The following is a 49,056-nucleotide window of genomic DNA, read 5'->3' on the forward strand; positions in this document are numbered from 1 at the left end:
CCAGCCCGCACCGGAACCCGGGGCCCCCAAGGCGGTGTACTACTACCACACCGACCACCTGGGCACCCCGCAGGCGCTGACCGACGAGCATGGCGCGCTGGCGCTGGAAATGGACTACCAGGCTTGGGGCCAGGCGCGCGAAGTCATCGCCGACGCCGCCTCAAAAGCCGGCATCCGCAACCCGTTCCGCTTCCAGGGGCAGTATCATGACGACGAGTCCGGGCTGCACTACAACCGCCATCGCTACTATGATCCGGAGATCGGGCGATTTATTTCGCGGGATCCGATTGGGCTAAAAGGCGGAATCAATATCTATGGTTATGCACTAAATCCCATAGTCTGGATGGACCCGTTAGGTTTGACGGGGAAACAGTTTACAGGGACGGTTTACCGGGCACTTACACCGAAGCAAAAGCAATGTGCATTAAAAAATCAAGATATATCCCCAAAGGACCCTAGCGCTAGTTATAGCCCTCAGGAACATGTGGAAAATGGAAAACTGCAAACACAGCTTATTTCAACAACTAAAAGTGAAAAAACAAGCGACTTTTATAATAAATGCAATTGTAAAATAAAAGTAGATCTGTCAAAGATACCTGATTGCGACATCATTGATGTTAGCAAGGGCCAAGGATTGACAGGAAAAGCTAAGCGGTTTGCCACTAAAGACCAAGAAGTATTAATAAGAAATGGCATTCCTAAGGGTTCGTACGAGGTTATAGAGTAAGGAGTATTTTTATGAGTGAACGGCTTGAGGCGATAAAAAAGAATTTAGATGATTTTTATGATAAATCTTTTGATTCGGATGATGTAGAGAGAGCTGAAAATAAAAGTATCAAAGAAGAGATAGTGGACCTGATAATTCATGCACATAAAAATAGGGATTATCAGCTTGTGAAGGAAAGTATTGATGTTTTGATTGAAAACACAGGATGCCAAGAGGATTTTGAAATTCTTGAAGAAATAGTTTCTCCTCTTCAATCTGCTGGGATTTTGTCGGACCCTGAACTGAATGACTTGGTTATAGGCTCGCCATTATCTAGATGGGCTTAGCTAGTATTATTTTTGATCAACATGTAAAGCCTACCAAGTCAGTATGGATTGGTAGGCTTTTATTTGGTCTGAGACGGAGTTTAATTTTACCGCCAGGCTGCCGTGGCCGCACACTCTCTCCAACCGCAGGTTCAAGCTGACCTGACAGACCAAGCAGACCCTGGCATACGACAAGGCCGGCCGCCTGTCCAGCCAGCGGCTGATGGGCGCCACGCAGTGGAGCCGCCAGTACCAGTACGACGCCGCCGACAATCGTAGCGGCCAGCTGAGTTACCGCTATGATCCGGTCGGCCGCCTGCTGGAAGCCGCCACCCCCAAGGGCGTGGAAAGCTTCCGCTTCGACCCCGCCGGCAACCTGCTGGACAACGCCCCGGCCGCCGACGGCCATCAGGACGACAGCCTGCTCGGCAACCTGCTCAGCCAGTACGCCGGCCGCCACTACCGCTACGACAGCCGCGGCAATCTGGTGGAGAAGCGCGTCAACGGCAGCCTCACCCGGCTGGAATGGGACAGCCACAACCGCCTGTCCCGCCTCATCGCACCGGACGGCCAACGCACCGACTACCATTACGACCCGCTGGGCCGCCGCATCGCCAAGATCAGCCAGGGCCAGGCTACGCTGTACGGCTGGGACGGCGACGTGCTGGCCTTCGAAACCCGCGACCAAGAAGCGGTGCACTACCTGTTCGAGCCGGACAGCTTCGTGCCGCTGGCCCAGGTACACACCGACGCCATTCGCGGCGTCAAGGTGCCGGCCTGGAGCCAGCACCACCCCTACGACCCGGACAAGGACCCGCTGCGCCAGGCCGCACCGGAACCGCAAACGCCGAAGGCGGTGTACTACTACCACACCGACCACCTGGGCACCCCGCAAGCGCTGACCGACGAGCAAGGCCAGCTTGCGCTGGAAATGGACTACCAGGCCTGGGGCCAGGCGCGCGAAGTGATCGCCGATGCCGCCTCAAAAGCCGGCATCCGCAACCCCTTCCGCTTCCGCTTCCAGGGGCAGTATCATGATGACGAGTCCGGGCTGCACTACAACCGCCATCGCTACTATGATCCTGAGATAGGACGGTTTATTTCGCGGGATCCGATTGGGTTGATGGGAGGGATAAATACACATAACTATGCACCTAACTCAATACAATGGGTTGATCCCCTAGGTCTGTGGGCAGCAGGTGCCAAGTACAAGTATAAATACGGCCCCAACGGTGAAATTAGAAGTGCCACTGCTAAAATTAGACCCGAGGATTTGAATACAGGCACAAAGACTAGCACCTCCTCTAGAGCATTCGCCCGTAGTTTAGGTTGCCCGCACGATGATGCTGGCCATGCCATTGCGAATAGACTAGGAGGTTCTGGTGGTGATGATGGAGTATTCCCCCAAGCTCTGGGCATTAACCGTGGCCAATATAGAACTCACGAAGCTCAAATTGCAGAAAAAGTTAAAGCTGGTGACAATGTAATTGTCAGAGTCGTTCCACAGTATGACAAGGGCTCCACTAGGCCTCATTCTGTTTTATACCAAACAAGAATAAATGGCAAAACCACTACGAGAGTCTTTGACAATCCTTTAAAATGTTGTTGCGGAGAAAAAAAATGACCCCCCAAGAAACCATAGGACAATATTTAAAAGAGATGCTCGACTGGGAAATAAGCTTCTACAAAGAACAGAGAAGTGAAGCTTATAAAACTGATCCCACTGAGCGTGAAAAATCAAAAAAGATGGCAAGAGAAAGACTGCGCATCATATTTGAGAAGTATGTCAAAGATGGCGAGCAAAATAAAATTGCCGACGCCGCTTTAACTACTATGGCGGTGGGTCGCCCCCCGGCTTACGAACAAACCATTATTGAAGAAATATCGTCTACACACAATTACGTCATAACAAAACAAAACAGTGGATTTGAAAATTTTTTCAGATATACTCTTCAAGAAAACAACTCAAAATGGTTGATTGAAAAATTACATTTCTCTACTGATGGAAAGAAATGGAAGCTTGCGGAATCACTTTAAGAGCGGTTATTTTCACTATCACCTCCTATCCTTCAAGCGCCTCTTATATTTAGAAAATGTTTCTGCTTAGGCTTCAGGGCAATTAAAACTTTGGTTAGCCAGACCACACTCTACGGCTGGAACGGCGACGTGCTGGCCTTCGAAACCCGCGATGAAGAAGCGGTGCATTACCTGTTCGAGCCGGACAGCTTTGTGCCCGCTGGCCCAGGTGGACACCGACGCCATCCGCGGCGTCAAGGTGCCGGCCTGGAGCCAGCCCCCCCCCCTACGACCCGGACAAGGACCCGCTGCGTCAGGCCGGTCCGGAGCCACAAGCGCCGAAGGCGGTCTACTACTACCACAACGACCACCTGGGCACCCCGCAAGCGCTGACCGACGAGCAAGGCCTGCTCGCGCTGGAAATGGACTACAAAGCCTGGGGCGAAGCGCGCGAAGTCATCGCCGACGCCGCCTCAAAAGCCGGCATCCGCAACCCCTTCCGCTTCCAGGGACAGTATCATGACGATGAGTCCGGGCTGCACTATAACCGTCATCGCTACTATGATCCGGAAATCGGGCGGTTTATTTCGCGGGATCCGATTGGACTATTTGGGGGCATTAATCTTTTTAGTTACGCACCTAATCCAATAGAGTGGCTAGACCCATGGGGGCTAAAAAAGAAGGGAGGCAGTTGTGCTCTCGACAAGAGCTTGGCGGGTATTAAAGGGGATAAAAAGCAAGCACAACACATCATCCCGCAAGAGGCTTGGAATAAAAATGAAGAGTTCTTCGACAACATTGGTATGTCTGGGATTCGCGATCATAGATCAAATGGAGTATTGATGCCTGATAGCGCGTCAGGGGCTAATGCCATGAATAGAAAATACTACCACAATGGATCACATAAAAATTACTCCGACTCAGTTTCAGCCGAAGTTGAGCAGGTTAGATTCAATTTTGATTCAGGTAATATTTCGGCAGCAGATGCAAGAATGAGAACTGGAAGAATACAAGAAAGACGAAGAAAAAAATGCGAACTCCTTTGACATCTGGACAATGCCCTGAACGTTTAAATTGAGGAAGGTATGAAAAAGTTCTACATCATGGCTATGAAAGAAGAGCCAGGTTGCCCATCTGGCTTCTTTTACGCATACCTCTTAAGCGAATTCAATAGTAACTCTTATAAAAGCGGATATGGGAAATTGCCTTGGTATGCTGGTCCAAAGAAATTTGGGGGAGGGCTTCCGCCATTTCCCGATAATTTATCATTGATTGTCGAAAATTCGACCTATGAATACGACATCAGGCGTGGATCCCCATACTTCTATGTTTTAAGCGAGCGAGTCGTTAATATTTTAGCTTCATTCAAAACCAGCTTTTCAGAAATAGCTCCAGTATCTTACCTAGATAATTCAGGAAAATTAATTCCAGGCAAGAGATATTTTGTTGGAAAAACAAAAAGAATAAGCAAAAAAAATATTATAGACATGAATCGTAGCAAGGTTGCAGGAGAGTTTGGTGAAATGTTTGAATCTATAAGATTCAAATCAGACTTGGATCTTGACTTGTTTGATGTTTTTGATGTTTCACCAAATCAATTCAGTCTAATTGTCTCTGAAGAACTAAAAAATGAAATGGAGAAGCAAGAAATAAAGGGGATCAATTTTCTTGATGTGGAGAATGTCATTCTTAACAGTCAAGAAGATATTGAAACTGATGACCGAAAATACGCTCCAATATAATGACCATTCACTTAAGAAATAAATCTCATCGAGAGAAATTCTTCCTGCGATCGAATTTCTCTCGATGAGTTACCCCATTTCTCCAGACAGTATGAGTACGACAAGCTAGGTAACCGCATCGCCACCGTCCGCCCGGACGGCCACCGCGTGGACGTGCTCAACTACGGCAGCGGCCACGTCCACGGCCTGCTATTCGGCCAACGCGACATCTTCAACCAGGAGCGCGACAAGCTGCACCGCGAAACCCAGCGCGTGCTGGGCAATGCGCTGCAACAGACCCTGGCCTACGACAAGGCCGGCCGTCTGTCCAGCCAGCGGCTGATGGGCGTCACGCAGTGGAGCCGACAGTACCAGTACGACGCCGCCGGCCAACTCGTCGGCATCGCCGACAGCCGCAGCGGCCAGCTGAGTTACCGCTATGATCCGGTCGGCCGCCTGCTGGAAGCCGCCACCCCCAAGGGCGTGGAAAGCTTCCGCTTCGACCCCGCCGGCAACCTGCTGGACAACGCCGCGGCCGCCGACGGCCATCAGGACAACAGCCTGCTCGGCAACCTGCTCAGCCAGTACGCCGGCCGCCACTACCGCTACGACAGCCGCGGCAATCTGGTGGAGAAACGCGTAAACGGCAGCCTGACCAAGCTGGAATGGGACAGCCACAACCGCCTGTCCCGCCTCACTGCGCCGGATGGACAGCGCACCGACTACCACTACGACCCGCTGGGCCGCCGCATCGCCAAGATCAGCCAGGGCCAGGCCACGCTGTACGGCTGGGACGGCGACGTGCTGGCCTTCGAAACCCGCGACGAAGCAGCAGTGCACTACCTGTTCGAGCCGGACAGCTTCGTGCCGCTGGCCCAGGTGCACACCGACGCCATCCGCGGCGTCAAGGTGCCGGCCTGGAGCCAGCACCACCCCTATGACCCGGACAAGGACCCGCTACGCCAGCCCGCGCCGGAACCCGAGGCCCCCAAGGCGGTGTACTACTACCACACCGACCACCTGGGCACCCCGCAAGCGCTGACCGACGAGCAAGGCCTGCTCGCGCTGGAAATGGACTACAAAGCCTGGGGCGAAGCGCGCGAAATCATCGCTGACGCCGCCTCAAAAGCCGGCATCCGCAACCCGTTCCGCTTCCAGGGGCAGTATCATGACGACGAGTCCGGGCTGCACTACAACCGCCATCGCTACTATGATCCAGAGATCGGACGGTTTATTTCACGCGATCCGATAAAGCACAATGGCGGAATAAACATATATGAATATGGCACAAATCCAATTGAATGGATCGACCCTCACGGACTCAGTTCGGCGAGCATCCTTAAGAAGATAGCGCAAATTAAAACGGGGCAAAGTGTAACAGCGTGCTCATATCAAGAAGCCAATGCCATTTTGTTTGGAGCCTTCCCTGACGCTCAAAAATCGGCAGGTGCTGCAGATAAAAGCGAGGAGAAGACAGCAAAAGACAAGGCTGCTTTTAAAGCCAACAGACAAAATGGAACAGGCAGAGCTTCGTATCACATGGACTATAAGACAAACCCAGCAACTGGCATTTTATATGGTCATGAAGGACTACCTGACGGACATCCTCACAAAACTATTCCACATATAAATATCGTCACCCCAGAAGGCAAGAAAACTGACATATTTATTGAAAAACCGAGCAGCTGCCCTTCAAGGTCAAAAAAGAAATGAATACTGAAGATTTAATGAAGCTAAAAAGCTTAGTTCACCAAAAATCTGGGATTTGGATTTCAGAAAAATACAAACATCCAAACGGCGAAGCTGTTAGCGAATTCTTCTTTAAAAGATTGAATCAAAAATATTACATTGGCCTTGATGATTATCTATTAAAATATGAAGATGCCACAGATTTATATTTTAAATATATCAGAGAAGAATTTGACGACTTCACAACTGCCACAGACTACGTCATAAATACGATAAAAATTCCAGAGAACAAATTAATAAAAAAATAGAGGACTAGCCGCGTTTTAAATCATTGCACATCCCGAGGCACGATACTCTGAAATAAAAATCTCCTACCTAGAGCTTTAATTCAAAGGAAAGTGCGCAGCAAGCCCCAAAGAAATATAAGTGCAAGTGGATTAAAAATTGGCAACCGATGTTATGCGCTCCCCAAATCAGATGCTCATCCCAGAGAGTTAAAGAGAATTATTCTAGAGATTGGTACTATCAATTCCTTTGAGGGCATTGAGCCTCCTGGCAAGTTGGTACTTAATGCTCAAACTGATGCCGGCCTCGTCACTATCGAAATGGATGATAATAGCCTCGAGATTCGAGTTCAGAAGGATTTAAAATGATTAGCTCTGCAGAGGAATTTATTTCGCTACGTGACAGCGAAAAAAAAGAAGAATATGACAGATCCGCACAGGAGGAAGCTCCTATTCACGTATGGATAGATATTATTAATCGATTCCCTGAGTATCAAAAATGGGTCGCACACAATAAAACAGTGCCCCTTGAAATTCTTGAAGAGCTCTGCAAATATGGGCCAGAAATAAGGCAATTTGTCGCCACTAAAAGAAAGTTATCTAAAGATTTGTTTTACGCGCTTGCAAAAGATCCAGATCCAACAGTGCGTCAATCCATTGCAGCCAATAAAAAAACGCCAATTGAATTATTAAATATTTTAACCAATGACAACGATGATGATGTAGCTCGGGTTGCACAATATAACATAAAAAATAAATAGCCCAATACAAAAGAAAAATAGCGGCATAATAACGGTGATAAGTATAAGAGAATTCTGGATTTTCAAATAATGACAAAAATACCACCAATCTATCCATATTTCAGCCCGTAGCCTCGGCCAGCGCGACATCTTCAACCTGGAGCGCGACAAGCTGCACCGCGAAACCCAGCGCGTGCTGGGCAACGCGCTGCAACAGCACCAGAGCTACGACAAGGCCGGCCGCCTGTCCAGCCAGCGGCTGATGGGCGCGACGCAGTGGAACCGACAGTACCAGTACGATGCCGCCGGCCAACTGACCGGCATCGCCGATAGCCGCAGCGGCGCCCTCAACTACCGTTACGATCCAGTAGGTCGCTTGCTGGAAGCCGCCACCCCCAAAGGCGTGGAAAGCTTCCGTTTCGACCCGGCCGGCAATCTGCTGGACAACGCCCCTGCCGCCGATGGCCATCAGGACAACAGCCTGATGGGCAACTTGCTGAGCCAGTACGCCGGCCGCCACTACCGCTACGACAGCCGCGGCAACCTGGTGGAGAAACGCGTCAACGGCAGCCTGACCAAGCTGGAATGGGACAGCCACAACCGCCTCTCCCGCCTCATCGCCCCGGGCGGCCAGCGCACCGACTACCATTACGACCCGCTGGGCCGCCGCATCGCCAAGATCAGCCAGGGACAGGCCACGCTGTACGGCTGGGACGGCGACGTGCTGGCCTTCGAAACCCGCGACGAAGCAGCAGTGCACTACCTGTTCGAGCCGGACAGCTTCGTGCCGCTGGCACAGGTGCACACCGACGCCATCCGCGGCGTCAAGGTGCCGGCCTGGAGCCAGCACAATCCCTACGACCCGGACAAGGACCCGCTGCGTCAGGCCGGACCTGAGCCACAAGCGCCGAAGGCGGTGTACTACTACCACACCGACCACCTGGGCACCCCGCAGGCGCTGACCGATGAGCATGGCGCGCTCGCGCTGGAAATGGACTACCAAGCTTGGGGCCAGGCGCGCGATGGTCTGTCCCATTCCCCGTGGACACTAACTTAAGGTGGATAATCCCCACCAAGGAGCAGTGTTCATGATCAAGACCAGACGTACTTTCCCGGAGGCCCTCAAGCGCGAAGCGGTTGAGCAGGTACTTGCCGGCACCCCGTTACGGCATGTTGCCCAAGCCTTCGACATTACCGAGTCGCTGCTGGGCAAGTGGAAGCGTCAGCTCCAAGACGCAGGACCCGATGCCTTCCCTGGCCGAGGCAAACAGACCGGTGAAGCCGCCGAGCTCAAGCGACTGCGGGATGAACTGGCCCGCGTTACCATGGAGCGCGATGTCCTAAAAAAGGCGCTCGCCATCTTCTCGCAACCCATGAAGTGAAATTCCGTGCGATTCAGGCGCTGTCGGACCGCTACCCGGTAGCCCCGATGTGCCAACTGTTTCGTGTGTCCCGCAGTGGCTACTATGCGTGGCTACACCGCCCACCTTCGGCGCGAGAGATGGCGAACCGACAACTACTACGTGAAATCCGGCTGGTGCATGCCGAGGTCAATGGTATTTATGGCCATCGGCGTATTCATGCCGAACTTCTTGCACAGGGCTTCGCCTGCGGGCGGCATCGCATCGCGGGCCTGATGCGGCGAAACGGTATCAGGGTTAGAACTCGTAAACATTGTCGACCCGTCAGTGGTGGTCAACACCTTCTACCCATGGCGCCTAATCTGCTGCAGCGACAATTTGCTGCTGGTGGCGACATCAATCAGCGTTGGGTGTCGGATATGACCTATATCCGGACCGGTGAAGGGTGGCTGTACCTGGCGGTGGTGCTCGACTTGTACTCCCGGGCGATAGTGGGCTGGGCCATGCATCATCGAATGCAGCAAGAACTGGTGCATGCTGCCCTGACGATGGCAGTGGCGCGCCGCCAGCCTTCAGGAGAGGTGATTCTGCATTCGGACCGCGGGAGTCAGTACTGTGCCTTTGACTACCAGGCATTGCTGAAACGGCACGGAATGGTACCGAGCCACTCCCGCACCGGGAACTGCTGGGATAATGCAGCGATGGAGAGCTTCTTCCGTTCATTGAAGTCGGAACGTGTTTATCTGACCCACTACCGGAGCTACGATGAGGCGCGTACGGATGTGTTTGATTACATCCGCTTTTACAATCACCAACGACGTCATTCAACCCTGGGGTATCTGACCCCGGTTGAATTCGAACGCCGCCGTTCAGAGCTTAGTGCTTAACCCTCTGTCCATGGGGAGTGGGACAGACCATGAGTTCGATCTGCTGTGCTACGCACTCGGTATCGAACACCGGTTGACCAAGCCGCGCAGTCCGCAGACAAACGGGATGGTTGAGCGCTTCAATGGCCGGATCAGCGATGTGCTGGCGACGCACCGCTGCGAATCCGGCAAAGATCTGGGCGAGACACTGCAGCGTTATGTCCTGCTCTACAATCAGCATTTGCCGCAATTGGCACTACAGCATCGGACACCGATCCAGGCTTGGCAAAAGCAGCGGCCTGATTTATTCAAAAAGCGCGTGAGCAATCGTCCGGGACTGGACATCTAGGATGGAGCGTGGAGTGGTCATCCCAACCATCACGCGCATGATGCAGCTGTCGGAAATTTTCGGCTGCTCAACAGCCGATTTGGTACAAGAAGCTAGCTATCGTCCAACAGATCAGGCCATGTATATAACCGATCTGCTGGCCAAACTGGCGGACGAAGATCGCACCATGCTGGTTGGAATGATCGAACAGCTTGCAGCTCGCCTGCAAAAAAAGCTAGCCCCCGTTCCGCAACGGCCACCAGACCGCCGAATCCGGCTTCGACGGCAGCGCCACCCGCTATGTCTACGACAAGGCCGGCCGGCTGAGCAGCCAGCGACTGATGGGCGCGACGCAGTGGAGCCGACAGTACCAGTACGACGCCGCCGGCCAACTGACCGGCATCGCCGACAGCCGCAACGGCCAACTGAATTACCGCTATGATCCGGTCGGCCGCCTGCTGCAAGCCGCCACCCCCAAGGGCGTGGAGAACTTCAATTTCGACCCGGCAGGCAATTTGCTGGACAACGCCCCTGCCGCCGACGGCCATCAGGACAACAGCCTGCTAGGCAACCTGCTGAGCCAGTACGCCGGCCGCCACTACCGCTACGACATGGAGAAGCGCGTCAACAGCAGCCTCACCAAGCTGGAATGGGACAGCCACAACCACCTCTCCCGCCTCATCGCCCCGGACGGCCAGCGCACCGACTACCACTACGCCCCGCAGGGACGCCGCATCGCCAAGATCAGCCAGGGCCAGGCCACGCTGTACGGCTGGGACGGCGACGTGCTGGTCATCGAACCCTGCGTCAAAGAAACGGTACGCTATCTATTCGAGCCAACAGCTGCGCACAAAGGGTTCCGCCTCGCAAGAAGAAATTGACAATGCCCTCCTCCAATTCCACCGCCCAAAAGCAAACAGGCCATGCCACTTTGAGGCATGACCCGCTTGTCGAGCATAAAGAACGAAATCAGCGTTCGACATCTGTTGCAACACTCGCCTCACCTGCGCTCGGCATGGCATGCATATGTGTTTTGGGCGCCGACTTTGCTCGTTCTCTTTGGCGCATCAGAAATTCAGTTGCCAATCCGGGCGGCGGGTTTTGATCAGGCCAACCGGCAAATGCTTGCCTTCCGAAGCCAAATTGCAAGATATGCTGAATTGCTTGCTGCCCTCCTTGCTAGCCATAATTTGCAGATAGGGTTCGCCTGCCTTCAGCTGTTCCGGCTTCACCGCTTGCCAGCCGCCTTTCGCCATGCGCTGGTAAGCGAGACAGTTATTGCCATCACAGCTATACGATAGATTGCCGGTCAGGCGCAGGAAATCGCGCAGCAACATATCCTTTTTGCCATCCAGATGAAAAACCCAGTTATAGGTTTCCTTCACGCCGGCATCTGAGTTTTTGGCAAAACGCGCATGCTCTTCAAAGTAGCTGCTCAATGCCCATTGCCCAGAAATCGGAATGGCTTTATCGATATCGGCGTAACGACTGATATCCTTCACTCCGGTCGAACTGCCCGGAATGTTTTCTTCCAGTTCCTTGGCGGCATCGGTTACCAGTTTCATCTTGAGAGCGGCTGCGCCGTTCTTCACGGAAAAATGCTTGTCGGCAGCCGATTGCGGCTGGCTGGCCATATAACGGGAAAAACTGTCGGAACAGTCGGCGATATGGCGCAACACTTCATTATCATCAGCGCGGGAGTTCGCGGATAGGCTGGCCAACGCCAGCAGCGGAAGAATTTTTTTCATTATTGCCAATTACAAAAAATGGAAAAGCAAGCATATTATATCATTAGTCATACGTCTTGCCCTCTGCTGGCGCAGGACATATGGCCGGCTCTCAGCTTTCAATGAACCAGGATGCGCACGGCAGAGTCCCGTTGGCTGCCAGCAGGCCGATCATTCCCTTGCTGAATGCGCGGATCAGAGAGCCATCCACCAAGATCAGAATGCCTGCCGCCTTAGCTGGGAATTCGACGATGCCGCAGCCGCGCGGCATATCAGGCAGGCATAATCACTGTATGACGGCGCCACTCAGTCTCCAGGAAACGCATCATATTGCGGCAGCGCATCGCTGATGGCATGCCAGGGCGCTTTGGATCCTCTGCCTAGCTTCGCACGCCACCCGCCTCAGCGAGTTTGACGCGGCCCGCATGGCGTTTTTGATATGACCGCGCGAGAAAGAACTCAATTGCGGACATCACTACAGAAAATTCCGATTTTCTCGATAAAAGTCCATCCATTCAATCTGGGACTCCCCCTGCAGCAGCACCTCCCGCTTGCCTACCGAGCATTGATCGCGGTTCGAGCCATCGAATTCGACGCAGCCCGCGGCTTGAGCGGTGCCAGAGCACAGGATGACGAAAACAGCGGCCTGCTTGCTCGTTGCGGAATTCCCTGGAAACGCTTAATGGTGGTTTTTGACATCACAGCTTCCGCTGATTCGAACCCGGTTGTTCTCATACCATTTGGCGATTTTTGCAATGCATTTCATGACCTGGTTTTCGGTTAATTCAAGATGGCGCCCCCCATGCCATCCGGATGAAAAAGGCGCTACGGCAAAGCATGCCACCATCTCGCCGCGCAAGGCGCGCCCTCTCTTTAGGGCGGCCTGCCGCGGCAAAGCGCGCCGGCTCCGGAAAAAGCAACTCGGCCAAAGGACGGCATCCGCCATCCGCAGGCTCGCTATGCTGCAGGCTTATGGGCCGTGGCAACGGCCCCTAACCAGCCCATGAGGATACAAGCCATGAACAATGCCATCGCCTGCGCCATCGCCGCGGCCGCCAGCTTGCTAGCTCTTGCCACCACCAGCCAGGCTGCGGAATGGCGGCTGGGCGACATCAAGTCTCAGGAGTGCCTGAAAAACTCCACGCTGATATCCAGTAGTATCAAGTATTGTCACAATTGCGTCGGCAAGCAGGGCAATCTCACTTCATGGACGTTCACGACAACCTGCGACGGCAAGCTGCAAACCCGACTTGCGCAATCCAAGATCAATTGCAACACTCCCGCTGGCCAAGCCAGCGAAACGGCGCAGAAAACCACTCACACCCAACAAGCCGCCGCCACCCTCCCCGGACCGGCGACCCCTTGCAAATAATCAGGACGCACTGGCTGCGGCCGCGCGACCAGACCCAACAAATGCGTGCGCCGCCCGGTCTACCCTCCCAGCATCCGAAACACCCATCCGCAGATCTAGGCCCCCCTCTCCATAAAATATCAAACCGCTAAAAAGGGACTTCGCCAGGATTATCAGCGACCGCAGATCGGACCTAGGTGACCGACAGCCACGATCAACTTCAAGCCCAGCGCGCCGCGCCGCCAGGCCAGCAAAGCGCCACCAAAAACGCGGCTCCCCTCAGCCTAGTCGGCACCATCCTGTTTCCGCTGGCAGGACTGCTGCATGCTGGCCGGAGCGGCCCGCCCCCGGCGGGTTCGCCCACGCCATTGGGACATATTCGCCGCAACGTGCCACCATCGCCGGGATAGGCCAACCCTGGCAACACGACCATAACGCCGCGCTGAAAATCACTCGCCGCCCGGCTCACACCAGGCGGCTGCCGTTCGGCCGCGGCAATGGAAGCTCCGCAGGAGCGGCATGGCGGGCTGCGTCGCAAGCACCGGTGACCTGCGCCTCGAAACATACGCCAGACAACCATTTGGGCGGGAAATTGCAAACACGCAACACCCGCTTGCCTATCCGCCGCGAACGCATGCTCCCAGCCGTGCCTTCAATCACCAACTCCCCGCAGCCCAAAGCTGGCCACGTGGGCCCATATGATTTGTTTAGAAAAAACCAAGCAGTAGATTATCCGAAAAGGGGAAAACCTAGTAAAAAGGCCAGGTATAGACCGTTCAAAACCGCTGAGAAATGACAAGAACCTAATAAAAACAACGTGGCTGCCTATATCATTTCGGCTCGGCCATCTTGCCGAGCACGCCCTATTCTTCAAGGCTGCGTTGGCAGCTCAGCTTATCTGGAGTCCTTTCTGCACCTGATTGATTGTAACGACGACTGCGTTTTGGCCTCAAAGCAGGAAATCATTGGCACAATCAAGATGCAATCATATCTCGCCTGCCAAATAAATTTGACAAGCTTTTAAAAAAGGCGAAATATAAAACCACCTCACAAGAATACCACCCAGAAAATACTCAAACGGCAAATCCTGGCGTTTCGCCCTTGACGTTCGGATGTCTAGATATGGACAAGGTCTTGGCCTATTTATCACAATCGACCTGCCATTCAAATTGATCATCGATCAATCACACACCACAGCAAAAAGCGCATACTGCTTTTCCCCACCCATAAAAATTGCGAAAAATAGCAATAATCACAGAGATTTCAATCAAATAAAAATTCTTACAAACACCCCAGCAGCGCGTAGCCTTATACGAGAATAGACTCACCGAAAAGCAAGCCTCTATTTAACCAACCAATTCAATCTACAACATCAATCATATAAGCCACACGCACCATAAAAACAGATTGCCACAAACCCATAAACTTGCAGATTGAAATAAAAAATGAACAATTAACATGGGGGCTGAATGATTGAAAGGATCCCCCATGCGCCGGTTAGATGAAGAAGCAAAAATATCCTCCACGGAGAAAATCGACGACCCTTGCAAAACATGGCCAATACAAGCCAGACTAAAACTTGCCGATTCTCTTTTCCGCAGCCACAGCGAAGGCGTATGCATCACTGACAACCAGCAGAAGATACTACAGGCAAGCCAGACCTTATGCCGAATAACGGGATACAGTCTTACCCAGATAGCAGGCAAAAGACCTAATCTATTTTCTTCCGGCATCCATGACAAAGCCTTTTTCGACTCGGTGTGGGAATCCATCAACAAAAATGGCCAATGGCAAGGCGAAATGTGGAATAGAAATAAAGAAGGTTCTTTATACGCCATCAGACTCAATATTTCTGCTGTTCATGACGCTCAGCATGAAGTATCCCACTACATAGGAATCATGAGTGACATCACGCAACAAAAAATTGACTTGGCCGCAATAACCAAAAGCGCTCACATCGATACATTAACGGGGCTACCCAATCGCCTACTGTTCACCGACAGACTGATTCAGGCAATCTCTCAAGCAGACCGGAATAAAACTTTCCTCGCAGTCTGCTTTATGGACTTGGATAACTTTAAAGCGATAAACGACATGCACGGCCATCAATGTGGCGATGCCGTTTTAAAAGAGCTCGCCATTCGACTAGACTCTACCATCAGGGCTGGCGACACCGCTGCCAGACTTGGCGGAGATGAATTCATCTTATTGCTTATGGGCCTGAAAAAAAGCTCAGAATACGCGATGATTCTAAAAAGAATAGTACGCTCGATATGCCAACCCATTACACTGCCCAGCAGCGTCATTTTTCCGACTGCCAGTATTGGCATCGCCATTTACCCTGCAGATGCAAATACTCCAAACAATCTTGTGGCGCTGGCAGACTCCGCTATGTATCGAGCGAAGGCGCAGGGCGGAAATCGCGTGATCTATCATCACAAAAAAATCGCTTAGCACGCTAGCGCGACAAGCGGCATGGCAACCATGCCACCAGAAGAAAGCGCTCAAAACGAGGCACAATCTACCTATCAAGAGATATTTTGGAAGGAGTACCCAATGCGAATTTATCATATTGCGTGCGAGCGTGGTTCAACTGGATTATTCCTGGGCTGGTCCGTTCATACTGCTGAGAATATATTAGCCTCATCCATTTATCCACGATATGACATGGCCGAAAGTGAAAGCCAACGGCTGGAAGAAGCATATGGCACGCCTGCGATAGGCTTCACGCTCCTCAATGGCAATCAAATCCTGAAGAAATACTGCCACTGAATACCAGACGAAGAGAGCCCCACTCAATCCAAACCGGTTTTGGCCGCCCAACTGCCAGGCTTATACATGGCCACTTTGCCAAGAGGAGCAACCCAATGGGCGCGAGCGATTCATGCCATCGCGACGGCGCCTGTGCAGATGCGCACGCCTGCGAAAGCGGATGGCTGGCTTCGGACAGACCGGGCCGCCCCAGGCCTGCAGGAAAATAGTCTTGACAAATCAGAAAATTACCAGCATAATTTTCTGCTATTGTTTCATGTTGTAGCGCTCGCACGAGCCGTCACGCTCCTCTTCTCAAGCCCAGCCTCAGTTTTCCAGTAAATCAGCCGTTGGCACGCGAAGGTTGTTGTCACAAGCCTAGCCAGCAAACCGTTTCACGCCGCACAGCGCCAGCGCTCTGAATTTTGACGGCGATGAAATCCATTGCCTCGCAGCCCCCCACGACATCCGGGCACAACTCATGAAAATATCGCAAAGCGTCCTTGCCGTTAGGACTCGTTTTACCCATTCCACGCCATGCTATTGGCATGGAAAGCAGAAAGTAAACCATGAAAATTCAGGAACTGAAACAGGGTGACCTGATCACCCAGCACATCGACAATCTGGTTGTATCGTTCGAAGTTTTGTCTATCCAGCAGATCGGCCGCCGCTTCCAGATAACATTCAGCTCGGCCTCCGGCATCGCCACCGCCAGCTATCAGGCCGATGCGTTGATCACCACCATCTGACCAAGCCTACGCTGGCACCGACAACCGCTCTCCGCCAGCGCAAGCTGCCACAACTACGCCCATGGCGCGCTATATCCGGCATCGACAGATGAATCACGCCGCCCATCGCCTGCCGGCCAACGCAGGCAATCACCTCACGGCCACCCGCCCCTCCCATAAGCATCAAGTTGCCTGGCGAAGATTTACCTCCTAGCCAGGGCTATCAAAATTGCCTCTCCGCTTTTCATTAAAATTCATTTGTCATAAAGTCGGCTTTGCCTTAACTTGCCAGAGCCTTCAGGCAAACCAATCCTTCTGGAGATCGTGATGAATTTGAAAACCTTCAAAGCATTGCTTGCAGCCATCTCTCTAACTATCGCATCCACCGCCAGCGATGCCGCTCCCATCGTCACCCTTTCTGGCCCGCTGGCCCTGCAAACCAGCAATGGCCACTACCTGACCGCAGTGAACGGCGGCGGCTTGGGCGGCCCCAACAACGGCCCGAGCGCAGTCGCACTGCATTCCGACGCCAAAACCAAGGGCGGATGGGAAACGCTCTATCTGGTGCAACTGCCCAATGGCCGCGTCGCATTCCGCACCACCGCCGGCTACTATCTGACTGCGGTGAACGGCGGCGGCGTGGGCGGCCCCAACACCAGTGCCAGCCCTTTTCATACCGACGCCACCTGGGCAAGCACTTGGGAACGCTTCCAACTGGAGTTTGATCCGGCTAGCAACACTTACGCGCTGAAAACCGCCAATGGCAACTACGTCACCTTCGTCAATAATGGTGGCATCGGCGGCGCCAATAATGTCCCTGTCCATAGCGATGCCCGCACAGCCAATGATTGGGAATCGTTCACGCTGGTGCCATTGAGCAATTAAACCGGCAAACTCCACTCCGCATGCCGGGTAGGATGCGTCGCCCGCCACGGGACGCATCCCAGCCTCCTTCCCCGCCTGCCTGTCCGCCCGCCGTTAAGTGACAAAGTAAAAATAAATACCACAGAGGTTGACATGTGAATTTCCTAATCGAATATTGAATGTCCGCTCCGCTTTGGCCGTTGCCTTCACCAGCGCCGCGCCAACAGCCACAAAGGATGCCGCGACGATAAACAGCATCTCCCCATCATTGCCCGCCGCAGCCGCGCGGACAGACAATTCAAGCCTCGATAGCCAGCTGGAGCAACAGATACAACAACTGGAACAGCAACTGCAGAATGGCGGCTAGGGCGGGTCCCAAAGCTCGCAGGAAAGTCAGCAAAAACAAGCGAACCGGATAGAACAGGAAATTGCCCAACTTGAGGCCCAGCTTGCCCAACTCCAAACAGCAAGAGGCACGCTCAAGCACAAGCGACGGCCGCAGCCCGGCAAGCCGGCAACGCAATCCGCGAGGCGCGATAGACGACTACGCCTGAGTCGCCGCCACTCCCCGCGCTCCCCCCCAATGCGCCCAGCCTGCCGGCATCCGCCGCCGGCCCGTCATTGCACGCCGCCGCATCGCCATGGTATAAATCCGCGTCGGAAAAGGCAGACTTGGTCTGGTAGGCCCAAGTCCTTTCGGTAACGAAAGCTCTGGTCTTTGGCCTCGCGCACAAGATCCCCGCGACGAACAGCAGACGCTACAAGCGTCCCGTCGTTCGTCCGTGCGGGTCTCAAAGTGGGGAACGCTCCGGTCGAACATCGACAATGGAGCTCCTCATGCGCAATCATCATCCCACCCCTTACGACGTCATCATCGCCGGCGCCGGCCCAGTTGGACTCTTTCTTGCTTGCGAACTTCGCCTCTTCGGCCTTTCGGTTCTGGTGCTAGAGCAGGCTGCGGATTCACACTCCCCTCTAAAGCGCCTTCAGTTTGGCATGCGCGGTCTGTCGGTGCCCACCCTTGAAGCCCTGCATCGCCGCAGCCTGCTGGACGAAATCATCGCCGCGACTCAGGCCAACGATGCAGCCAAGCAAACAAAGGCAAGCGCCCATTGGATGCAGCAACCGCGCCGCGCTGCCGGACATTTCGCCGGCATACCGTTCCATCTCGATGACATCGACACCTCGAATTGGCCTTTCCATTTGCCTGGCCCCGCCGACACTCCGATGGCAATCACATTGGAGGTCTTCGAAACGGTCTTGGCACGCCGTGCTTCCGCCATGGGGGCGACGATTCTGCGCGGCGTCGGTGTCGATGGCTATCTTGTTTCAGACGACGAGGTCACGGTTCACGCCGACGGCACGGTTTTTAACGGAAGCTGGCTCATCGGCTGCGATGGCGGCCGCAGCCAGGTTCGCAAGGCTGGCGGCTTCGAATTCCTTGGCACCGCTCCCGAGTTCACCGGCTACTCCGTGGACGCGGCATTAGCAGAGCCGCACACGCTTCAACCCGGCCGGCACTATACGCCAACCGGCATGTACACCTATGCCAAGCCCGGCGTGATCGCCATGGTTGAATTCGACGGCGGCGCTTGCCATCGAACGCAAGCTCTCACTCAGGAACACATGCAAGCCGTACTGCGCCGCGTGTCCGGTGCCGATGCGACCCTGGCCGATATTCGGCTTGCCACTACCTGGACCGATCGCGCTTATCAGGCAAGCGCATATCGCCGGGGGCGCGTGCTGCTTGCCGGCGACGCCGCGCACATCCACTCCCCCCTGGGCGGCCAGGGGCTGAATTTAGGGATAGGCGACGCGATCAACCTGGGCTGGAAGCTGGCCGCGACGATGCGCGGGGACGCGCCGGCCGGACTGCTGGACAGTTATCAGCAAGAGCGGCACCCAATCGGCGCCCGCGTGCTCGATTGGTCCCGCGCGCAGGTGGCGCTGATGCGCCCCACGCCAAGCACGCGCGCGCTCGCAGCCATCATCGGCGATTTGATCGAAACCCGAGATGGCGCGACCTATTTTGCAGAGCGGGTATGGGGACTGTCCCTGCGCTACGACATGGCAAGCCAGCATCCGCTGGCAGGCCGCAGCGTGCCGGACTTCGAGTTTGACGACGGGACGAAGGCCGGCCGCCTGTTGCGCAATGGCCGGGGCTTGCTGCTGCATTTCGACGCAGCTGCGCCCCTTCTAAACTGGATGAAGCGCTGGCAAGGACGCGTCGACTATGTCACGGCCACGGTCAAAAACAATCTTGGCCTGCGCGCCGTTCTGGTTCGGCCCGACGGATTTGTAGCCTGGGCCAGCGAGACCTCGCCCGATGCAGAGGAGATTACGCCCATCTTGGCGCAATGGTTTGGCGAACCGAAAGAATCAAGCGATCACCCGTAGGGTGCGCCACCCCGCAGGGGCGACGCACCGCCTGTCCGGCCGAATCAACACTTGCGAGAATGGGAAATAAAAGGCGCGTCGCCCCGCTGGGGGGGACGCGCCCTACCTGGCCGGCCATGGCCAAATGGCAGCAGCCCCAAATAGAAAAGCCGCCAGCGCAGATGCCGGCGGCTTTTGCTTTCAACTCATCGAGGCTCGCTCAGGGGCTGATCGCAAAGAACACGAAAGAGGCGAAGATCACCAGATGCACGATGCCCTGCAAAATGGTGGTGCGCCCTACCGATAGCGACAAGGAGCATGCCACCAGCGTCAGCAACAGGAAGATGGTTTCCTTGATTTCCAAACCCAGGATCAGCGGCTCGCCCCGGAACACGAAAATCATCGCCACCGTCGGAATGGTCAGGCCGATGGAAGCCAGCGCCGAACCCAAAGCCAGGTTCAGGCTGGTCTGCACCCGATCCGCCCGCGCCGCGTTGGCGGCGGCCAGCCCCTCCGGCAACAGCACCAGGGCGGCAATGATGATGCCCACCACCGCCGCCGGCGCGCCGGCGTTCACCACAAAGCTTTCAATCGACGGCGACAGCAGCTTGGCCAGGGTCACCACCGCCACCAGGCAAATCAGCAGCATCGCCACGGCCAGCATGGCCACCTTGTTGGACGGCGGCGGCGCGTGCTCGTCCTCGTCATGACTGCCTTCCACCAGGAAATAATCGCGGTGGCGAATGGTTTGCACAAACACGAAAGCGCCATACAGCACCAGCGACACCACGCCGGTGAACGCCAGCTGCGACGACGACAGCAACGGCCCCGGCTGGCTGGTGCCGTAGTTGGGCAGCACCAGCGCCAGCACCGAAATCGCCGCCAGCACCGTCAACGCCGCCTTGGCGCCGCTAAGCTGGAAGTTCTGCTCGCGATGGCGCAAGCCGCCCAGCAGCAGGCAAATGCCCAGAATGCCGTTGCAGGTGATCATGATGGCGGAAAAAATGGTGTCCCGCGCCAGCGCCAGCTTCTCCTCGCCTCCGCCCAGCATGAAGGAAATGATCAGCGCCACCTCAATCACCGTCACCGCCAGCGCCAGGATCAGCGTGCCGAAAGGCTCGCCCACCTTATGCGCCACCACCTCGGCATGGTGCACGGCGGCGAATACCGTTCCCGCCAGCAACACCGCCAGCAGCGTCAGATAGGAAGCATGCCCACCGGCCGCCGAAGACGCGGCGATGGCGGCCCAGGCCAATACAGGGGTGACAATGGTCCAGCGCGGAATCGTGTTGTGAATCAATGGATTTTCCTTATTGTTGACGAACGGCCGCAGGCCCCGCCCAGCAAAGGCCTGGCCGGGACAAGGCGGACAACCGTTCAGGGAAAGCAATCGAGAAACCAGCATGGAGGCTGCACTAGCCACAGCATAGCAGCATTAAGTAAATAGACCACGACACGGCCAATGGGTTCAGGCTTTGTAAACAAACGGTGCGTTGCTCCGGCATCTACCATGCCTCACCCATTCGCAAGCTCATCCACTCGGCCAATGGTAGGGTGCGTCACCCGCAAGGGCGACGCACCGCCGATATATCTTGCCGAATCAATATTTGAGAGATATGGAAACAAACGGTGCGTCGTACCGCCTGGGGAGGTGGTGACGCACCCTATGTTACTCATCCGCCACGCGCAGGCTCATCCGCTCGGCCAGCCGCAGATGGCAAGCGGCGGCCAGTTTCACCAGCTCGGTATCGGTCGCCGGCATGCCGTCCGGCACGGCGATCAACTCGGCTAAGCCGTCCAATGTAGAAACAGCGCTGTTCAGGCCCATCATGCGGCCGAGCGGGTGTTTCTGGCGATTATGGCGCTCATAGTCCAGCGTCACCAGCCAGCGGCTATGCTGCCAGCACGCCTCGCCATTCTCCAACACTGCATCCAGCACCGCCCGACTCACCTGCCGCGCCGCCTCCGCCGCCAGCGCCAAGGCCTGCTCCAACTGATCTGCCGTCAACGCCTCCTCGCCCTCCCGCCACAAAGTTGGCAGCAACTCCTCCTCCAACCAACGCCGAAACCGCCGCGCCGCCGGCTTGCGATAGCGCCGAATCGCCATGGCCACGCCGGTTTCGGACAGGCACACCACATCCTCCACGCCTACCGGCAGGGTGCGGACTTCTTCTCTGTTGAGTTTGCTGAGCAGCGCCGCTGTACTGCGGCATTTGATCGCCGCCGCGACGTCATCGGCGAAGAACCACAGGCCGTTGTGGCGATGCAGAAGGCGGATAGTGTGCGTAAGGAAGGGAAAAGACAGCAGCCCAGGCTGCATGGGAGAGTGCGCCAACTGGGTCATGGCTAGAACTCCATCAAGATTGTGAAGCGCTGCGAAGCAGCGCGCCGATCCAAGTAGTTCAGGTCGCCAAACCCGGTCATGCGGTCAAGCATGACTGCGTCAGGTTAAATGCGTCTTAGCGCCAGATCAATCAGGGTTTCCACGATCGAGACTGGCAAGAAGTGTAGAAAAGACCTTCGTATCCGCTTCGCGGATAATGATTTAGGTGCCACTTTCCGCACGGGATGCAGGGGCAAATTGGCTGCCACACAACATGGGCTTATCTTCTGCGGCGGATCACCCCTTCGGGGCATCCGCCCTACGTAGGGCGGAATCCCGGCAACGCCGAGAGTTCCGCCGCATAGCAACCACACGCAGCTTGCAACAAGCACGCCCAGTAGAGTGTGAGCAACGAGCCCCGCTCCCTTGGCGCGAGCCGGTCAAAACAATGCGCCCCAGGTTTTAAGCGGCCGTCTGTTTGAGCACCGCGACGTTAGCGCGGTGCGAGTTCGGCCGCGCCTGGGGCGCGTTGTTTTGACCGGGGTTTCGAAGCGCCCAGGGCCGCCTTTTCTTTCGTCCATTTCTTTTGGCGGAGCAAAAGAAATGGACCCGTCACGCCGGGAGGAACCGGCACCTAAACAATTGTCCGCGTAGCGGACACAAAAAAGCAGACAAACCAACGCGATAAACGTTAGGCCTCATTGCATTCAGCCCAACCTGCGGCCCTCTCTACACAATCCATAAGATCAATCACGCGCAGACCATCTAACTGCCATCATCACTGAAGCATAAATATTGAAAATATATGACTTAAGCATTGCCAGTGCCAAAATAAAGAGAGAAACATTCATAGCATGAAAGAATGCAAAACAATAACCTTGCCACTCACCTAAATCGGAAAATAGCATACTAATCAACCCGGTCTTTTTAACAAACTCAGAACAAAGCAATGGAGGAACATTTGCAAGCAAAAAAACCAATATCGCCTTTAAAAAAACTGCATGAATAAATTTTAAGTATGGCAAGCCCGTAACACGCTCACGCTTTTTCATAAGAGCCAAGCTAAGGTCTGCACTAGTTGCCGTTGTAAATATTGCATATCCTGCAATCATGAAACCAAGTATAGTAAAATTCCATCCAATAAAATCCCTTGCTGAAGAAACCACATCATCGAATGATAGCCCCTGCCCTCCCACTGGAATATTCACAAGAAAAACAACAACAAAAGTAAAAATAGGTACTAATTTATTTGTCAGTGTAAAATCAACTGAAAAAGCCATTCTAAACAGCTGCCAAAAATTCCCCTCCTTTGTTATCTCTCTTAGCAGTCTATCTTGATCATTGTCCATCGCGCTCCCCGCCATAACGTGCAATTATATCTGCAACTTTTCTTGCTATTTCATCAGGCTCTTGCATTTCTGGTTCACGAATTACACCACTATCAATCATTCTCTGATACTCCATCACAGCACGCCTAGCAATCTGGCTAGGGCTTACCTCCTCATTAGGCAAAGGCGCAGACACACTGATAACATCACTGTCTTGCCCATCTAAACTATTGGAGTATTTTAATCGCTGACCAAGGCCCGTTCCCTCAACTCTGTATATAACATTTTGGTCCTCAACAGCATTTTTCACCAGCCGGGCTGCTGCTTGCTGATTAATATTTTGATTACTATCTCCAAATCGCACAACTGCCTTCTCAGGATTACCTAAGCCAACCTTTACATCTCGCACATCATCAAAAAATTCCCCCGGGTTAAATTCGTCATTAGTCCTAATCACATCAAAAATCAAATCACGAATTGAATCCATTGATGAAATTGCTTGCTCAATTCCTCTTGCATCTTCCAATGGCACAAGATTAACTGAAGGCAGAGGAATTAATGCTTTTATCTCTGCCCGCTTTGCAACCCGCTCACTCCTCGCCACATCCTCAAGCAACTCCTCAATCTTATCCTTTAAAAATACCCCATGTATTTTCTTTATAAAAAACTGAATAGTCGATTTAAAAGCCTGCAATCCTGGGGACCCTGCATGCTCACGAACAAAAGCAAGGCGATGATCCTTTAAAAAAAACACAAAAACAGATGAGGGCGCTCGCTGATAAACCTCATCAGCCTCAAGCAAACTCCCATCTATAAGTTTCTGCTCAATTTTAATATCCTCATCCTTCACCAATCGGCCAACAATCGCCCCATCAACACGCCCATCACCCTGCGAGGCATTAATTACTCTTACATTATGGAATATATAGCTGACACCACCATACTTCCTAATCAAAGCATCCCCAAAAAAAGCTGGCGCAATAAAGTCATCGAACAAGTCCAACATTGCAGATTCATCAGTTCTAATTACCAAATTTGCAAATTCAATCTTTTTATTTCTCATCTTTTCTCCAATAAAAAAGCCGTCAACGATGACGGCTTTTTTATCATGACAATGGCAAATAATCAAGCTAGTTTCACTAACTGCGCCCTAACCTTCTCCAACTTGTCATTCAACTCAGCCAACTGGGCCTTATCGCGCTCCACCAAATGCGCCGGCGCCTTGTCGACGTAACCCGGCTTCTCCAGCTTGGCGGTCAGCTTGGCCAGCTCGGCTTCCACCTTGCCCTGCTCCTTGGTCAGACGCGCGGTTTCCGCGGCTTTGTCCACTTCCACCTTCAGCATCAGGCGCGCTTCGCCGGACATCGCCACCGGGGCATCGTCTTCCGGCAGCTTGGACACCAGCGTGCCTTCGGTCAGGCGGGCCAGCAGCTTCAGATACGGCACGAAGTCGGCGATGGACGCGTCTGTGGTTTCGATGAACAGCGGGGCCTTGACGGCCGGGCCGATGCCCATTTCGCCGCGCAGATTGCGCACCGCGTTGACCATGTCCTTGAACGCGTCCATGCGGGCGTTGGCTGCCGCGCTGATCTTGCTCTCGTCGGCCACCGGCCACGGGGCCAGCATCAGCGAGTCCGCTTTCTTGGCGTTGGCCAACGGGGCCACGGTTTGCCACAGCTCTTCGGTGATGAAGGGCATCAGCGGGTGAGTCAGGCGCAGCGCCACTTCCAGCACGCGGACGATGGTGCGGCGGGTGGCGCGCTGCTGGGCGTCGTTGCCGGTTTGCAGCTGCACCTTGGCCAGTTCCACGTACCAGTCGCAGTACTCGTTCCAGATGAATTCGTAGATCACCTGGGCGGCGATGTCGAAGCGGTAGGTTTCCAGCGCGTTGGTGACGTCGATCTCGGCCTGTTGCAGGCGGCCGATGATCCACTGGTCGACGAAGCTATACTCCAGCGGCAGGCTTTCATCCTGGCCGCAGTCCTTGCCTTCCACGTTCATCATCACGAAGCGGGTGGCGTTCCACAGCTTGTTGCAGAAGTTGCGGTAGCCTTCGGCGCGCTTGAAGTCGAAGTTGACCGAGCGGCCCAGCGTGGCGTAGCTGGCCATGGTGAAGCGCAGCGCGTCGGTGCCGTAAGCCGGGATGCCTTCCGGGAACAGCTTTTCCGTGGCCTTGGCGATGGCCGGGGCCTTTTCCGGGCGGCGCAGGCCGGTGGTGCGTTTTTCCACCAGCGGCGCCAGCGCGATGCCGTCGATCAGGTCCACCGGGTCAATCACGTTGCCCTCGGACTTGGACATCTTCTTGCCTTCGTGATCGCGCACCATGCCGTGGATGTAGACATCCTTGAACGGCACCTTGCCGGTGAAATGCTTGGTCATCATGATCATCCGGGCCACCCAGAAGAAGATGATTTCGTAGCCGGTCACCAGCACGTTGGAGGTGAGGAAGGCTTTCAGGTCCGGCGTTTCTTCCGGCCAGCCCAGCGTGGAGAACGGCACCAGGGCGGAGCTGAACCAGGTGTCCAGCACGTCCTGTTCGCGGCGCAGGGTCTTGCCGCCGGCCTTGGCCTGGGCTTCTTCCTCGGTGCGGCCGACGTAGATATTGCCGTCTTCGTCGTACCAGGCCGGGATCTGGTGGCCCCACCACAGTTGGCGGGAGATGCACCAGTCCTGGATATTCTTCATCCACTGGTTGTAAGTGTTGACCCAGTTTTCCGGCACGAAGCGCACTTCGCCGGACTCCACCGCCTCGATCGCCTTGGCGGCGATGGACTGGCCGGTGGCGTCGCCGTCGGCGACTTTGTTCATGGCCACGAACCATTGGTCGGTCAACAGCGGCTCGATCACGGTGCCGGTGCGGTCGCCGCGCGGAACCATCAGCTTGTGCGGCTTGGTTTCCAGCAGCAGGCCCTGGGCTTGCAGATCGGCCAGCATCGCCTTGCGCGCTTCCTGGGCGGTAAGGCCGGCGTAGGCGGCCGGCAGCTCGATGGTGCCTTGGGCGGCGCCGTCGAAGCCGAAGATTTGCGCCTTGGCCAGAATCTTGGCTTCCAGGCTCATCACGTTGATCAGCTGGGTGCTATGGCGCTTGCCCACTTCGTAGTCGTTGAAATCGTGCGCCGGGGTGATCTTGACGAAGCCGGTGCCGAATTCCTTGTCCACGTACTCGTCGGCGATCACCGGGATGGTGCGGCCGGTGAGCGGCAGTTCCAGCTGCTTGCCCACCAGGTGCAGGTAGCGCTCGTCATCCGGGGCGATGGCCACGGCCACGTCGCCCAGCAGGGTTTCCGGACGGGTGGTGGCGACGGTGACATATTCATCGCTGCCCACCACCGGGTACTTGATGTGCCACATGTGGCCGTCTTCTTCCTCGGATACCACTTCCAGGTCGGAGATGGCGGTGCCCAGCTTGGCGTCCCAGTTGGACAGGCGCTTGCCGCGATAGATCAGGCCCTGCTCGTACAGGCGGACGAAGACTTCGGTCACCACCTCGGCGCGGGTGTCATCCATGGTGAAGTATTCGCGGTCCCAATCCACCGAGCAACCGACGCGGCGCATCTGGCTGGTGATGGTGCCGCCGGATTTTTCCTTCCATTCCCAGATCTTGCTGGTGAACGCTTCGCGGCCCATGTCGTGGCGGTTCAGGCCCTGGTCGGCCAGCTGGCGCTCCACCACGATCTGGGTGGCGATGCCGGCGTGGTCGGTGCCGGGAATCCAGACGGTGTTGTCGCCCTTCATCCGGTAGTAGCGGGTGAGGCCGTCCATGATGGTCTGGTTGAAGGCGTGGCCCATGTGCAGCGTGCCGGTGACGTTGGGCGGCGGCAGCTGAATGGCGAAAGACGGCTTGGCGGTGTCCATGCTCGGCTTGAAGTAGCCGGCCTGTTCCCATTGATCGTACCAGCGACGCTCGATGTCGCCCGGTTCATAGCTCTTGGCAAGTTCCATGGTGCTTAATCTTGATTTTTTGAATGGAAAAATGGCCTGATTATACCTCTTTTTCAGCCATTCACCGAGCTTGGCGCCGCGATTCCGGCAGCGCAAGCTGCTGCCAGCTGCCCTATCCGACAGCTTCCACACCATGCATTTGAAAACTTTAATGAAAAAAGCTTAATCTTTTAGTTGCAATGCCAAAGGAATTTCAAACACCACGAAACAAGGATATCCACATGACACAACACCATCATCTAGGCTGCGCCTGCTGCTCGATGCCGCATCTGCCTTCGTTGTTCGACAACCTCCCCGATCCTCAACAAGCGCTGCAAGCCCTGGAAGCCGCGCTCAAGCAAGCCATTCCTTCGCACACCCCGGCGCGCGCGGTTTTCTGCGGCGGCCCTATTTATACGGTCGCCGCCAATGGCAATCAGCGCGTGGAGGCACTGGGCATCGCCGACGGCGTCATCGTCGCCACCGGTTCCCTGCAATTGGTGGAAACCGCGATGGAAGCGCAAATGCCGGGACAGGCCTATGACAGGATAGACCTGGCGGGCCGCACGCTGCTGCCCGGCCTCATCGATCCGCATGCCCATGTTCTGCCCAGCGCGCTTTACCGGCATTGGCTGCCGCTGGCGCCCTTCAAAGGCCAGCGCCTGGACCCGCAATACAGTTACGAAAGCATCTCGGCGCAGATTCGCGAGGCGCTCTCCCAGTCCAAATTGCCGAAAGATGCGCAAGGAGACCGATGGGTGCTGGGCTTCGGCGTCGATCCGTCGCTGATGAAGGAATGGATCGATATCAACGCCGACCTGCTGAACGAATTGAGCGAACAGACGCCTATCGCCCTGATCAACGCATCCGGCCACATCGCCTATGCCAATACGCCTGCCTTGCGCAAGGCAGGGTTGCTGAATCCTGACGGCAGCCTGCCGCCGAGCAAGGGCGTGCTGACCGAGGACCGGGTCAAGGCGCTGCTTGGGGCGATGCCGCCCATCGTCTGGGCGGAGGCCGTGCTCCAGATTCCGAAGGTGCTGCAGGATGCGTCGCAGACCGGCATCACCACCCTGCTGGACGCGGGAGCCGGCGTATCCGGCAGCAAGCTGGAAATCGACCTGCTGAAGCTGGCCGCCCATGGGGGGCCGCTGCGGATCGCCGCGGCGCTGTTCACGCCGGACAAGGAGAGGATGCAACACTGGAAAGAGCTCCAGATCACACCCGATCTGGACAATGCCAAGGACAAGCGCTTCGCGCTGAAGGCGATCAAGCTGATATACGACGGCTCCAACCAGGGCCTGACCGGTTATCAGAACGAACCCTATCCGTGCGCCGAAGCCCATCCGGTGCCGGACGTTCCGCCCACGGGCCTGCACAATCTCGAACCCGGCGAGCTGGCGGAACTGATCCAACTGGCCAGTGATGAAGAATGGCCGATCCTGATCCACGCCAACGGCGACCACGCGATGGCCGATGTGCTCAACGGTTACGCCGAGTCGTTGGCCCCCGCCTCTGAAGCCGCGGATAAGAAGCGCCGCCTGCGCATGCGGGTGGAGCACGCCTCGCTGATGGACGATCGCGCAATCGCCAAGATGGCTCGCCTCAAGGTAAGCCCCAGCTTCCTGATCGGCCATGTCGGCTATTGGGGCTATGCCTTCAACAAGACCATTCTGGGAAATCGCCGCGCGCAGCTGCTGGACCGGGCGCAGTCCGCCGTTCAGGCCGGCATGCGCGTCAGCCTGCATTCCGATCACTTCGTCTCTCCCTTCGGCCCGCTGCGCATGATGGAGCAGGCCATCTTCCGCACGATGGAAGGGGCGCCGGCCAAGGAGCGCGCGCCGTTGAATCCGGCGGAATGCCTCAGCCGCGAGCAAGCGCTGCGGGCAGTGACCCTGGATGCCGCGTGGCAGTGCCATATGGACCACCTGGTGGGTTCGCTGGAGCCGGGCAAGCTGGCTGACCTGGTGATTCTGGACCAGAATCCGCTTGACGACGCGGTGACCGACCTGCGCGGCATAACCGTATGCCAGACCTGGCTGAACGGGGCTCCAGTCTATCGCAATCCGTCCCACGGCTAAGCGAGTTCAGGCCACCACAGGCGGCCTGTCCGGCAACGGGCAGGCCGCTTGCTATATTTGAGCATGGAGACGACCCAAGCCGAGCCGGCCAGCCGATTGCGCGCATCCTCCCCACCTTGTCTGCGCGCCTTGTCGCGCCGCGCCCTGCCGCGGCTGCTGGCATTTTCCCTCCTGATATCTTCCGCCGCTCAGCCGGCGGAGCCCGCGCCGAACGCCGTCGCCCCGGCCGCAGGCCCGCCGGCGCAAAGCGGCCGCCATGTGCTGTTGATCGCCTACGATCTGCGCAACGGCGGCATCTCCAAAACCACCCGCAGCTTTCTCAACGCCGCCGGCTATCTGCACTGGCGGGTGACGGTGGCCGACGCCAAAAGCAGCAACGACTCGGTGCGTGAACAACTGCTGCTGCAAGCCACCGCCAAGGACGTCGCCGGAGTGGCGCTGGTGGGCGCCGACAGCGCCGGCTACCACCTGGAACTGGCGTTGCTCAAGCAGATGGGCAAGGTCGCGGTGGGCTGGCACGCCGGCAGCAGCCCGGGTCCCAATGCAGAGCTGTTCGCCAACGTCACCACCGACCCCATCGCCGTGGCCCAAACCGCGGTCAGCTACGCCATTGGCAGCAGCACCGGCCCGTTGGGCGCAGTGATCTTCACCGACTCCCATTTTTCCATCGCCATGCGCAAGGCCAACGCGATGAAGGACGCGCTGCTGCGCTGCAAGCGCTGCAAGGTGCTGGCCATGGAAGACGTGGACCTGAGCAAGACCGCGCAGCTGATCCCGCAACGAGTGCCGCGGCTGGCGCAGAAATACGGCGCGGCCTGGACCCACACGCTGGCCATCAACGATCTGTACTTCGACAACATCAACTTTCCGCTGCACCAGACCGCCCGGCCGGACATCGTCAACATCTCGGCGGGCGACGGCTCCAATTCGGCGATGAACCGCATCCGCGAAGGCATCTCGCAGCAAAAGGCCACCGTGGCCGAACCTTGCAACCAACAAGGCTGGCAGATGGCGGACGAACTGAACCGCGGCTTCGCCCGCCAGCCGCCCAGCGGCTTCGTCAGCAAGCCCATCCTGGTGACCCAGGACAAGCTGCTGGCCCACCCGCGCGACGGCGACATCGAAGACGACCAGGCTTATCGCCAAGCCTATCTCGGCATCTGGCTGAAAAAACCTTGACCCCGCGCGCGGCGACATCCTGGCGCGCTGCGCTACACTCCAACCAGGCATGACAGATGGCAAAAGCCGCGGCGTGGTTTGATTGAAAAGCATGCGGCTGATACTATTTAAATAATCTGGAATCAAAATACTGCAATGGACACCACCCAAAGCCTGGGCATAGACGGGATTCCGCCGTCCGCCGCCGCCCTGAACGGCGGGGCGCTTTACCTGATCGCCGCGCCCGGCCCGGCGCTGGCCCAGGCGCTGCTGTTCGCCAACCTGCCCTCGGCCGGCAGCCAGCCGCTGATCTGCGCCAGCCGGCAGCAACCCGCCGCGCAACAAGACACCGCCTGGCTGGACCGCCGCATCCACGCCGGCAATCTGCATCTGCTCTCCCCGCGCAAGCCGCGCAAATCCTCCGCTCAGCAAATCGACGCCTATCTGGATGAGCTGGCGCGCTGCCGCAAGCTGCTGCAGCCTGCCGGCGGCGGCATGACCGTGGCGTTGGACCACGCCGAAGACTATCTGCCGTTGCAGCAGCCGGCCCTGGCGCGCCGCGCGCTGCAGGCCTGCAGCCATTGGGCGGCGCGGCATGGCCATGCGCTGCTGTTGCTGCTGGACAGCAGCCATCTGGACGCCGCCGCGCTGGCCGCCCTCAGCCAACTGGGCAGCGACTGCGCCGGCATGGTGTACGCGCAGCCGCTGGGCGACGGCTTCTATAGCTGGCAGATCGCGCACTGGCTGGGCGCCGGGCCGGCGGAAACCGCCAGGCTGCGCACGCTGGAGCTGAGCCCGCGCCATTTGCTCAGCGCGCAGCGCGAAGCCGAAGAAGACGCCGGCGACGCGACCGAGGGCCACAGCCGGCTCGCCACCGACGCGCTGCAAGTGCTGGCCACCAACGCAGCCCTCAGCGGCAACACCCCGCCCACCCCGCACTGGCGGCTGTTCGACGACCTGCCCCAGTTGCTGGAAGCCGCCCGCGAGGCGGTGGCGGCCACCGTGCTGCTGGACACCGCCAGCAGCAAGAAGGAAGTGCTGGGCAACGCCGTCGCGCAGTTGCGCCAGCAATGCGGCAAGCGCCTGAAGATCGTAGTGCGCGAGGTAGGCAACCGCCGGCTGCGCCAGAACGAGGAACAGCTGCTGCTGCGGCTGGGCGCCAACGCGGTGCTGCCGGCGGAGCTGCGCTTTTCCAGCCTGGCCAGCATCGTCCACTCGCTGCGCCAGGCGGTGTACCAGGGCAGAAAACATGTCGAAGCCGACGCCCTGCGCGCCGCCAGCCGGCCCGAGGCCGACCGCGGCTACCTGCCGCCGGCCCGTTTCGTCGAGGTGGTGGCCGGCACCGTGCAGCGCAGCCGCGCCATCGATGTCAGCAATATGTTCATCCGCCTGCAGCCGGCGCTGGGCGCGAGCCCGGCCGAACTGCTGGCGCTGGGGCGCTTCCAGCGCGCCGGCGACCTGTGCACCGCCGACGGCGAATACGCCTACCTGTTCCTGTTCGCCTGCCGCGAGGCCGACGCCGACGCCGCGCTGGGCAACCTGTTCCGCATGCCGATAGGCGAAGTGGCCCAGGCCGAGGTGCGCAGCGCGGACAGCGAAAGCATCCAGCTGGCGCTGTCGCAGCTGTCGCGCCAGTCCGGCTTCGACAAGCTGCCGGACCTCAGCCGCCAGCTGTCGGACGCGCCGCGCCCGCGCGACAGCCGCCACGCGCACACGCCGCCCACCCTGCAACGCGCGCCGCTGCGGCGGCACGGCAGCCAATAAAGGACCGATATGTTCAATCCCGAATTGAGCCAGTTGCAGTTTCTGGTGCTGCTGGCGGCGCTGGCGGCCGGCATCGCCGGTTACCAGCTGCACGCCCGGCTGCTGCCGCGGCTGCGCGAGCTGCTGTCGCGCCGGATGCGCCACTTCCAACCCCACCCCTATCTGCAACGCCTGCGCCAGCAGGATGACGCGCCGCTGGCCAAGAGCCGGCGCGCCGATCCGGGCCACAAGCCATCATGAAATCCAGCCAATCCGCCACGCCGGACACCGTCGCGCCCGCCGCCCCCCGCTCTTTGGGGCTGGGCACGTGGAGCGTCTACTTCATCGCCAAGCTGCTGCTGTCCTGGCAGGGCACGCTCAACCTGCACCCGCTGCCTAATCTCGCCTTCGCGCTGGCGCTGCTGATCCCGATCTCCGGCAAGACGCGCCTGCGCCTCCGCGCCGCGCTGGCGCTGCTGGCGGGCGCCGCGCTGCTTTACCACGACAGCTGGCTGCCCTCGCCGTCGATGGCGCTGCAGCAGCTGTCCACGCTGCAAGGCTTCAGCTTCCACTACCTGCTGGATCTGGCCGGGCGCGTGCTGTCGCTGTCCTTGCTGACCGGCGCGCTGATCCTGCTGTGCGGCTATTGGCTGTTGTCGCGCTACCTGCGGCTGGGCACCATCGTGATGATTTCCCTGCTGGGGCTGAGCGGACGCCAGCTGTGGCAGGAGCAGCCGCGCGCGCCGGCCGCCGCGGTGGCCGACAGCGGCGCGGCGACTGCGGGCGCCGCGCCCAACGCCGCGCAGACGCCGGACCAGCAACTGGCCGCTTTCTTCAAGAGCGAAGGCCAGCGCATGGTGAAATTCCAGGGGCCGCTGGCCGACCCGGGCTTCGACGTGCTGATCCTGCATGTCTGCTCGCTGTCCTGGGACGACCTGCGCGCCATCGGCATGGACCAGCACCCGCTGCTTGGGCGTTTCGATTTCCTGTTCAGCAATTTCAACTCCGCCACCCCGTACAGCGGCCCGGCGGCGCTGCGCGTGCTGCGCGCCAGCTGCGGCCAGCCCAAGCACAGCGAGCTGTACCAGAGCGCGCCCAAGGAATGCTATCTGTTTGAAGACCTGGCGGCGCTGGGCTTCAAGACCGAGCTGACGATGAACCACGACGGCAGCTTCGACGACTTCCTCAAGCAGATCCGCAGCGACGGCCGGCTGAACCAGCCGCTGATCTCGCAGCAGGGCCTGCCGGTGGGCCTGCGCTCCTTCGACAACACGCCCATCTATAGCGACTACGCGGTGCTCAACCGCTGGCTGGAGCAACGCCAGCAGGACAGCAGCGCGCACGTGGCCACCTACTACAACACCATCAGCCTGCACGACGGCAACCGCATCCCCAGCGCGCCCGGGCTGAACACCATGGACAGCTACAAATACCGGGCCAACCGGCTGTTCGCCGACCTGTCCCAGTTCATCGACCAACTGGAAAAGAGCCATCGCAAGATGGTGCTGGTGCTGGTGCCGGAACACGGCGCCGCGCTGCGCGGCGACAAGCAGCAATTCAGCGGCCTGCGCGAGATCCCCACGCCGCACATCACCATCGTGCCGGCGGCCGTCAAGGTGATAGGCGGCCAGGCCCACCCCAGCCAAGTCCGCATCGACCAGCCCAGCAGCTATCTGGCGGTGTCCACCATCCTGTCGCGGATGATGACCAAGAGCCCGTTCGGCGCCGACTACCAGCCGGCCGAGTTCGCGCGCGACCTGCCGACGACGCCTTATGTTTCGGAAAGCGCCAGCTCCATCGTGATGCAGAGCGGCAAGCGCTTCCTGTTGCAGCAGGACGGCGGCGACTGGACCGAGTACCCGGTGCAATAATCGCCCCCTCGGCCCCACCCGCCACAAAGCGGCCCTGTCCAGGGCCGCTTTTTTACGCCCCGCCCAGGCGCGCGGACAATAAAAATGCCGGCCACGCGTTCCGTGACCGGCATTTCGCAAGCATCCTGCCGCTATGGCTTGGCGGCGGGCATGGGCCAGGGCGGCGGCAAGGCCTCGGCGGCGGCGGGCGCTGCCAGGGGCTGGCTTGGCGCGGCATCGGCCGGCTCCGGGCCCTGCCCGGCCCACGGCGCGTCCACCACCTGGCGCGAACCGGACTGCAGCCGCAGCAAGTTGGCGCGGATGTCCTCGCGGTCCGGCGCGATGCGCGCCGCCCGCTCCAGCAGCACGATGGCGCTGCCGGTTTGGCCTGCCTTGACCAGTTGCAGCGCCAGGCGGTTGATCGCCTCCGGCTGGTAAGGGTGCTGCCAGTACCAGGCGCGCGCGGCGTCCAGCTCGACGGATGCCGCCATGCCCGCCTGCGGCAGCAGCGCGATGGCCAGACAACAGCCCACCATTTTGAGCAGATTCACGTCATTCTCCTCAGAAGCTCGAATACGGCTGCAGCGGCTCCACCGGGAACGGCAGCGTCAGCGACGCGCCGTCCGGCTGGTAACGCAGGTAGAACAACGCCCGCCCCGGCTGGTAGTACTGCGAATGCTGGTACTCCAGCATGCCGCCCAGGGCCAGCCTGGAGGTCAGCTGGTATTCGAACGCGCCGCTCAGCGACACCCCCCAGCCCGGCCCCGAACTCGCGCTGACGTACGGATTGCCCGCCTGCGCCTGCAGGTCCGGCCGGGTGGGATAGAACGGCGACGCCGCCTCGTTGGCGCTAGACACCGAAACCGACGCCCGCCCCAGCCAGCTCCAGCGCTCATTGCGCGCCGCGTAGCTGAGCGGGACCGACAGCGAGTTGTAACGCTGCGGGCTGTAATAGCCGCCCTGGCCGAAAGTGAATTCGCCCAGGTTTTTCTGGAACCAGAAATTGATGCTGTTGACGCCCACCGTCACTTGCCGGGTCGGCTCCTTCAGCAAGCGCCAGTAGACGCCGCCCATCGCCGTCAGCTTGCGGTTATCGGCCACGTTTTCGCCGGTCAGCTGTTGATAGGCGAAATTCGACCACACGCCGAAGCGTCCGCCCTTGTCGTAGCCCAGGCTGCCGCCGACGCCTGTGGCCACCACCCCGCCCCAGGTCTGGCCGGTGTAGGGATCGCGCACGCCGGCGTAGCTGAGCAGCGAACTGGTCACCGGGCGGCGCGCGGCCTCCAGCTTGTAGTTCAGGATGGAGACGCTGTCGGAATAGCGAACGCCGCCGATCAGATTGGACACCGGGAAGCTCTGCGGCGTGACGCCCGCGTCCACCCGCCAATGCTCGTTCTCGTAGCCCAGCCCCAGCGCCGCGCCTTGCGCGGTTTGCGCGCCGTACTGGCCGGCGCAGCTTTGCACGCTGCTGCCGGACTGCGCGGCGCAGGCGGCGACCGAGCCGAAACGCTGCAGCGCGTAATCGTTGCCCAGGCTGTTGTCCAGCGAGCCGGCGTTGATGCTGACCGCGTCGGCGCGCAGGAAGTACTTGCCCGCGCGCGGGGCCGGCAATTCCACCAGCAGCGGCGCTTGCCACATCGTCATCTGCGACTGGCCCGGCGTGCCGTTGTCGGCGCTGCGGTAGGTCAGGTCCAGCCCCTGCCAGATCTTCACGCTGCGCGCGTCCAGCAATTCGGCGTAGTCTTCGTGCAAGCCTTCCTGCTGCGCCGATTCGGCCGGCACTGGCCGCAACGGCTGCTGCCCCAGCAGCAGGCCGCTGTTGGCGGTGGTCTGCACTTCGTTGCCGGCGGGGGCGAAACCGGCGCGATACCAGGCCAGCGCCTGGGCCGGCCTATCCTGCTGCCGGGCGCGCCGCGCCGCCTGCCCCATCAGCGCCGGGCTCTTCACCCCCTGCGCCAGCAAGGCGGCGATTTCGCGATCCAGCCGCTCCGTCTCGCCGGCGTCGCCCAGGCGCGTCAGCGCCCGCAAGCGGAAGTCCAGGCTGCGGCCGGGCTTGTCCCGCAGCAGCGCGTCCACGCCGTGCACGGCCAGGTCGCGCTGGCCGGTCTTGATGTAGAGATCCACCAGTTGGAGCTGCGCCTCGTCGTCGTCCGGCTGCTGGCTCAACACTTGCCGCAAGCGGGCGCGCGCGCTGCCCCAGCGGCCGGCGTCCATATCGTAATCGGCCAGCTTGCGCTGCAGGCGCGCGTCCTGCGGAGCCGCCGCGGCCGCCTGCAGCAGGATGGCTTGCGCGCGGGCGCCATCTCCGGCGTCCCGCGCCGCGTCCGCCTGCGCCGACGCCAGCGCGGCCTGCAGATCGGCCAGCTTGCGCTTTTGCTCATCGTTCATGTCCTGCCGCGTCTGGGCGGAAGCCGCCAGCAACGGCGCCGCCGCCGCCGCGTCGCCCAGGTCCAGCAGCAGGTCGGCGTAGGCCAGTTCATTGTCGGCGCCGGGCTGTTCCAGATATTGCGTCAACAGCATCTGGCGCGCGTGCTCGGCGTCGCCGGCGCGCAGCCAGGCCTGCGCCAGCTCGGAGAGCCGCGCCGGATCGCCGCGCATCAGACGTTCGGCGTTTTGCAGGCTGCGCCGCGCCTCGGCCGCATGGCCGAAAGCCAGCTGGGCGTCGGCCTGGCGCATGGTTTCCCGCAGCCACACCCGGCGCTGCAGCGCCGCCATGCCTTCGCTGCGCGCGTCCGGCGCGATGCGCTGCAAGGCGCCCAGCGCCGAGCGATCGTCTTCCCGCTTGGCCTGGAACAGCGCGTAGGCGTACAGGCTTTCCGGGCTGGCGGCCGGCGCGTCGGCCAGCTGGCGCAAGATGGCGCCGCCCTTGGCCGCGTCGCCGGCCGCCAGCCAGGCGTTGGCCAGCGCGTAGCGGTTCCAGGTGTTTTGCGGCTGCAAATCCACCGCCTTTTGCAGATGCGGCAGCGCCTGGCTCAGCTGGCCCTGGGCCAGCAGGCGGTCGCCCAGTTCGCGCTCCACGTCGGCGCGGGCCGACTGGTAGGACGTCCCCAGCGCGCGCTGCTGCTTCGGCGGCAGCGCGCGCAGCATCTCGGCCGCCTGCGCGTACTCGCCGGCATCCAGATAGGTGCGCAGCAGGCCCGCCAGCGCCTGGCCGCTGTCCAGCTTGCTCTGCAAGGCTTGGCGGTACAGCTGGCGCGCGCGGACGGCGTGCTTCTGCCCCGCCTGCCATTCGGCGTCGGCCAGCAGCACGTCGACATTGCCGGGCTGCTGTTTGCCGGCCTGGTCCAATTGCGCGCGCGCCGCCTGCCATTGTCCCGCCTGCATCGCCGCTTGCGCCCGCGCAAGCAGGTCGGCCAACTGGGCGTCGGCGATGCGGCGCTTCCAGCCCTTGTCGTCCGGCTGTTGCGATTGGCCCTGGCGATAGCTGGCCACCGCGTCGGCGTAGCGGCCCTGTTTCTCGCGCAGCCGGCCCAGGCTTTGCAGATAGCCGGCCTGCTTGCCGTAGCGGCTGGCCGCCAATTGCAAGCTTTTTTCCGCCGCCGCCAGCTGGTTGGCGTCCAGCTGCTTGTCGGCCGCCAGCAAGGCGCGGTAAGCCGGGTCGGCCAGCTGTTCGCGCCGCTTGCGCCGGCCATCCTGCAACGACGCCAGCCGCGAGCTGACCAATTCGTCCTCCGGCTCCACCTTCAGATAGGCGAGATAGGCGTCATCCGGCAGGTCGGACTGCTGCAGCGCGCGGCGCCACAAGCCCAGCGCCTCGCTGCGGCTGTCGGAGAATTGCGTCAGCGCCTTCAGGTCCGCCAGCACGGAAGCCGGCACCGGCGGGTGCAGCAGGTAGATGCTGGCCAGCGCCAGGCGGTTTCGGTGATTGGACGGGCTTTGCCGGATCAGCTTTTTCAACTCGGCCTGGCTGCGGGCCCAGCCGCCATTGGGCAGCCGCGCCACCAATTGCCAGTACTCCAGCGCCAGCGCGCCTTCCGGCGGCGGCCCCTGGTACAGCGCGTTGAATGCGGCGTAAGCCTGTTCGATCTTGCCGCTGTTGAACAGGGAGCGCGCGGTCAGCAGCTTGTTGCGGTCCGGCCCCATGATGCGGCGCATCTGCTCCACGCGGGCGATGCCGGAATAGCCGGGATACAGCTTGCGCAATTTGGCCAGCGTCTGCTGCGCGTCCTTATCCTGGCGCTGCTGCACTTGCACCAGCGCCTGCAGGGTCAGCGCCTCGGCGCGATCCTGCGCAGTGGCGGCATGGATGCGCTGCAGCTTGTCCAGCGCCTGCTGCGCTTCCAGCGGCCGGCCCAGCGATTGCCATAGCCTGGCCTGCTCCAGCAGCGCCTGCGCCGGATCCACCGCCGCCGGCGCCGCATGCAGCGCGCCGCTGAAGCCCACCGCCAACATGGCGCTCAGGATGCCGCGCATGCGCCCTCCCAGGCCGGCTTGAGCTCGCCATTCGCGTTGAACTGATATCGGCCTTGCTGCCAACCCTGGCCAAACAGTGTCAGCACATGGTCGTAATAGGCATCCGGCCGCTCCGACAGCGGCATCGCCTCCACACGCAGCAACTGCGCCTGCAGCGCCGCCTGCTCGTCCTGCGCTTGCAGGAACGGCAGCAGCGCCATCGAAAACCCTATCGGCCCGGTGCCCTGTGCCTTGCCGTTGCGGGTGTCCACTGTTTCCGGCGGCAGCCCGGTTTTGGCCACCAGTTGCGCCATCGGCTTGAATTTGGCCAGCAAGGCCGTCCGGCCCGGCGCGTCGGGCGCCAGCATGCCGGTCCACAGGTAGACGCGGATGGCGTTGTAGCTGCCGGCGGCCTGGCTGGCCGCATCGGCGGAAAAGCCCTGGCGGTAAGCCGCCCAGTCGGGCGCGTATCCTGCAGGCGCGCTCTCCAGCAGCAGGCGCTGCGAGGTGCCGCGCAATGCCGCCCAGCCGGAGCCAGGCAAGGCGTGCGCCATGCGCGCCACCAGTTGCGGCGGCACATAGCTGGGATTCAGCCGGGTCAGCCCCGGCTTGCTGAAGCCGTAGCGGCCGGGCAGCAGGGTCGGCCCCAGGCCCGGCAGGTCGGCCACCTCCTCGCGCAGGATGCGCAAGGCCAGCAGCTTGCCCAGCGCGGTGTAGCGCGGCTCGCGCCACAGCCGGCCGGCTTCCAGCAGGTTGTAGGCTATCCACAGGTCGGAATCGGACGCGCTGTTGTCGTCCATCACGCCCCACTGGCCGTCTGGGCGCTTGCCCCATTGCCAGGCGGGCAGGCGCGCGCTGAAGTCGCCGCCGGCCAGGTTGTCGCGGGTCCAGCGCAGCAGCTTGTCGAAAGCCGGCCGGTCGTTGGCGGCCAGCGCGAAGAACAGCGCGTAGCTTTGCCCTTCGGAAGTGGTGGGCTGGCCGTCGGCGCCGCGGTCCACCACCCGGCCGCCGTCGGAAACGAAATGGCGCTGGAAATCCTGCCAGGCCGGCCAGCCGTCGCACGGCGCGGCCCGGGCCGTGGAAATGGCCAGCGCGCCCAGCGCCGCCAGCAGCGCGCGTCGCGGGATGCCCACCTCAAGACTCCCGGATGCGGCGCGCCGCCAGCGCCTTGAACAGGCGCAGGATGGCGAAGGCGAAGATCAGCACCGCCAGCGCCGACAGCCCTGCCAGCAGCAGCGGATGGGCGGACAGGAACAGCCACACCCAAGTCCACAGCGGCAGGTTGCCGACATAGTACACCGGCCCCAGTTGCTGGCTGTCTATGGTGTCGCCGCGCACCAGCACCGCGCTGCCCGACATCTGCGCCACCTTGCCGTCGTCGGCCAGCGCGCCGGTCGCCAGCGCCAGCGCGTCGGGCTCGCTGCCGGTGACGATCACCGCGCTGCGGCCGCTGGCCAGCGGCGATTCCAGCGCCAGGATCGCGCCCAGCTTGCCCTGGGCGGCGAAGTCCACCTGGCCGTTGATGCGGCCGCCGGCCGCCTGGCCCGGCGCTTGGCCCATGCCGGCCGGCAGATCGGTGGTTTCGCCCTCAGCCACCTTGCGGCCGGCGCTGTCCAGCGTGGTGGGCAGCTTGTCGCGCCAGGCTTTGAGCAAGCCCAGGTTGCGGGCGTTGCCCACGATCAGCAGGTCCATTTTTTTGACGCTATCCAGCGCGCCCTCGTCCACCAGCCGATAGCGCAGCGCCGGGTAACCGGTGGACTGGCCCATCTGGCCCATCACATTGAGGAAGGCGCCGATGTCCTGCTGCGCCGGCTGGCGCGGCAGCACCACCGCGGTGTCCGACAAGTCGGCCATCCGGGTGAACGGGAAGCCGGAAGTGGCGAACAAGCCCAGGTTGGGCAGCGCCGCGTAGTGCGGATAGCCGCTGAAATCGATGGTGGAGTCCGGGTCTATCGCCGCGCGGTTGCCGTCGGCCAGGTTATTGGCGCACTCGCCCTGCTTCTCCGCGGCGAACACGTACTGGAACTGCATCTCGTTGCGGCTGCCGACGCGGAAAGGCGGCAGCAGGATGCGGTCGATATTGCTGAGCAAGCCGTTTTCCAGCACCGGCAGGCGCAGGCTGGTCTGGGTGCTGCCCACGCCGCTGGCGTTGAGGTTCAGGCTTTGCACGAACAGCTCGTTGATGCCGATATTGAGGCGCGAGCCGGTCGCCTGCTGCTGGCCGGTGTAGCGGAATTTCAGGTCCAGCGGAATGCCGCGGCTGCCCCAGGTGAATAGGTCGCCCGGCACGCGGAACGAGACGCGCACCGGCGCCGGCTGCTGGCCGGTGACCTGCAGGTCGCGCGGATTGTCCACCAGCTCGCCCAGCCGGGTCGGCCGGTCGGGTCGCACCCAGTTGGGCGCGTCGTAGGGCTTGCGCGGCGCTTCCAGCTTGATGCCGCGCACCGCCACCTGGCTGCCGCTCATGCCAGCCTGGCCCAGCACCAGCGCGTCGGTGGCCAGCTTGAGGTCCTTGTCGTCGCGGCCCAGGATCAGCAGCAGCTTGCGCTCGGGGCGTTCCGGATGCGGCACGATGGCGATGGTGGGCGCGTTCACCGGCGGCAGCTTGGCGAGGAAGTCGGGACGCTGGCCGTTGACGGCGTAAACGATGGCGTGCTGCGCCGCCGGCAAGCTGTTGAGCGCGGCGCTGTAGCGCACGCCGCGCCAGCCGGCCTGGGCGCCAAACCACGAGGCCAGTTCGCCCGCCGCCTGCAGCGAAGTTTGCGACGGCCGCGCGGCGAAAATGAAGGGCAGCTTCAGCGGCGAGAAATCGCGCCGGTCGAAGAACGGCTCCGGGAAATAGCTCAGATCATTGACGAAAGGCAGCGCCTGCACCGTCATCTGCAGTTCGCTGGCATTGCTGATCTCCGCCCACAGGCTGCTGTGGGTTTCGTCTTCGCAACGATTGGTGTAATGGCCGATCAGGCGGAACTTGAGCTGGTTGAAATTGGCCAGCAGGCGCGGGTCTAGCGGCAGGGTCAGCTGCTGCGGCTTGCCGCCCTGCTCTTTGGGCAAGGCCAGCACGGTCACCACTTCGTCGTTGAGCAGCACCTGCACGTGCGACAGGTCGGCCAGCATCGCCGGCGAGAAGGTGTAACGCAGATGCAGCGTCAGCCCGGTGATCACCTCGTCGCCGCGGCTGCCGAAGCCGACGCCGACCAGGCTGTTGTCGCCGCGCATCTTGAGCGGATAGCCGGCGCCCATCTGCTTGAAGCTGAGGGTGCGGGTGGTGACCAGCGGCGCCGCCTGGGCCGGCGGCTGCGCGGCCGCCGTCTCCTCCTTGGCGCCGACACTCAGCGCCGGCGCCGCCAGCAGCAGGCCGGACAGCAGAATGGACAGGGTTTTTCTTGGTATGCGGCTTGTCATTTGATGTCCCGATGAAGATGCGGCTGCCGCGGCAGCAGGCTGCCCAGCCAATTCCAGAAGCCGGCCCAGCGGCCATTGCGGACCGCGAGCGGCGAAAACAACTGCTGCGCCAGCTGCCACAAGCTGCCGCCGCCCATCCGCCAGATGTCCCAGGCGCCGCCCAGCGGCGTGCCCTCGTGCGCGCGCTCGCCGGTTTGCAGCCAGGCGTCGGCGCGGCCGAACGTGCATTGCACCAGCGCCATTTCCTCGTCCAGCGTCAGGCCGACGAAACGCACGCTCAGCCTGCCGCCCTTGGAAAACACCAGGCGGCAAGGCAGCGCGAAGCTGCGGCCGCTGCGGCGCATCGACACCGTCAGCTCGGTGTTCTGCCGCAGTTTCAGTTGCAGGCCCTCGGGCAACTGCAAGGCCATACCGCCTTCGGAGTAATCCAGCGTATGGCAGGGATAGACCTTGCCGTCGTGCAGGTGCAGCGATACCGGCAGGCGGCTTTCCACCCGGTGCGACACCCGCACCTGGCGCAATTCCCGCGCCACGCCCAGCGCCACGCCCAGCAGCAGCGTGTTGTAGCCGACCCAGAACAGGTTCACCAGCACGGTGCCGATCTCGTTGCCCGGCCCGCTCCAGATTCGGTAGACGCCGAAACCGACGCCCAGCAGGTTCAGCGCCAGCAGGAACAGATAGGGTTTGGTGATGTTCCAATCGACATGGTCTTCCTCCACCACGCCGCCCTTGGCGGTGACGTTGAACTTGCCCAGGCCGGGAAACAGCAGCGCCACCGTGGTGGGCAGCGTGATGTACCAGGCCAGCACCGTCTCGTACACCTCGCCCCAGAAGGAGCGGCGGAATTCGCCGTGCATCCGCGAGTTGGACATCACCGAAAACACCATGTGCGGCACCACGTACAGCACCAGGCCCAGCGCCGGCGCGTAGATGGTGTAGGCGTGGAACAGCAGGAAGGCCAGCGGCGCGGTGAGGAAAACCAGGCGCGGGATGCCGTACAGGAAGTGCATCATCGCGTTGAGGTAGCAGAAGCGCTGCCCCAGCGTCAGCCCCTTGCCCAGCAGCGGATTGTCGCTGCGGAAGATCTGCGCCATGCCGCGCGCCCAGCGGATGCGCTGGCCGACGTGGGCGGACAGGCTTTCGGTGGCCAGGCCCGCAGCCTGCACCAGGTTGATGTAGGCGGAGTGGTAACCGCGGCGGTGCATCTTCAGCGAGGTGTGCGCGTCCTCGGTAACGGTTTCCACCGCGATGCCGCCCACCGACATCAGCGCGTCGCGGCGCAGCACCGCGCACGAACCGCAGAAGAAGGAGGCATTCCACAAGTCGTTGCCGTCCTGCACCCGGCCATAGAACAGCTCGCCCTCGTTGGGCACCTTGTCGCGGGTGTTCAGATTGCGCTCGAACGGATCGGCGGAGAAGAAGTGGTGCGGCGTCTGCACCAGCGCCAGCTTCTCATCGCGCAGAAAGCCGCCCATCGTCGTCTGCAGGAAGGAACGGGTGGGGATGTGGTCGCAGTCGAAGATGGCGACGAAGCTGCCGTCGGTGCGGCCAAGCGCGTGATTGATGTTGCCGGCCTTGGCGTGCTTGTGCTCCTGGCGGACGATGTAGCCGACGCCGATTTGCGCGGCGAAATCGCGGATTTCGTCGCGGGTGCCGTCGTCCAGGATGTGCACCCGCAGCTTGTCGGCCGGCCAGTCCATGCTCATCGCCGCGAACACGGTGGGCTTGAGCACGCGCAGCGGCTCGCTGTAGATGGGGATGAACACGTCGACGCTGGGCCACAGCGAAGTATCGGCCGGCAGCGGCACCACTTTGCGCTCCAGCATCCACGACGACTGGAAGAAGCCCAGCAGCAGCACCAGCCAGGCATACATTTCCGCGCCCAGCAGGATCACGCCGGCGATCAGATTCGGCCAGGTGTCGTCATTGATGGTGGAGGTGGTGCGCCACCAAATGTAACGGGTGGACACCGCGATGGAGAACACCATCAGAATCAGCGTCGGCACCGGGCCGGGGATGCGCCGCACCCACAGCGCCATCAGCAACAGCACCACGGTGAACACTGCTTGGGAGTATTCGTCGAACGGCGTCGTCACCAGCACCACGCCCAGCAATGCCGCCGCCAGGTAGCAAATCGTTCGGATCGCCGCGCTTTGCCACCAGGCGTGTTCGGCTATGCCCTCCACCGAGCCGCGCAGGCTGGCCGGATCGAACAAGCGCGGAAAGCGGCCCTCCAGCCAGCCGGCGAGGCGGCGGCGCTGGGCGGAAACAGCCGCCAGCTCGCGGCGCGCGAACTGCAGCAGCGCCGGCAAACGCGCCTGGCGCCTGGGCCCCAGCGCGCGCGGCGGCTTGACCAGCGCCAGCCAAAGCAGCTGCAGCAGTATGCGCAGCGGATCGGCCGGCCGCAGCCGGGAAAAATCCACCTGCGGGAAATAGCGGCGCGCCGCCCTGCCCCAGGCCGCCCAGCCTTCTGTCGGCGCGACGAAGAACAGCCCCAGCAGCGCAAACGCCAGCCGCGGCGCGTCGGCCGGATGCAGCAAACCCAGCCGCAGGCACCACGCGCGCCAATCCGCCCCCCGCAAGCTCATGCGCCGCTCCGCCCCGCGTCCAGCCTAACCGACAGCCATACCGCCAGCTGGCGCAAATCATCGGCGGCCTGGCTGGCCGGCGCGTAATCGAACAGCGGCTGCTGCTTGGCGAAAGCCTCGCGCACCGCTTCGTCGCGGTGGATGGGCAGCGGCGCCAGCCTGGGCCCCAGCTTCTTGCGCAGCAGCAGCTCGACGTCGCCGTCCAGCTTGCGCAGCGGATTGAAATGATTGATGACGAAAAAGATGCGCTCAGCCGGCAAGCCACCGGCGTGAAGCTCTGCCTCCACCGCATCCAGCAACGCGCAGGCGGCGGGGTCGGCAGACAGCATCACCAGCGCGTGGCTGGCCGCTTTCAGGCCCTGCTGCCGCTCGGCCACGCCGCGCGCCGGCAGGTCCAGCACCGTGCGTTGACCGGGCTGCCGCTCCAGCTGCGCCAGCTCGTCGCGCAGCCATTCTTCCGGTTCCGGCCCTTCCTGGTCGACATCCTCTTCCACCCGGCCATGCGGCACCAGCGTCAGGTGGCGGTCGCCCACTTCCCACGCCGCGCGGGCCCAGTCGGCGCCGGCGTCGCGCCGCCGCCGCCAGCCATCGGCCTCATGCCACTCCATGCCGAAATGCAGACGCAGCAGGTTTTGCCGGCACAAGTCCATCGCCAGCACCGGCCTTTGCTGCCGCTGCCACAACAGGGCCAGGGCCGCCGCAACCGTGGTGGCGCCGCAGCCGCCCTTCACTCCGCATACCGCCAAAATCGCCATGTCGTGCTCCATCAAGCCGTATCGCTCGCCGCTTCGCGCGCAGGCGCCGCGGCGTCCTCCCGCTCCCGGCTATCGGTCTGACCGCAGTAGATGGCCTGCAGTAAAGGCCAGCGCTCGCAGATCTCGACCACCTCGGCATCCCGGCCGAGTTCCTGATAATGAAAATCCTGACTCTGCAGATGAAAACGTAAACGCGAGGTGTCTTGATGCATACAGTATGGATGAGATTGCGGGTCCGGTTGATCGCGGCGGCAAAGTTTTGCGCCGCTGGGGCGTGAGAATCAATCCGAACAATCTAAAGTAAACCGTTGATTATAAGAATCTATATTTGATATGTAAATATAATTGAAATCAGTTTAATTCAAACAAACAATAACGCAATCTATTCGGCAAATCGCTGATATTCGGCGCGCCGGCATGACGAACTGCCATCCCCTTGGCCGCGCAAGCCATTGATAGCAAAGCGGCATCTTGAAAAAACAATCCGGCATGAATGCCGGATGGAAATGCCACTTTTTAACCACAAAAAGACACAAAACACCCAATATGAATAATCATAAAGCATAAAAAAGTGTTGTATAAAATCACATGACAAAGGCCGCCCTGGAGGGCGGCCCTGGAAAAACGTCTTGCGCACCGCGGCGCTCAGTGCGCGGACGACTGGGAAAACAGATTGATCACCGCCACGCCGGCGATGATCAGCGCCATACCGGCCAGCGCGGCCGCGTCCAGCTTCTGGCCATACAGCAGCCAGGCGATCAGCGAAACCAGCACGATGCCGATGCCGGACCACAAGGCGTAGGCGATGCCCACCGGGATTTCGCGCAAGGTCTGCGACAACAGGTAAAAAGCCAGCAGATAACCGCCGGCGGTCAACAGCGACGGCCACAGCCGGGTAAAGCCATCCGACGCCTTCAGCGCGGAAGTGGCCACCACTTCGGACAGGATGGCCCCCATCAGGAACAGCCAGACTTTCATCGATCACTCCACTGCGGCCGACAAGCCCCGCCGAGCGACAAAGCGCTCCCGCAGATGGTCGTACAGCCAGTTGAACACATAGGTGTAAGGCAGGAAAAACACAAAGAAGCCCAAATCCAGCAGGAAAGCCTGCCAGTAGCCGCTATCCAGCCACCAGGCGGCCAGCGGCACCAGCAATATCACCAGTCCGCCCTCGAAACCCAGCGCGTGCAGGCAACGCACGCCGGCGGTCCGCCGCCACCCAAAAAGACGCTCCACGCGCTCGAACAGCGCGTTGAACACCATGTTCCACAACATGGCCGCCGTCGACATCATCAAGGCCAGCGCGCCCATGTGCAGCACGTCCTTTTGCATAACCAGCGCCGCCAAAGGCACCAGCAACGCCATCGCGCAAGCCTCGTACAGCACCGCATGCAGTACTCGCTCGCCCAGTTTCTTGTTTGCCGCTTGCATCGATTTCTCCCGACTGCTGAAGTTCAATGCTTGGCATTATGATTGGCTTTCCGGATACTATAAAAATACCACTCATCGGTTAAACCGATATGACTCTCTCCGTCGACGCCCTCTCCGCCTTTGTCTACGCCGCCGAGCTCGGCTCCTTCTCGGCCGCCGCCAGGCGGCTGGGCAAAAGCCAGTCCACCGTCAGCGAAGCCATCGCCAATCTGGAAATCGACCTGGGCAACCTGCTGTTCGACCGCGGCACCCGCACGCCCACCCTCACCCCGGCCGGACGGCTGCTGCTGCCGCAGGCGCGCCAAGTCATGAATGCCAGCCAGGACATGCAGCAACAGGCGGCGCTGCTGAGCGCGGGCGTGGAAAGCCGGCTCACCATCGTGCTGTCCGACACCTTCCAGTCCGAAACGCTGGAAAACGTCGCTTGTCGGCTGGAGGCGCGCTACCCGCTGCTGGAGCTGGAATGCCTGGCCGGGGAACAGGAAGACGTGCTGGATCTGATCTTGTCCGGGCGCGCGCAACTGGGCCTGGTCGGCGCGCTGGACCGCTATCCGCCGGATATCCGCCATCAGCGCCAGCGCGAGGCCAGCGAGCTGGCGCTGTACGCAGCATACCGGCATCCGCTGGCGGGAATGGACCGCATCGACGAACAGCAACTGGCCCTGCATCGCCAGTTGCGGCTGAATACCTACAACGACAAGAACCCCGCCCACGCCGGCCAGCGGCAATGGTACGCGCCCAGCTACCTGATGCTGCTGGACATGGCGCGCCTGGGCGTGGGCTGGGCTGAACTGCCGTGCTGGCTGGTGAAAAGCTTTGGCGGCGGCGAGCTGAAACAGCTGGACGTGGCCGGCTGGCCCAAGCGGATGCCGGTAGACCTGGTGTGGGCCGCCAACAGGCCGCTGGGCGCGGCGGCCGGGTGGCTGCTGGAACAACTGGCGCGGCCGGCCGACGACGCTCAGCCAAATGGCCAGACATGAAGCGCCAGCGCCGCCAGCCAGCAAAACAGCCACAGCAGGTGCGCAGCCATCCATAGCCGGAACACGTTGGAATGTTCGAATGCCGGCCGCGCCCCCATCGGGACCAAAAGGCGCAGCATGATCCCGCCAGCCGCTCCCGGCAAAGGCAATAAATTGAATACCGCCATCTTGGCCGCGACCACCGGCAACATCGCCAGGAAGCCCGACTGCGCCGTCCAGTCCGACAGCGCGGCCAGCCAATGCTGCGCCTCGCCCCATGGCGGCAGCGCGCCGAACGGCAGTTGCGACCAGCCTGCGCGAAAACTATCCAGGCTCGCGCCCTCATTCAGGCAAGCCCCCAGCCAGAGCAGCGCCACGCAGCCGGAAGCGGCGACGATCAGCTGAATGGGAACGGCCTTGGCATCCAGGCAAACGCGTTCCGCCTCCTCCGGCCGGCGGTCAGCCAGCAGCGCCATCCGCACCCAGGCGGAAATCGGCAGCAAGCGCAGCTGCAGCTTGCCATTGCCGAACAACACCGGCCCGATGCCCACGCAATGCTCCCGCACCCGTATGCCATAAAACCTGGCCGCCAGCAGCAAAGCCAGCCAATACGCCAGATTGCAAACCGCGATCGCGGCCAGCAAACGTCCCCACCCCATCGTCGTCCTTCAAATTGATTCGGTTGATTGTCCGCGCCCATCTCGCCCGGCTGAAAGGACAGCCGTCGGCAAGCTTGCCGGCTCCGCCGCCTATCCTTGCCTGGCGCCCTTCCCACACACGCCCGCAAGGAGATGCAGATGAGCCAACCCGTAGTCACCGTGAAAAACCATTCCAGCCGAGACGTCTTCATCGAAGGCGATCCCAACTGGGATGACCAGACACTGCTGATAGACGGCCAGGCCGAGAGCGGCGCCTATCCGCTGGGGCCGGATCAGTCGGTCCAGTTGAGCGTGGACTGGAGCGGCCCCGGCAACGCCTACATGCTGGGCGTGATCTTCGCCGATGGCCCCGACTACGACTACGGCGGCGATGGCTTCTACCAGCTGACGCTGGGCCAGAACGAGGGCAGCGGCCTGCTAGGCGTCACGGAAAGCGACGGCCAGGCCAAGATCTCCTACAGCGTGAGCCAGCAAACGGCCTGGACCGTCAGCCTGGATTTCGCCGACGGCTGACGCCGGCGAGCGGAACGCGAAACCATAGACATAAAAAACCGGCCTTCGCGGCCGGTTTCGTTTCGACTTCACCAGAACTCAGGCCGGCGCCAGCGCCGCGTTCCACCCCTGCGGGA

Annotated in this window: 43 protein-coding genes and 2 pseudogenes; 28 read left to right on the forward strand and 17 right to left on the reverse strand. The window is 60.2% G+C overall.

The features are described from left to right. The 14 genes and pseudogenes from MY55_RS21055 to MY55_RS21095 all read left to right on the forward strand — a co-directional run. A partial coding sequence (locus MY55_RS21055; protein WP_208856069.1) for an RHS repeat-associated core domain-containing protein occupies positions 1 to 727 on the forward strand: 727 nt, incomplete at its 5' end. Between the two features lie 11 nt (positions 728 to 738). Beyond that, positions 739 to 1,053 carry a hypothetical protein gene (locus MY55_RS23910; RefSeq protein ID WP_139795181.1) on the forward strand — a complete coding sequence of 105 codons (315 nt, stop codon included), beginning with the start codon at positions 739 to 741 and terminating at the stop codon, positions 1,051 to 1,053. A 202-nt stretch (positions 1,054 to 1,255) separates the two neighbouring features. Beyond that, a complete protein-coding gene (locus tag MY55_RS21065) occupies positions 1,256 to 2,656 on the forward strand; it encodes an RHS repeat-associated core domain-containing protein (protein WP_065202969.1) in 1,401 nt (466 codons plus the stop codon). Then, on the forward strand, positions 2,653 to 3,069 hold the full coding sequence (locus MY55_RS22930) for an NTF2 fold immunity protein (protein WP_157889401.1): 417 nt from the start codon (positions 2,653 to 2,655) through the stop codon (positions 3,067 to 3,069). The genes MY55_RS21065 and MY55_RS22930 overlap by 4 nt, the downstream gene beginning before the upstream one ends. A 287-nt stretch (positions 3,070 to 3,356) precedes the next feature. Further along, positions 3,357 to 4,094: an RHS repeat-associated core domain-containing protein gene (locus tag MY55_RS22935; protein WP_279625469.1), complete on the forward strand. Its 738-nt coding sequence runs from the start codon at positions 3,357 to 3,359 to the stop codon at positions 4,092 to 4,094. 39 nt (positions 4,095 to 4,133) lie between these two features. Further along, entirely contained in the window at positions 4,134 to 4,790 is a 657-nt protein-coding gene (locus MY55_RS23915) for an Imm43 family immunity protein (protein WP_157889402.1), read from the forward strand. A 147-nt stretch (positions 4,791 to 4,937) separates the two neighbouring features. Further along, a complete protein-coding gene (locus MY55_RS21070; RefSeq protein WP_065202970.1) occupies positions 4,938 to 6,482 on the forward strand; it encodes an RHS repeat-associated core domain-containing protein in 1,545 nt (514 codons plus the stop codon). Beyond that, complete coding sequence (locus tag MY55_RS23920; protein WP_155419475.1) at positions 6,479 to 6,766, forward strand: hypothetical protein; 288 nt, start codon at positions 6,479 to 6,481, stop codon at positions 6,764 to 6,766. The genes MY55_RS21070 and MY55_RS23920 overlap by 4 nt, the downstream gene beginning before the upstream one ends. A 341-nt stretch (positions 6,767 to 7,107) precedes the next feature. After that, positions 7,108 to 7,503 carry a hypothetical protein gene (locus MY55_RS22940; protein ID WP_081284770.1) on the forward strand — a complete coding sequence of 132 codons (396 nt, stop codon included), beginning with the start codon at positions 7,108 to 7,110 and terminating at the stop codon, positions 7,501 to 7,503. 172 nt (positions 7,504 to 7,675) lie between these two features. Beyond that, positions 7,676 to 8,539, forward strand: a complete 864-nt coding sequence (locus tag MY55_RS21075; protein ID WP_053006899.1) for an RHS domain-containing protein — start codon at positions 7,676 to 7,678, stop codon at positions 8,537 to 8,539. A 31-nt stretch (positions 8,540 to 8,570) separates the two neighbouring features. After that, positions 8,571 to 8,864, forward strand: a complete 294-nt coding sequence (locus tag MY55_RS21080) for a transposase (protein WP_043580908.1) — start codon at positions 8,571 to 8,573, stop codon at positions 8,862 to 8,864. Then, positions 8,861 to 9,730 (forward strand): IS3 family transposase, encoded by an 870-nt coding sequence (locus MY55_RS21085; RefSeq protein WP_065202971.1) that lies wholly within the window; start codon positions 8,861 to 8,863, stop codon positions 9,728 to 9,730. The genes MY55_RS21080 and MY55_RS21085 overlap by 4 nt, the downstream gene beginning before the upstream one ends. A 25-nt stretch (positions 9,731 to 9,755) precedes the next feature. Beyond that, a pseudogene (locus tag MY55_RS21090) lies at positions 9,756 to 10,058 on the forward strand (integrase core domain-containing protein); the annotation flags it as partial. A 281-nt stretch (positions 10,059 to 10,339) separates the two neighbouring features. Further along, positions 10,340 to 10,918: pseudogene (locus MY55_RS21095) on the forward strand (RHS repeat domain-containing protein); the annotation flags it as partial. A 186-nt stretch (positions 10,919 to 11,104) separates the two neighbouring features. Here MY55_RS21095 and MY55_RS21100 read toward each other — a convergent pair. After that, positions 11,105 to 11,785, reverse strand: coding sequence for a hypothetical protein (locus MY55_RS21100; protein ID WP_043581535.1), 681 nt, complete (start codon positions 11,783 to 11,785; stop codon positions 11,105 to 11,107). A gap of 418 nt (positions 11,786 to 12,203) precedes the next feature. On the opposite strand from MY55_RS21100, the gene MY55_RS23930 reads away from it, so the two are divergent. The 6 genes from MY55_RS23930 to MY55_RS21120 all read left to right on the forward strand — a co-directional run bounded on the left by MY55_RS23930 (position 12,204) and on the right by MY55_RS21120 (position 17,479). Next, entirely contained in the window at positions 12,204 to 12,548 is a 345-nt protein-coding gene (locus tag MY55_RS23930; RefSeq protein ID WP_152680443.1) for a hypothetical protein, read from the forward strand. A gap of 234 nt (positions 12,549 to 12,782) precedes the next feature. Continuing rightward, positions 12,783 to 13,136, forward strand: coding sequence for a hypothetical protein (locus MY55_RS21105; RefSeq protein WP_047238371.1), 354 nt, complete (start codon positions 12,783 to 12,785; stop codon positions 13,134 to 13,136). Between the two features lie 1,467 nt (positions 13,137 to 14,603). Then, positions 14,604 to 15,569: a diguanylate cyclase domain-containing protein gene (locus tag MY55_RS22945; protein ID WP_081284771.1), complete on the forward strand. Its 966-nt coding sequence runs from the start codon at positions 14,604 to 14,606 to the stop codon at positions 15,567 to 15,569. Between the two features lie 21 nt (positions 15,570 to 15,590). Next, on the forward strand, positions 15,591 to 15,887 hold the full coding sequence (locus MY55_RS23935) for a hypothetical protein (protein WP_146008297.1): 297 nt from the start codon (positions 15,591 to 15,593) through the stop codon (positions 15,885 to 15,887). Positions 15,888 to 16,435: 548 nt separating this feature from the next. Then, positions 16,436 to 16,615: a hypothetical protein gene (locus MY55_RS21115; protein WP_043581539.1), complete on the forward strand. Its 180-nt coding sequence runs from the start codon at positions 16,436 to 16,438 to the stop codon at positions 16,613 to 16,615. Positions 16,616 to 16,921: 306 nt separating this feature from the next. Continuing rightward, positions 16,922 to 17,479, forward strand: coding sequence for a fascin domain-containing protein (locus MY55_RS21120; protein ID WP_052941412.1), 558 nt, complete (start codon positions 16,922 to 16,924; stop codon positions 17,477 to 17,479). A 93-nt stretch (positions 17,480 to 17,572) separates the two neighbouring features. Here MY55_RS21120 and MY55_RS23940 read toward each other — a convergent pair whose 3' ends face one another. Continuing rightward, positions 17,573 to 17,716 (reverse strand): hypothetical protein, encoded by a 144-nt coding sequence (locus tag MY55_RS23940; protein ID WP_155294760.1) that lies wholly within the window; start codon positions 17,714 to 17,716, stop codon positions 17,573 to 17,575. Between the two features lie 579 nt (positions 17,717 to 18,295). Here MY55_RS23940 and MY55_RS21125 point away from each other — a divergent pair. Beyond that, complete coding sequence (locus tag MY55_RS21125) at positions 18,296 to 19,855, forward strand: FAD-dependent monooxygenase (RefSeq protein ID WP_065202979.1); 1,560 nt, start codon at positions 18,296 to 18,298, stop codon at positions 19,853 to 19,855. Between the two features lie 199 nt (positions 19,856 to 20,054). On the opposite strand, the gene MY55_RS21130 is transcribed toward MY55_RS21125, so the two are convergent. The 5 genes from MY55_RS21130 to MY55_RS21140 form a co-directional block, all read right to left on the reverse strand. Beyond that, positions 20,055 to 21,134, reverse strand: a complete 1,080-nt coding sequence (locus MY55_RS21130) for a calcium:cation antiporter (protein WP_099049678.1) — start codon at positions 21,132 to 21,134, stop codon at positions 20,055 to 20,057. A gap of 369 nt (positions 21,135 to 21,503) precedes the next feature. Next, on the reverse strand, positions 21,504 to 22,178 hold the full coding sequence (locus MY55_RS21135) for a BRO-N domain-containing protein (protein WP_065202972.1): 675 nt from the start codon (positions 22,176 to 22,178) through the stop codon (positions 21,504 to 21,506). Between the two features lie 725 nt (positions 22,179 to 22,903). After that, positions 22,904 to 23,506, reverse strand: a complete 603-nt coding sequence (locus MY55_RS23945) for a hypothetical protein (protein WP_157889403.1) — start codon at positions 23,504 to 23,506, stop codon at positions 22,904 to 22,906. After that, positions 23,496 to 24,614, reverse strand: coding sequence for a hypothetical protein (locus MY55_RS23950; RefSeq protein WP_157889404.1), 1,119 nt, complete (start codon positions 24,612 to 24,614; stop codon positions 23,496 to 23,498). Before MY55_RS23950 ends, MY55_RS23945 begins: the two co-directional genes overlap by 11 nt. Next, complete coding sequence (locus tag MY55_RS21140) at positions 24,611 to 27,427, reverse strand: valine--tRNA ligase (protein WP_065202973.1); 2,817 nt, start codon at positions 27,425 to 27,427, stop codon at positions 24,611 to 24,613. Before MY55_RS21140 ends, MY55_RS23950 begins: the two co-directional genes overlap by 4 nt. A gap of 221 nt (positions 27,428 to 27,648) precedes the next feature. On the opposite strand from MY55_RS21140, the gene MY55_RS21145 reads away from it, so the two are divergent. From MY55_RS21145 to bcsG, 5 genes are all read left to right on the forward strand, one after another. After that, positions 27,649 to 29,487 (forward strand): amidohydrolase, encoded by a 1,839-nt coding sequence (locus tag MY55_RS21145; protein WP_065202974.1) that lies wholly within the window; start codon positions 27,649 to 27,651, stop codon positions 29,485 to 29,487. Between the two features lie 63 nt (positions 29,488 to 29,550). Next, on the forward strand, positions 29,551 to 30,666 hold the full coding sequence (locus MY55_RS21150) for a type 1 periplasmic-binding domain-containing protein (protein ID WP_152680331.1): 1,116 nt from the start codon (positions 29,551 to 29,553) through the stop codon (positions 30,664 to 30,666). A 135-nt stretch (positions 30,667 to 30,801) separates the two neighbouring features. Further along, the gene (bcsE, locus tag MY55_RS21155; protein ID WP_047237427.1) at positions 30,802 to 32,409 is read left to right on the forward strand and encodes a cellulose biosynthesis protein BcsE; all 1,608 of its coding nucleotides are present in this window, start codon (positions 30,802 to 30,804) and stop codon (positions 32,407 to 32,409) included. A gap of 9 nt (positions 32,410 to 32,418) precedes the next feature. After that, positions 32,419 to 32,649 (forward strand): hypothetical protein, encoded by a 231-nt coding sequence (locus MY55_RS21160; RefSeq protein WP_043573774.1) that lies wholly within the window; start codon positions 32,419 to 32,421, stop codon positions 32,647 to 32,649. Continuing rightward, positions 32,646 to 34,259 (forward strand): cellulose biosynthesis protein BcsG, encoded by a 1,614-nt coding sequence (bcsG, locus tag MY55_RS21165; RefSeq protein ID WP_052257985.1) that lies wholly within the window; start codon positions 32,646 to 32,648, stop codon positions 34,257 to 34,259. Before MY55_RS21160 ends, bcsG begins: the two co-directional genes overlap by 4 nt. A 131-nt stretch (positions 34,260 to 34,390) precedes the next feature. On the opposite strand, the gene MY55_RS21170 is transcribed toward bcsG, so the two are convergent. From MY55_RS21170 to MY55_RS21210, 9 genes are all read right to left on the reverse strand, one after another. Next, positions 34,391 to 34,789: a hypothetical protein gene (locus tag MY55_RS21170; RefSeq protein WP_043573771.1), complete on the reverse strand. Its 399-nt coding sequence runs from the start codon at positions 34,787 to 34,789 to the stop codon at positions 34,391 to 34,393. Between the two features lie 10 nt (positions 34,790 to 34,799). Further along, positions 34,800 to 38,651 carry a cellulose synthase subunit BcsC-related outer membrane protein gene (locus tag MY55_RS21175; RefSeq protein ID WP_065202975.1) on the reverse strand — a complete coding sequence of 1,284 codons (3,852 nt, stop codon included), beginning with the start codon at positions 38,649 to 38,651 and terminating at the stop codon, positions 34,800 to 34,802. Further along, positions 38,636 to 39,763: a cellulose synthase complex periplasmic endoglucanase BcsZ gene (gene bcsZ / locus MY55_RS21180; RefSeq protein WP_081284773.1), complete on the reverse strand. Its 1,128-nt coding sequence runs from the start codon at positions 39,761 to 39,763 to the stop codon at positions 38,636 to 38,638. The genes MY55_RS21175 and bcsZ overlap by 16 nt, the downstream gene beginning before the upstream one ends. Before the next feature lies 1 nt (position 39,764). Then, complete coding sequence (bcsB, locus tag MY55_RS21185) at positions 39,765 to 42,035, reverse strand: cellulose biosynthesis cyclic di-GMP-binding regulatory protein BcsB (RefSeq protein WP_053006760.1); 2,271 nt, start codon at positions 42,033 to 42,035, stop codon at positions 39,765 to 39,767. Next, a complete protein-coding gene (gene bcsA / locus MY55_RS21190) occupies positions 42,032 to 44,623 on the reverse strand; it encodes a UDP-forming cellulose synthase catalytic subunit (protein ID WP_065202976.1) in 2,592 nt (863 codons plus the stop codon). Before bcsA ends, bcsB begins: the two co-directional genes overlap by 4 nt. Beyond that, entirely contained in the window at positions 44,620 to 45,378 is a 759-nt protein-coding gene (bcsQ, locus tag MY55_RS21195) for a cellulose biosynthesis protein BcsQ (protein ID WP_157889405.1), read from the reverse strand. The genes bcsA and bcsQ overlap by 4 nt, the downstream gene beginning before the upstream one ends. A gap of 11 nt (positions 45,379 to 45,389) precedes the next feature. Beyond that, on the reverse strand, positions 45,390 to 45,590 hold the full coding sequence (gene bcsR / locus MY55_RS21200; protein WP_043573760.1) for a BcsR/BcsP family cellulose biosynthesis protein: 201 nt from the start codon (positions 45,588 to 45,590) through the stop codon (positions 45,390 to 45,392). 433 nt (positions 45,591 to 46,023) lie between these two features. Next, the gene (locus MY55_RS21205; protein ID WP_043573758.1) at positions 46,024 to 46,356 is read right to left on the reverse strand and encodes a DMT family transporter; all 333 of its coding nucleotides are present in this window, start codon (positions 46,354 to 46,356) and stop codon (positions 46,024 to 46,026) included. 3 nt (positions 46,357 to 46,359) lie between these two features. After that, entirely contained in the window at positions 46,360 to 46,809 is a 450-nt protein-coding gene (locus MY55_RS21210) for a multidrug/biocide efflux PACE transporter (protein WP_043573756.1), read from the reverse strand. Between the two features lie 89 nt (positions 46,810 to 46,898). Between MY55_RS21210 and MY55_RS21215 the strand changes: the two genes are divergently transcribed. Beyond that, positions 46,899 to 47,789 carry a LysR family transcriptional regulator gene (locus tag MY55_RS21215; protein ID WP_065202977.1) on the forward strand — a complete coding sequence of 297 codons (891 nt, stop codon included), beginning with the start codon at positions 46,899 to 46,901 and terminating at the stop codon, positions 47,787 to 47,789. Here MY55_RS21215 and MY55_RS21220 read toward each other — a convergent pair. Further along, positions 47,768 to 48,427, reverse strand: coding sequence for a hypothetical protein (locus MY55_RS21220; RefSeq protein WP_146008302.1), 660 nt, complete (start codon positions 48,425 to 48,427; stop codon positions 47,768 to 47,770). The genes MY55_RS21215 and MY55_RS21220 overlap by 22 nt on opposite strands. A gap of 138 nt (positions 48,428 to 48,565) precedes the next feature. Here MY55_RS21220 and MY55_RS21225 point away from each other — a divergent pair, with 138 nt between their 5' ends. Beyond that, a complete protein-coding gene (locus MY55_RS21225; RefSeq protein ID WP_043573750.1) occupies positions 48,566 to 48,940 on the forward strand; it encodes a hypothetical protein in 375 nt (124 codons plus the stop codon). The last annotated feature ends 116 nt before the right edge of the window (positions 48,941 to 49,056 follow it).

The sequence above is a fragment of the Chromobacterium subtsugae genome, assembly GCF_001676875.1.
Lineage (GTDB): Bacteria > Pseudomonadota > Gammaproteobacteria > Burkholderiales > Chromobacteriaceae > Chromobacterium > Chromobacterium subtsugae.

What these genes read in the sequence shown, in the direction of transcription:
- MY55_RS23910 (WP_139795181.1), top strand. Translation starts at nt 739, where the DNA reads ATGAGTGAACGGCTTGAGGCGATAAAAAAGAATTTAGATGATTTTTAT.
- MY55_RS21065 (WP_065202969.1), top strand. Translation starts at nt 1,256, where the DNA reads ATGGGCGCCACGCAGTGGAGCCGCCAGTACCAGTACGACGCCGCCGAC.
- MY55_RS22930 (WP_157889401.1), top strand. Translation starts at nt 2,653, where the DNA reads ATGACCCCCCAAGAAACCATAGGACAATATTTAAAAGAGATGCTCGAC.
- MY55_RS23915 (WP_157889402.1), top strand. Translation starts at nt 4,134, where the DNA reads ATGAAAAAGTTCTACATCATGGCTATGAAAGAAGAGCCAGGTTGCCCA.
- MY55_RS23920 (WP_155419475.1), top strand. Translation starts at nt 6,479, where the DNA reads ATGAATACTGAAGATTTAATGAAGCTAAAAAGCTTAGTTCACCAAAAA.
- MY55_RS22940 (WP_081284770.1), top strand. Translation starts at nt 7,108, where the DNA reads ATGATTAGCTCTGCAGAGGAATTTATTTCGCTACGTGACAGCGAAAAA.
- MY55_RS21080 (WP_043580908.1), top strand. Translation starts at nt 8,571, where the DNA reads ATGATCAAGACCAGACGTACTTTCCCGGAGGCCCTCAAGCGCGAAGCG.
- MY55_RS21100 (WP_043581535.1), bottom strand. Translation starts at nt 11,785, where the DNA reads ATGAAAAAAATTCTTCCGCTGCTGGCGTTGGCCAGCCTATCCGCGAAC.
- MY55_RS23930 (WP_152680443.1), top strand. Translation starts at nt 12,204, where the DNA reads ATGACCGCGCGAGAAAGAACTCAATTGCGGACATCACTACAGAAAATT.
- MY55_RS21105 (WP_047238371.1), top strand. Translation starts at nt 12,783, where the DNA reads ATGAACAATGCCATCGCCTGCGCCATCGCCGCGGCCGCCAGCTTGCTA.
- MY55_RS22945 (WP_081284771.1), top strand. Translation starts at nt 14,604, where the DNA reads ATGCGCCGGTTAGATGAAGAAGCAAAAATATCCTCCACGGAGAAAATC.
- MY55_RS23935 (WP_146008297.1), top strand. Translation starts at nt 15,591, where the DNA reads ATGGCAACCATGCCACCAGAAGAAAGCGCTCAAAACGAGGCACAATCT.
- MY55_RS21115 (WP_043581539.1), top strand. Translation starts at nt 16,436, where the DNA reads ATGAAAATTCAGGAACTGAAACAGGGTGACCTGATCACCCAGCACATC.
- MY55_RS21120 (WP_052941412.1), top strand. Translation starts at nt 16,922, where the DNA reads ATGAATTTGAAAACCTTCAAAGCATTGCTTGCAGCCATCTCTCTAACT.
- MY55_RS23940 (WP_155294760.1), bottom strand. Translation starts at nt 17,716, where the DNA reads ATGCTGTTTATCGTCGCGGCATCCTTTGTGGCTGTTGGCGCGGCGCTG.
- MY55_RS21125 (WP_065202979.1), top strand. Translation starts at nt 18,296, where the DNA reads ATGCGCAATCATCATCCCACCCCTTACGACGTCATCATCGCCGGCGCC.
- MY55_RS21135 (WP_065202972.1), bottom strand. Translation starts at nt 22,178, where the DNA reads ATGACCCAGTTGGCGCACTCTCCCATGCAGCCTGGGCTGCTGTCTTTT.
- MY55_RS23945 (WP_157889403.1), bottom strand. Translation starts at nt 23,506, where the DNA reads ATGGACAATGATCAAGATAGACTGCTAAGAGAGATAACAAAGGAGGGG.
- MY55_RS21140 (WP_065202973.1), bottom strand. Translation starts at nt 27,427, where the DNA reads ATGGAACTTGCCAAGAGCTATGAACCGGGCGACATCGAGCGTCGCTGG.
- MY55_RS21145 (WP_065202974.1), top strand. Translation starts at nt 27,649, where the DNA reads ATGACACAACACCATCATCTAGGCTGCGCCTGCTGCTCGATGCCGCAT.
- MY55_RS21150 (WP_152680331.1), top strand. Translation starts at nt 29,551, where the DNA reads ATGGAGACGACCCAAGCCGAGCCGGCCAGCCGATTGCGCGCATCCTCC.
- bcsE (WP_047237427.1), top strand. Translation starts at nt 30,802, where the DNA reads ATGGACACCACCCAAAGCCTGGGCATAGACGGGATTCCGCCGTCCGCC.
- MY55_RS21160 (WP_043573774.1), top strand. Translation starts at nt 32,419, where the DNA reads ATGTTCAATCCCGAATTGAGCCAGTTGCAGTTTCTGGTGCTGCTGGCG.
- bcsG (WP_052257985.1), top strand. Translation starts at nt 32,646, where the DNA reads ATGAAATCCAGCCAATCCGCCACGCCGGACACCGTCGCGCCCGCCGCC.
- MY55_RS21175 (WP_065202975.1), bottom strand. Translation starts at nt 38,651, where the DNA reads ATGCGCGGCATCCTGAGCGCCATGTTGGCGGTGGGCTTCAGCGGCGCG.
- bcsB (WP_053006760.1), bottom strand. Translation starts at nt 42,035, where the DNA reads ATGACAAGCCGCATACCAAGAAAAACCCTGTCCATTCTGCTGTCCGGC.
- bcsA (WP_065202976.1), bottom strand. Translation starts at nt 44,623, where the DNA reads ATGAGCTTGCGGGGGGCGGATTGGCGCGCGTGGTGCCTGCGGCTGGGT.
- bcsQ (WP_157889405.1), bottom strand. Translation starts at nt 45,378, where the DNA reads ATGGCGATTTTGGCGGTATGCGGAGTGAAGGGCGGCTGCGGCGCCACC.
- bcsR (WP_043573760.1), bottom strand. Translation starts at nt 45,590, where the DNA reads ATGCATCAAGACACCTCGCGTTTACGTTTTCATCTGCAGAGTCAGGAT.
- MY55_RS21205 (WP_043573758.1), bottom strand. Translation starts at nt 46,356, where the DNA reads ATGAAAGTCTGGCTGTTCCTGATGGGGGCCATCCTGTCCGAAGTGGTG.
- MY55_RS21210 (WP_043573756.1), bottom strand. Translation starts at nt 46,809, where the DNA reads ATGCAAGCGGCAAACAAGAAACTGGGCGAGCGAGTACTGCATGCGGTG.
- MY55_RS21215 (WP_065202977.1), top strand. Translation starts at nt 46,899, where the DNA reads ATGACTCTCTCCGTCGACGCCCTCTCCGCCTTTGTCTACGCCGCCGAG.
- MY55_RS21220 (WP_146008302.1), bottom strand. Translation starts at nt 48,427, where the DNA reads ATGGGGTGGGGACGTTTGCTGGCCGCGATCGCGGTTTGCAATCTGGCG.
- MY55_RS21225 (WP_043573750.1), top strand. Translation starts at nt 48,566, where the DNA reads ATGAGCCAACCCGTAGTCACCGTGAAAAACCATTCCAGCCGAGACGTC.